Annotated in this window: 61 protein-coding genes and 1 tRNA gene (2 of these 62 only partly in view); 28 read left to right on the forward strand and 34 right to left on the reverse strand. The window is 67.1% G+C overall.

The genetic code is table 11. The features are described 5' to 3' along the window. The 4 genes from I2487_RS08910 to I2487_RS08925 form a co-directional block, all read left to right on the forward strand. Window positions 1-1526, forward strand: the 3' portion of a protein-coding gene (locus tag I2487_RS08910; RefSeq protein WP_207172212.1) for an ATP-binding protein. It extends 106 nt beyond the left edge of the window; 1526 of the gene's 1632 nt are visible here — the last part of the coding sequence; its start codon lies off the left edge, out of view; the stop codon is at window positions 1524-1526. Further along, window positions 1523-2257, forward strand: a complete 735-nt coding sequence (locus I2487_RS08915; RefSeq protein WP_207172210.1) for a response regulator — start codon at window positions 1523-1525, stop codon at window positions 2255-2257. The genes I2487_RS08910 and I2487_RS08915 overlap by 4 nt, the downstream gene beginning before the upstream one ends. A 157-nt stretch (window positions 2258-2414) precedes the next feature. Continuing rightward, a complete protein-coding gene (locus I2487_RS08920; protein WP_207172208.1) occupies window positions 2415-3281 on the forward strand; it encodes a GyrI-like domain-containing protein in 867 nt (288 codons plus the stop codon). A 66-nt stretch (window positions 3282-3347) separates the two neighbouring features. Next, a complete protein-coding gene (locus I2487_RS08925) occupies window positions 3348-4259 on the forward strand; it encodes an oxidoreductase (protein WP_207172206.1) in 912 nt (303 codons plus the stop codon). Window positions 4260-4275: 16 nt separating this feature from the next. Here I2487_RS08925 and I2487_RS08930 read toward each other — a convergent pair whose 3' ends face one another. From I2487_RS08930 to I2487_RS15740, 6 genes are all read right to left on the reverse strand, one after another. After that, window positions 4276-4590, reverse strand: coding sequence for a transcriptional regulator (locus I2487_RS08930; RefSeq protein WP_207172204.1), 315 nt, complete (start codon window positions 4588-4590; stop codon window positions 4276-4278). Next, entirely contained in the window at window positions 4583-5050 is a 468-nt protein-coding gene (locus tag I2487_RS08935) for a hypothetical protein (RefSeq protein WP_207172202.1), read from the reverse strand. Before I2487_RS08935 ends, I2487_RS08930 begins: the two co-directional genes overlap by 8 nt. A 42-nt stretch (window positions 5051-5092) precedes the next feature. Beyond that, window positions 5093-5716, reverse strand: a complete 624-nt coding sequence (locus tag I2487_RS08940) for a class I SAM-dependent DNA methyltransferase (protein ID WP_207172200.1) — start codon at window positions 5714-5716, stop codon at window positions 5093-5095. Between the two features lie 25 nt (window positions 5717-5741). Then, on the reverse strand, window positions 5742-6275 hold the full coding sequence (locus I2487_RS08945) for a DUF805 domain-containing protein (RefSeq protein ID WP_207172198.1): 534 nt from the start codon (window positions 6273-6275) through the stop codon (window positions 5742-5744). Window positions 6276-6670: 395 nt separating this feature from the next. Beyond that, window positions 6671-7159, reverse strand: coding sequence for a phospholipase D-like domain-containing protein (locus I2487_RS15735; RefSeq protein ID WP_345941381.1), 489 nt, complete (start codon window positions 7157-7159; stop codon window positions 6671-6673). Further along, window positions 7128-7937 (reverse strand): phospholipase D-like domain-containing protein, encoded by an 810-nt coding sequence (locus I2487_RS15740; RefSeq protein ID WP_345941382.1) that lies wholly within the window; start codon window positions 7935-7937, stop codon window positions 7128-7130. Before I2487_RS15740 ends, I2487_RS15735 begins: the two co-directional genes overlap by 32 nt. Window positions 7938-8131: 194 nt before the next feature. Here I2487_RS15740 and I2487_RS08955 point away from each other — a divergent pair, with 194 nt between their 5' ends. The 3 genes from I2487_RS08955 to I2487_RS08965 all read left to right on the forward strand — a co-directional run bounded on the left by I2487_RS08955 (window position 8132) and on the right by I2487_RS08965 (window position 10182). Next, complete coding sequence (locus I2487_RS08955) at window positions 8132-8545, forward strand: phage holin family protein (protein ID WP_255546142.1); 414 nt, start codon at window positions 8132-8134, stop codon at window positions 8543-8545. A gap of 68 nt (window positions 8546-8613) precedes the next feature. Then, on the forward strand, window positions 8614-9891 hold the full coding sequence (locus I2487_RS08960) for an ion channel protein (RefSeq protein ID WP_255546143.1): 1278 nt from the start codon (window positions 8614-8616) through the stop codon (window positions 9889-9891). 75 nt (window positions 9892-9966) lie between these two features. Beyond that, complete coding sequence (locus I2487_RS08965; protein ID WP_207172194.1) at window positions 9967-10182, forward strand: hypothetical protein; 216 nt, start codon at window positions 9967-9969, stop codon at window positions 10180-10182. On the opposite strand, the gene I2487_RS08970 is transcribed toward I2487_RS08965, so the two are convergent. Then, window positions 10155-10583 (reverse strand): hypothetical protein, encoded by a 429-nt coding sequence (locus I2487_RS08970; RefSeq protein ID WP_207172192.1) that lies wholly within the window; start codon window positions 10581-10583, stop codon window positions 10155-10157. The two genes, I2487_RS08965 and I2487_RS08970, sit on opposite strands and share 28 nt — an antisense overlap. A 172-nt stretch (window positions 10584-10755) precedes the next feature. On the opposite strand from I2487_RS08970, the gene I2487_RS08975 reads away from it, so the two are divergent. Continuing rightward, window positions 10756-12246, forward strand: a complete 1491-nt coding sequence (locus tag I2487_RS08975; RefSeq protein ID WP_207172190.1) for a solute carrier family 23 protein — start codon at window positions 10756-10758, stop codon at window positions 12244-12246. Window positions 12247-12395: 149 nt separating this feature from the next. Continuing rightward, the gene (locus I2487_RS08980) at window positions 12396-12908 is read left to right on the forward strand and encodes a flavodoxin family protein (RefSeq protein WP_218624328.1); all 513 of its coding nucleotides are present in this window, start codon (window positions 12396-12398) and stop codon (window positions 12906-12908) included. 163 nt (window positions 12909-13071) lie between these two features. Here I2487_RS08980 and I2487_RS08985 read toward each other — a convergent pair whose 3' ends face one another. Together I2487_RS08985 and I2487_RS08990 are read right to left on the reverse strand one after the other, a co-directional pair. Continuing rightward, entirely contained in the window at window positions 13072-13983 is a 912-nt protein-coding gene (locus I2487_RS08985; RefSeq protein ID WP_207172188.1) for a hypothetical protein, read from the reverse strand. A 197-nt stretch (window positions 13984-14180) separates the two neighbouring features. Beyond that, the gene (locus I2487_RS08990) at window positions 14181-14690 is read right to left on the reverse strand and encodes a DUF805 domain-containing protein (protein ID WP_207172186.1); all 510 of its coding nucleotides are present in this window, start codon (window positions 14688-14690) and stop codon (window positions 14181-14183) included. 298 nt (window positions 14691-14988) lie between these two features. On the opposite strand from I2487_RS08990, the gene I2487_RS08995 reads away from it, so the two are divergent. Further along, entirely contained in the window at window positions 14989-15339 is a 351-nt protein-coding gene (locus tag I2487_RS08995) for a hypothetical protein (RefSeq protein WP_207172184.1), read from the forward strand. Then, window positions 15336-18704 carry a DNA polymerase III subunit alpha gene (locus I2487_RS09000; protein WP_255546145.1) on the forward strand — a complete coding sequence of 1123 codons (3369 nt, stop codon included), beginning with the start codon at window positions 15336-15338 and terminating at the stop codon, window positions 18702-18704. The genes I2487_RS08995 and I2487_RS09000 overlap by 4 nt, the downstream gene beginning before the upstream one ends. Here I2487_RS09000 and I2487_RS09005 read toward each other — a convergent pair. The 6 genes from I2487_RS09005 to I2487_RS09030 form a co-directional block, all read right to left on the reverse strand. Further along, on the reverse strand, window positions 18622-19203 hold the full coding sequence (locus tag I2487_RS09005; protein WP_207172182.1) for a methylated-DNA--[protein]-cysteine S-methyltransferase: 582 nt from the start codon (window positions 19201-19203) through the stop codon (window positions 18622-18624). The genes I2487_RS09000 and I2487_RS09005 overlap by 83 nt on opposite strands. Further along, on the reverse strand, window positions 19200-20849 hold the full coding sequence (locus I2487_RS09010; protein ID WP_207172180.1) for a DNA-3-methyladenine glycosylase 2 family protein: 1650 nt from the start codon (window positions 20847-20849) through the stop codon (window positions 19200-19202). The genes I2487_RS09005 and I2487_RS09010 overlap by 4 nt, the downstream gene beginning before the upstream one ends. A gap of 33 nt (window positions 20850-20882) precedes the next feature. After that, the gene (locus I2487_RS09015; RefSeq protein WP_207173048.1) at window positions 20883-21353 is read right to left on the reverse strand and encodes a hypothetical protein; all 471 of its coding nucleotides are present in this window, start codon (window positions 21351-21353) and stop codon (window positions 20883-20885) included. Further along, window positions 21265-22320, reverse strand: coding sequence for a DMT family transporter (locus tag I2487_RS09020; protein WP_207172176.1), 1056 nt, complete (start codon window positions 22318-22320; stop codon window positions 21265-21267). The genes I2487_RS09015 and I2487_RS09020 overlap by 89 nt, the downstream gene beginning before the upstream one ends. A gap of 77 nt (window positions 22321-22397) precedes the next feature. Next, window positions 22398-22865 carry a hypothetical protein gene (locus I2487_RS09025; RefSeq protein ID WP_207172174.1) on the reverse strand — a complete coding sequence of 156 codons (468 nt, stop codon included), beginning with the start codon at window positions 22863-22865 and terminating at the stop codon, window positions 22398-22400. Window positions 22866-22955: 90 nt separating this feature from the next. Beyond that, entirely contained in the window at window positions 22956-24116 is a 1161-nt protein-coding gene (locus tag I2487_RS09030; RefSeq protein WP_207172172.1) for an ATP-grasp fold amidoligase family protein, read from the reverse strand. A 424-nt stretch (window positions 24117-24540) separates the two neighbouring features. Between I2487_RS09030 and I2487_RS09035 the strand changes: the two genes are divergently transcribed. Both I2487_RS09035 and I2487_RS09040 read left to right on the forward strand, forming a co-directional pair. After that, window positions 24541-25317 (forward strand): SOS response-associated peptidase, encoded by a 777-nt coding sequence (locus tag I2487_RS09035; protein WP_207172170.1) that lies wholly within the window; start codon window positions 24541-24543, stop codon window positions 25315-25317. Between the two features lie 2 nt (window positions 25318-25319). Beyond that, on the forward strand, window positions 25320-25841 hold the full coding sequence (locus I2487_RS09040; RefSeq protein ID WP_207172168.1) for an SgcJ/EcaC family oxidoreductase: 522 nt from the start codon (window positions 25320-25322) through the stop codon (window positions 25839-25841). Here I2487_RS09040 and I2487_RS09045 read toward each other — a convergent pair. Continuing rightward, entirely contained in the window at window positions 25819-26571 is a 753-nt protein-coding gene (locus I2487_RS09045; protein ID WP_207172166.1) for an ion transporter, read from the reverse strand. The genes I2487_RS09040 and I2487_RS09045 overlap by 23 nt on opposite strands. Window positions 26572-26692: 121 nt before the next feature. Here I2487_RS09045 and I2487_RS09050 point away from each other — a divergent pair, with 121 nt between their 5' ends. Next, a complete protein-coding gene (locus tag I2487_RS09050) occupies window positions 26693-27004 on the forward strand; it encodes a hypothetical protein (protein ID WP_207172164.1) in 312 nt (103 codons plus the stop codon). Further along, window positions 27001-27786, forward strand: a complete 786-nt coding sequence (gene map / locus I2487_RS09055) for a type I methionyl aminopeptidase (protein WP_207172162.1) — start codon at window positions 27001-27003, stop codon at window positions 27784-27786. The genes I2487_RS09050 and map (I2487_RS09055) overlap by 4 nt, the downstream gene beginning before the upstream one ends. Window positions 27787-28099: 313 nt before the next feature. On the opposite strand, the gene I2487_RS09060 is transcribed toward map (I2487_RS09055), so the two are convergent. The 4 genes from I2487_RS09060 to I2487_RS09075 are packed head-to-tail and all read right to left on the reverse strand — an operon-like array spanning window position 28100 to window position 31688. Continuing rightward, complete coding sequence (locus I2487_RS09060) at window positions 28100-28726, reverse strand: class I SAM-dependent methyltransferase (RefSeq protein ID WP_345941383.1); 627 nt, start codon at window positions 28724-28726, stop codon at window positions 28100-28102. 27 nt (window positions 28727-28753) lie between these two features. Next, the gene (locus I2487_RS09065; RefSeq protein WP_207172158.1) at window positions 28754-30019 is read right to left on the reverse strand and encodes a hypothetical protein; all 1266 of its coding nucleotides are present in this window, start codon (window positions 30017-30019) and stop codon (window positions 28754-28756) included. Further along, the gene (locus I2487_RS09070; RefSeq protein ID WP_207172156.1) at window positions 30016-30888 is read right to left on the reverse strand and encodes a cytochrome c biogenesis CcdA family protein; all 873 of its coding nucleotides are present in this window, start codon (window positions 30886-30888) and stop codon (window positions 30016-30018) included. Before I2487_RS09070 ends, I2487_RS09065 begins: the two co-directional genes overlap by 4 nt. Then, window positions 30888-31688: a DsbA family protein gene (locus I2487_RS09075; protein ID WP_207172153.1), complete on the reverse strand. Its 801-nt coding sequence runs from the start codon at window positions 31686-31688 to the stop codon at window positions 30888-30890. Before I2487_RS09075 ends, I2487_RS09070 begins: the two co-directional genes overlap by 1 nt. 110 nt (window positions 31689-31798) lie before the next feature. Between I2487_RS09075 and I2487_RS09080 the strand changes: the two genes are divergently transcribed. Genes I2487_RS09080 through I2487_RS09095 form a run of 4 tightly spaced genes read left to right on the forward strand, consistent with a single transcriptional unit; the run spans window position 31799 to window position 34239 of the window. Further along, the gene (locus I2487_RS09080) at window positions 31799-32386 is read left to right on the forward strand and encodes a hypothetical protein (protein WP_207172151.1); all 588 of its coding nucleotides are present in this window, start codon (window positions 31799-31801) and stop codon (window positions 32384-32386) included. Beyond that, the gene (locus I2487_RS09085) at window positions 32383-32760 is read left to right on the forward strand and encodes a BlaI/MecI/CopY family transcriptional regulator (protein ID WP_207172149.1); all 378 of its coding nucleotides are present in this window, start codon (window positions 32383-32385) and stop codon (window positions 32758-32760) included. Before I2487_RS09080 ends, I2487_RS09085 begins: the two co-directional genes overlap by 4 nt. A gap of 2 nt (window positions 32761-32762) precedes the next feature. Further along, complete coding sequence (locus I2487_RS09090; RefSeq protein WP_207172147.1) at window positions 32763-33764, forward strand: M56 family metallopeptidase; 1002 nt, start codon at window positions 32763-32765, stop codon at window positions 33762-33764. Between the two features lie 52 nt (window positions 33765-33816). Continuing rightward, on the forward strand, window positions 33817-34239 hold the full coding sequence (locus I2487_RS09095) for a DUF302 domain-containing protein (protein WP_207172145.1): 423 nt from the start codon (window positions 33817-33819) through the stop codon (window positions 34237-34239). 12 nt (window positions 34240-34251) lie between these two features. Here I2487_RS09095 and I2487_RS09100 read toward each other — a convergent pair whose 3' ends face one another. Together I2487_RS09100 and I2487_RS09105 are read right to left on the reverse strand one after the other, a co-directional pair. Beyond that, the gene (locus I2487_RS09100) at window positions 34252-35076 is read right to left on the reverse strand and encodes a cytochrome c oxidase assembly protein (protein ID WP_207172143.1); all 825 of its coding nucleotides are present in this window, start codon (window positions 35074-35076) and stop codon (window positions 34252-34254) included. 31 nt (window positions 35077-35107) lie between these two features. Continuing rightward, the gene (locus I2487_RS09105) at window positions 35108-35569 is read right to left on the reverse strand and encodes a DUF2243 domain-containing protein (RefSeq protein WP_207172141.1); all 462 of its coding nucleotides are present in this window, start codon (window positions 35567-35569) and stop codon (window positions 35108-35110) included. 83 nt (window positions 35570-35652) lie between these two features. Between I2487_RS09105 and heR the strand changes: the two genes are divergently transcribed. After that, entirely contained in the window at window positions 35653-36498 is an 846-nt protein-coding gene (gene heR, locus I2487_RS09110) for a heliorhodopsin HeR (RefSeq protein WP_207172139.1), read from the forward strand. A gap of 52 nt (window positions 36499-36550) precedes the next feature. On the opposite strand, the gene I2487_RS09115 is transcribed toward heR, so the two are convergent. Further along, complete coding sequence (locus I2487_RS09115) at window positions 36551-36835, reverse strand: DUF1540 domain-containing protein (protein ID WP_207172135.1); 285 nt, start codon at window positions 36833-36835, stop codon at window positions 36551-36553. A 100-nt stretch (window positions 36836-36935) separates the two neighbouring features. Then, window positions 36936-37568, reverse strand: a complete 633-nt coding sequence (locus I2487_RS09120; protein ID WP_345941384.1) for a GyrI-like domain-containing protein — start codon at window positions 37566-37568, stop codon at window positions 36936-36938. Window positions 37569-37802: 234 nt separating this feature from the next. Between I2487_RS09120 and I2487_RS09125 the strand changes: the two genes are divergently transcribed. Further along, entirely contained in the window at window positions 37803-38834 is a 1032-nt protein-coding gene (locus I2487_RS09125; protein WP_207172134.1) for an aldo/keto reductase, read from the forward strand. A 193-nt stretch (window positions 38835-39027) separates the two neighbouring features. Here I2487_RS09125 and I2487_RS09130 read toward each other — a convergent pair whose 3' ends face one another. The 3 genes from I2487_RS09130 to I2487_RS09140 are packed head-to-tail and all read right to left on the reverse strand — an operon-like array spanning window position 39028 to window position 40843. Further along, window positions 39028-39603 carry a DUF3618 domain-containing protein gene (locus I2487_RS09130; RefSeq protein ID WP_207172132.1) on the reverse strand — a complete coding sequence of 192 codons (576 nt, stop codon included), beginning with the start codon at window positions 39601-39603 and terminating at the stop codon, window positions 39028-39030. Then, window positions 39600-40082, reverse strand: a complete 483-nt coding sequence (locus I2487_RS09135; protein WP_207172130.1) for a phage holin family protein — start codon at window positions 40080-40082, stop codon at window positions 39600-39602. Before I2487_RS09135 ends, I2487_RS09130 begins: the two co-directional genes overlap by 4 nt. Continuing rightward, window positions 40079-40843: a hypothetical protein gene (locus I2487_RS09140; RefSeq protein ID WP_207172128.1), complete on the reverse strand. Its 765-nt coding sequence runs from the start codon at window positions 40841-40843 to the stop codon at window positions 40079-40081. The genes I2487_RS09135 and I2487_RS09140 overlap by 4 nt, the downstream gene beginning before the upstream one ends. A 708-nt stretch (window positions 40844-41551) precedes the next feature. Between I2487_RS09140 and I2487_RS09145 the strand changes: the two genes are divergently transcribed. From I2487_RS09145 to I2487_RS09155, 3 genes are all read left to right on the forward strand, one after another. Then, a complete protein-coding gene (locus I2487_RS09145) occupies window positions 41552-42256 on the forward strand; it encodes a GAF and ANTAR domain-containing protein (RefSeq protein ID WP_207172126.1) in 705 nt (234 codons plus the stop codon). Window positions 42257-42603: 347 nt separating this feature from the next. Beyond that, the gene (locus I2487_RS09150) at window positions 42604-43026 is read left to right on the forward strand and encodes a CBS domain-containing protein (RefSeq protein WP_207172124.1); all 423 of its coding nucleotides are present in this window, start codon (window positions 42604-42606) and stop codon (window positions 43024-43026) included. Between the two features lie 115 nt (window positions 43027-43141). Beyond that, window positions 43142-43894: a hypothetical protein gene (locus I2487_RS09155; protein WP_207172122.1), complete on the forward strand. Its 753-nt coding sequence runs from the start codon at window positions 43142-43144 to the stop codon at window positions 43892-43894. Window positions 43895-43912: 18 nt separating this feature from the next. Here I2487_RS09155 and I2487_RS09160 read toward each other — a convergent pair whose 3' ends face one another. The 6 genes from I2487_RS09160 to I2487_RS09185 form a co-directional block, all read right to left on the reverse strand. Then, window positions 43913-44299, reverse strand: a complete 387-nt coding sequence (locus I2487_RS09160) for a DoxX family protein (protein ID WP_207172120.1) — start codon at window positions 44297-44299, stop codon at window positions 43913-43915. Window positions 44300-44341: 42 nt separating this feature from the next. Beyond that, window positions 44342-45022 (reverse strand): hypothetical protein, encoded by a 681-nt coding sequence (locus I2487_RS09165; protein ID WP_207172117.1) that lies wholly within the window; start codon window positions 45020-45022, stop codon window positions 44342-44344. Between the two features lie 95 nt (window positions 45023-45117). Then, a tRNA-Val gene (locus I2487_RS09170) sits at window positions 45118-45193 on the reverse strand. 67 nt (window positions 45194-45260) lie between these two features. Then, complete coding sequence (gene ppgK / locus I2487_RS09175; RefSeq protein WP_207172115.1) at window positions 45261-46124, reverse strand: polyphosphate--glucose phosphotransferase; 864 nt, start codon at window positions 46122-46124, stop codon at window positions 45261-45263. 41 nt (window positions 46125-46165) lie between these two features. Next, window positions 46166-47068 (reverse strand): type I methionyl aminopeptidase, encoded by a 903-nt coding sequence (gene map / locus I2487_RS09180; RefSeq protein ID WP_207172112.1) that lies wholly within the window; start codon window positions 47066-47068, stop codon window positions 46166-46168. A gap of 10 nt (window positions 47069-47078) precedes the next feature. Continuing rightward, entirely contained in the window at window positions 47079-48308 is a 1230-nt protein-coding gene (locus I2487_RS09185; protein WP_207172110.1) for an MFS transporter, read from the reverse strand. 92 nt (window positions 48309-48400) lie between these two features. On the opposite strand from I2487_RS09185, the gene I2487_RS09190 reads away from it, so the two are divergent. Continuing rightward, entirely contained in the window at window positions 48401-48613 is a 213-nt protein-coding gene (locus tag I2487_RS09190) for an SPOR domain-containing protein (protein WP_207172108.1), read from the forward strand. A gap of 3 nt (window positions 48614-48616) precedes the next feature. On the opposite strand, the gene panB is transcribed toward I2487_RS09190, so the two are convergent. Further along, window positions 48617-49435, reverse strand: coding sequence for a 3-methyl-2-oxobutanoate hydroxymethyltransferase (gene panB, locus I2487_RS09195; RefSeq protein ID WP_207172106.1), 819 nt, complete (start codon window positions 49433-49435; stop codon window positions 48617-48619). A 122-nt stretch (window positions 49436-49557) separates the two neighbouring features. Here panB and I2487_RS09200 point away from each other — a divergent pair, with 122 nt between their 5' ends. The 3 genes from I2487_RS09200 to I2487_RS09210 form a co-directional block, all read left to right on the forward strand. Then, a complete protein-coding gene (locus I2487_RS09200) occupies window positions 49558-49875 on the forward strand; it encodes a hypothetical protein (RefSeq protein WP_207173036.1) in 318 nt (105 codons plus the stop codon). Between the two features lie 150 nt (window positions 49876-50025). Further along, the gene (gene glnA / locus I2487_RS09205; protein ID WP_207172098.1) at window positions 50026-51366 is read left to right on the forward strand and encodes a type I glutamate--ammonia ligase; all 1341 of its coding nucleotides are present in this window, start codon (window positions 50026-50028) and stop codon (window positions 51364-51366) included. A 2-nt stretch (window positions 51367-51368) separates the two neighbouring features. Next, on the forward strand, window positions 51369-54166 hold the 5' portion of the coding sequence (locus I2487_RS09210; RefSeq protein ID WP_207172096.1) for a bifunctional [glutamine synthetase] adenylyltransferase/[glutamine synthetase]-adenylyl-L-tyrosine phosphorylase. 319 nt of this gene lie beyond the right edge of the window; only the first 2798 of its 3117 coding nucleotides appear in the window; its start codon is at window positions 51369-51371; its stop codon lies off the right edge, out of view.

The raw sequence follows: 54166 nt of genomic DNA on the forward strand, positions 1-54166 counted from the left end.
GCCTGCTCTGGGGGGTGAATCAGTATCTGGAGGTCCGGGCACAGTACGCGGAGCGGGTGCTCACGATGGCCGAATCGGTGGCCGTCATGGACACGGTCCAGGATGCGCTGCGCACCGAGGACCCGGCCGAGATCCTGGCTCCCTGGGCCGAGACGCTGCGCGCCGCTGGCGGGTATGAATACATCATGATCGCCGACGCCGAGGGCCTCCGGCAGTCCCACCCCGACCCGGCCGCCATCGGTGGGCGCCCCGAGCTGGATCCGGCGACGGTGCTGGCCGGAGAGACCTGGACCGGGGTGGAGCACGGCCACGCGGGGCTCACCATGCGCGCTCGAGTGCCGATCACCGAGGACGGGGGAGAGGTCATCGGCTTCGTCTCTGTGGGCATCCTCGCCTCCGAGGTTCGCCTCGCCTCGTTCCAGGAGCTCCCGCTGATCCTGGGGGCCGCGGCGCTCGCCGTGGGCATCGGCGCGATCGGCGCCCGGATGCTGGCCCGAAGGCTGCGCGCGGACACCCACGGCCTGGAGCCTCGGGAGATCACCGCGCTGCTCGACGGTCGGGAGGCGCTGCTGCACGCCATCGGTGAGGGCGTGATCGGCCTGGACCGGGAGGGCCGCGTGGTGCTGGCCAACACCCCGGCCCGGCAGCTGCTGCGCCTGCCGGTGGATCATCTCGGGCGCACCCCCGCCCAGCTGGGACTCAGCGCCGAGGCCCAGGCGGTGCTGAGCGGCCCGGAGCCGGGGGAGGACCTGCTGCTGAGCGTGGACGGGCTGATCCTGGTCTGCAACCGCAGACCGGTGCGCCTGCACGAGGACGACGGCGGCGTCGTGGTGACCCTGCGTGATCGCACCGAGCTCACCCGGCTGAGCGACCAGCTCGACGGCGCCCGCACCGTCACCGACGGGCTGCGTGCCCAGCGGCACGAGTTCGCCAATCGGCTGCACACCGTCGCCGGGATGCTGGAGCTCGGCGGGGTGGATCGGGCCCAGGAGTACCTCTCCGAGCTCTCCCTGGCCACTTCGGGGGCCGACGCCCAGATCGCCGCGCGAATCCAGGACATGACCGTGGCGGCACTGGTGCTCGCCAAGTCCGTCCAGGCCGCCGAACGCGGGGTGCAGTTCAGCCTCTCCGAGCTTTCTCAGCTGCCTGCAGACCAGCCCCACGAACTGCGCGATGACCTGCTGCTGGTGATCGGGAATCTGATCGACAACGCCATGGACGCTGCGATCTCGGAGCCTCTCGCGCAGGCCCGGGTGGAGCTGATGGTCCGGCACCACGGTGGGGTCACCGACGGGCTCATCGAGGTGCGGGTCATCGACTCGGGCCCCGGCCTGGACCCTGAGATCGCCGCAGAGATCTTCAGCATCGGACGCTCCACCAAGGACGAGGCCGGTCGCCGCGGACTGGGCCTGGCCCTGGTGCACCAGGCCTGCATGCGGCGCGGCGGTTCGGTGAGCGTGGAGCATGAGGATGAGACCACCTTCTTCGCCTACCTGCCGGTGCGAGCCGAGGTGACCATCGCATGAACACCACCGCAGGCACGACCTCCGGCGAGCCCGGAACGCCCGCCCCGATTCCGGTGCTGATCGTCGACGACGACGTGCGTGTGGCCCGGAACCATCGTGAGCTCGTCGACTCGATGCCCGGCTTCACCGTGGTGGCCAGCGCGCACACCGCCGCTGAGGCACTGGAGGCGGTGCGTCGACACCGTCCCGGTCTGGTGCTGCTGGACCTCTTCCTGCCCGACCGCACCGGCCTCGCGGTGCTCGAGGAGCTCCGCAGCGCGACCTGGCTGCGGGAGGTCGGGGTCATCGACATCGTGCTGATCACCGCGCTGCGCGACGTCGAACACGTGCGCACCGCCATGGCGATGGGTGCGCTGCACTACCTGATCAAGCCCTTCCCGCTGCGCCAGCTGCGCGACCAGCTCGAACGCTACGCCGCGGCGCGCAAGCGGATGGCCGCGATGTCCACCGTGACCCAGAACGACGTCGACGCGCTCTTCGGCATGATGCGTCCGATGGGGTCTCGGTCCATGGCCAAGGGGCTGACCCCGGCCACGGCCGAACGGGTGGCCGAGGCGCTGCGCTCGAGAGACGGCGACGTCTCCGCCGTCGAGGTCTCGGAGACCACCGGGATCGCCCGGGTCACCGCCCGGCGCTACCTGGAGCACCTGTGCGCGGAAGGCCGGGCCGAGCTGACCCTGCGCTACGGCCAGGCCGGGCGGCCGGAGCACCGCTATACCTGGGTGCCCTGAAGGCGTCGCCGGGCTGCCAGCGCCGGGGTGCCGATGGCACGTCGATCCCAGGTCGATCCCAGGTCGGCCCCCGTCGATCCCACGCGATGGCATCGGACCGGAATAGTCGGGTGCAGGCTCGGCTCGGGGACCAGACTGGATCCTGAAGGGGGAAACCGTGATCACAGCACTGAACCGCGTCGTCAGCTTCATCGAAGAGCACCTCGGGGAGCAGATCGACGTCGTCGACCTCACCCGTGAGCTCGGGACCACCGAGTACCACCTGCGTCGGATGTTCTCGTCCCTGGCCGGAATGCCGCTCTCGGAGTACATCCGACGGCGTCGCATGACGGTGGCCGCGGCTGAGGTGCTCGCCGGCCGCGACCTGCTCGGGATTGCCGTGAGCTGCGGCTATGGCTCCACCGAGGCATTCAACCGAGCGTTTCGCGCGGTGCACGGCATCAGCCCCGGCGAGGCACGCCGTCACGGTGGCCCGCTTCATCCGCAGACCCCGCTCAGATTCCACCTGACCGTCGAAGGAAACACCCCCATGGAAACTCGCATCACAGATCGACCAGCCTTCCGGCTCATCGGACACGCCGCCCGGGTGCCGCTGATCCACCAGGGCGCCAATGAGCACATCCAAGCGCATATCGCCTCACTTCCCGAGACCGAGCACGCCCGGGTGAAGGCCCTGAGCAACACCGAACCAGCAGGACTGCTCCAGGTGAGCGCGGATGTGGATCCGGACTACCGCGAGGGTACGGAGCTGACGTATCTGCACGGCGTCGCTGTCAGCGCAGACACCACGGCCCCGGAGCACCTCAGCGTCATCGAGGTGCCAGCCGGGGACTGGGCGGTGTTCCGCACCACCGGCCCCTTTCCCACAGCGCTGCAGACCACCTGGGCTGCGACCGCGACGGAGTGGTTCCCCTCAAACCCCTGGCGACTGCGGCCCGGGCCCTCGCTGGTGGCCGTTCTTGATCGCGCACCGGATTTCAGCAGCGCCACGACCGAACTGTGGCTCCCGGTGGAACGGGCCTAGCGCCGGAGCTCGGCGGAGACCGCTGATGAAGTTCCTTCTGTGCTGACTCATCAGTAGTCTCAGGTGATGGATCACCACCCCTGGACCGCGGCAGATCTCCCGGCGCTTCACGGCCGCACCGCCCTGGTCACCGGAGCCAACAGCGGCGTCGGGCTGGCGACGGCGACCGCACTGGCCTACGCCGGAGCTCATGTGGTGCTCGGTGTGCGCGACACCGCTCGCGGCCGCGCCGCAGCGGGGACCATGTCCGGCAGCACCGAGGTCCGTCGACTGGACCTGGCGGACCTGGCCTCGGTGAGAGCCTTCGCCCAGTCCTGGACCGGCCGGCTCGATCTGTTGATCAACAACGCGGGGGTCGCCGGCGGGCGCGGCGCGGTGACCAAGGACGGATTCGACCTGCAGTTCGGCACCAACCACCTGGGGCACTTCGCGCTGACGAACCTGCTGCTTCCGCATCTGAGCGACAGGGTGGTCACGCTGGCCTCCGGAGCGCACCGGGCCGGTGACATCTACTTCGAGGACCTCGCGCTGCGCACCCGACGGTACTCCCTCGCCGAGGCCTATGGGCAGTCCAAGCTCGCGAATCTGCTGTTCACCCTGGAACTGGAACGTCGACTGCGGCAGTCCGGCTCTGTGGTGCGCTCGCTGGCCTCGCATCCCGGGTACTCCGCCACCAATCTGGGACTCCGGGGGCGCAGCAGACCGCTGGTGGCCACCGTGAACCTCGCGGGACGGCTTCTGGCGCAGACCAGCCAAGCAGGTGCTGTGCCCACGCTGTTCGCCGCCACCCAGGACCTGCCTGGGGCCAGCTACGTCGGCCCCGACGGCCGGTGGGAGCTGCACGGCAGCCCCAGCCTGGTTGGACGCTCCGCCCGGGCCAGCGACCCCGTACTGGCACAGCGGCTCTGGGAGGCCTCCGAGGAGCTCACCGGTGTCCGCTTCGGGCTTGAGAAGGAAAGGTCTGCCGCAGACCGCTGAGCGCAGACCGCCGAGCTCAGTCCGCTGGGCCTGCGGGTCCCGCGATCTCCTGCAGCGCGCGCACATGCGCATCGAAGGCGGACCGCCCGGCCTTGGTGAGCGAGAGCCAGGTGATCTGCCGGGAGTCTTTGCGTCCCGCTGAGGACGCCTTCCTGGTAGAGACGTGACCCGCGGAGGCGAGCGTCTTCAGATGTTTGGAGAGTGTGGCGTCGGAGACCTCCAAGGTGTCGCGCAGCACCGCGAAGTCGAGCTCGTCCACCCGGCGCAGCATCCCACAGATCCGCAGCCGGACCGGGGCGTGGATCGTCTCGTCGAACCTGGCCTCAGCCATGCCGCAGCCGGTCCACGGCCGAGCGGTAGGCGATACCGGCGAGCCATGTGGTCGTCACGAAGGCGGTCAGACTGGTCAGGGCCACCACCCAGATCATGCCGGAGGCTACGAGGCCGAGCGAGACGCTGAAGAGCACGAGGCACACTGCGATGATCCCGGCCACCGCGAATCCGGCCCGGGAGCCCATGGTGCGCAGCCGCAGCCCGGTCTCGCGCTGGATCAGGTGGAGGGTCACCAGGATTCCGACCAGGGCCAGCCAGCCAGAGGTGGGAGGTTCGTAGTTCTCGCCGGGGGTGGTGCCTGCCGCAGTGGCGACCCACCAGGCGGCGAGGCCGCCGAAGGCCGCCAACAGGGCCCGAGGGACCTGGATCGCCGATGCCAGACGTTCGCGATCATCGGTCAGGGCGTTCAAGGTCTGGGCGGCATCCTGAGGAGAGGTGCCTGCAGAGTGTTTTTCCATAACGGAAAGTCTATGTGTTGCTTTCCGCAACGGCAAGCGACCTCAGTGCCTTGAGATGTTGGCCGGTTTCTCCGCAATGATCGAGGCGTGGGCTCGACGCCCAGGGTCCTCTCGGCCCTCGGTATCGAGAACCGTGAATCCAGACCCCTCCAGCCGCTGACGCATCGCCGCGGCTCTCCACGAGTACGCTGTGCTGACCTCGTGGGCGAACGGCGTTGCGTCTGGACCGTCGAAGAAGCCGATCAGCAGCCTCCCGCCCGGGCTCAGGGCTCGGTGGAGCTCCTGGAGAATCACGGGCAGGGCCGGGAGGGGAGTATGGATCAGTGAGTACCACGCCAGGATCCCGGCCAGCGAGCGGTCGGGAACCTCCAGGTCAGTCATTGACCCCACTCGGAACGGCACGCTGGAGAACCGGGCTCGCGCGTGACCGATGAACTCGGGCACTAGATCCAGGCCAGAGATGTCGAGGCCGCGCGAGTTCAGGTGGGCAGTCCAGTGGCCCGGACCGCATCCCGCGTCGAGGACCGGACCGGTGGGAAGCTCACCGGCCCACGCGGTGATCCTCTCGCGATCACGGGGGTCCATCTGTGCGAGGGTGCCCAGCGCCGAAGAGTACTCGGCGGCCCGTCGGCCATAGGCCACGCGCAGGTCTTCGTCACCGGTCATCACGAGCGATCTTGAGCGCGACGAATCAGGGCTGCGCGATCTGGGGTGCGTCCCATTCCGGGCGATGCTTCTCCGGCTTGGATCCGCGGGCCATCAGGATCAGGAAGGCGATGTCGCCGAGGACGGGGATGAAGGAGATGAAGAACATCGGGCCCGGGAGCCCGGTGTCGTGGAAGCGACGCCAGGTCACGGCCAGCAGCGGGGAGATGGTCGCGGCCCAGATCAGCAGCAGCAGGAGCCCGGCGATGGCGACGATCGCGCCGGCAGTGCCTTCGAACCAGATCTGGTAGGAGAACTCCGGCTGGCCTGCTGGGTTATAGGCCTCGGTGACGATGTCCTCCGAGAAGGAGGTGGAGACGACGATCGCGGTGGCGATGATGATGGCCCAATGGATGAGGAAGAGCATCAGCCAGGGCCACCAGAACTCTCCGCGCGTGGAGTAGCCCTTGAACTGGGCATAGTTCTTGAAGAACGCCGCGATGCATGCCTTGGGGCCATGTGGAGACGGGCGCCCTGCGACAGGTGCATTCGGTGAGGGGTCATACGCGTAGTCAGTCATGGAGTCTCCTGAGGGGCCGGTCCGCGGGACGTGGAGTGGCAGTGTCGAACAATTCCCCACACACGTGCAGGGGGAACCCCTGACCGAGCATCACCATCGATGCCGATCAGCGCCCTCGAGGACGGTCTGACCTGCAGGTATCGAAGTGTTCTGAGCGCCACGATCACTGAAACTAGCCTGAACAAAACATGCGCGTCAACAGGATCGGTGTGCCAGGCCTGGGTCTCAGCTGCGGCGGAACGGCCACGACGGGCCTGTATCGCCGCCGTGACGCGGATCGATGCAGTTGCCCTGCGCAATTAAAATTTCTTGCCCGAAACGGGGTGTGAGCCCTTTGGCCGGGGTGCCAGCAGCCAAGAGCCATGAGTCGTGGCTGGAGACGAACTCCCCGACGCTCAGAGCACCGGGCGCAGCGGGATCAGCGCCCACTCCGTGGCGCGCGCCATCGGGTGACGTTCACGCCAGGTATCGGCACGCACGACCTCACAGTGCTCACGGTCGCTCTCGAACACCTTCTGCATCTCCGAGGCGAACCCTGGATCGATGACCTCGACATTGGACTCGTAGTTGAATGACAGCGACAGCCTGTCGATGTTGGCGGTGCCGATCGTCGACCACTCGCCGTCGATCGTCGCGGTCTTGGAGTGCATCATGCTGCTCGCGTAGAGCAGTATGGAGATGCCCGAGTCGAGCATCTCCCCGAAGAAGCCACGGGACACCCAGTCGGCGAGGACGTGGTTGGAGTCCTTGGGCACCATGACCTGGACGTCCACGCCGCGCTCCGCGGCCAGCTTCAAGGCCCGCAGGATCTGCTGGTCGGGGATGAAGTAGGGGGTCGAGATCCAGATCCGCTCATTGGCCCGCTCGATGGCCTTCAGGTACATGTTCCGGATCGGGTAGACCAGGTCCACCGGCAGGTTGGCGACCACGCGGACCGAGGGATCCCAGCTGTCCGGGGCGATCCATGGGATCTGATCCTCTGCGGGTCGATCCTCGTTCCACAGCCGAGCGATCGTCTGGCGGAGCCCCCCAGACGGCGGGGCCCACCTCGCGCAGGTGGGTGTCGCGCCACTTCTTCGCGTAGAGCGAGCCGATGTTGTATCCACCGACGAAGCCGACCTCGTCGTCGATGACCAGGATCTTGGAGTGGTTGAAGCCGGTGGACCGGATGGGCGCCTTCCAGAAGCTTCTTCCTGCCGCGGGCATGCGGAAGACACGGATGTCAGCATCGAGCTGCGCGTAGAAGGAGTGCGACACCACCAGATTGGCGAATCCGTCATAGATGATGAAGACCTTCACTCCGCGACGAGCCGCCGCGTTGAAGGCATCGATGAACTGCTGACCGACCGCATCGCTCTTCCAGATGTAGGTCTTCATCAGAATCACGTCTTCGGCTGATTCGATGGCTTCGAGCATGTCCCTATAGAGCGATTCACCGTCGGTGTAGATGCGCATCGGGGACTCTTCGACCTCGGTGTTGAACGTTCCTGGGCGCGGCGCGTTCCGGTCCTTGCGCTGGCCATGCTTGAACAGGTCCAGGGCCACCACCGAGAGGGCTGCCAGCGTCGGAACCGCCAGGGCGGAGGCCGCGACCGCAATTGGCAGCGTCTTGCGCGGCGATCGGGCGCCGACCAGGTGGCGCTTGTGCATCAGGAAGCTCATGATGCCACTCTAATTGGCCGCAGGTCCCCATGCGGGGCGCCTGCGCCACGCCTGATGACCCATCAGCCGAGATCTCTTGACCTGGTGCCCGCCAGGGTCTCTCATGGAGTCATCGACTGGGTCCGTGTCACCTTCTCCACAGCAGGGTTCCGGCCAGTGGGACCCAGACGGCCGCACCCGGAAGAGAGCCTGTCATGGTGCGCATGCTGCTGCAGGCCGCGATCAATGTGGTGATGGCCGCCGTCGCCTTTCTGGTGGCCGGAACCTTGATCGACGGCGTCACCCTCGAACCGGTGGGATTCGTCACCGCCGTCGTGGTCTTCGTCCTGGCGCAGGCCGTCCTGGGGCCCTTCGTGTTCAACATGGCCCGTCAGTACGCCTCCGCCATCCTCGGCGCGGTCGGCCTGGTCTCCACCCTGCTGGCCGTATGGGTGGCGACCCTGGTGACCGACGGTCTCACGCTTTCCACGCCGATGGCCTGGATCTTGACCCCCCTGGTGGTCTGGATCGTCACGGCCCTGGGGACCTGGATCCTCGGGTACCTGGTGCTCAAGCGCTGGTGGGACAAGCGCGCCGAGGAGAAGAACATCCGGCAGGCTCTGCGCTGATCCCGATGCTGGCGTTGACCAGCCACGCCGGTGATCCTGGATAGAAGGACGTCACCGAGATGCCTGGAATGACCGGACAAGAAGCACCGACCGTCGCCGGGCTGCTGCGATTATCGGTCCCGGCCATTCTGGTCGGTGCGGTCTCGGCCCTGAGTCTGTTCCTGGTGGAGGAGACCGCGCATCTGTTGGAGCACGCCCTCTGGGTGGACCTCCCCGGACTCTTGGACCTCGATCCAGACTCGGGCTGGTGGATCTTCGCGGTCTTGAGCGCCACCGGACTTGCGGTCGGAGCCGTCTGCACCTTCGTCCCGGGTCGTGGGGGACGTGACTCCGCGACCGTGGAGCTCCTGGCCCCGCCGCTGCCGCTGTCCGCCGTGCCGGGTCTTCTCCTGGCGAGTCTGCTGGTGCTGGCCGGTGGCGTCAGTCTCGGTCCGGAGTCACCCATCATCGCGATCAACACCGCAATCCTGGTGGCATTGACCCTCCGGCTCTGGCCGGGCATCGAGGTGAAGCTCGTGGTGCTGATGACGGGTGCCGGCACCATCGGCGCACTGTTCGGCACGCCCGTGGCCGCCGCGCTGGTGCTGACCGGTGTGGTGGCCGCGGCCGCCGGCGGGGGCGCGCTCTGGGACCGGCTCTTCCTGCCGCTGCTCGCCGCGGCGACCGGCTCGTTGACGATGCGGATGCTCGACGGCCCGCAGTTCGGACCTACCGAGATACCACCGCTCGGGGTGCCACAGCTCTCGGACCTGCTGCTCGGCGCCGTCGTCGCCTGTGCCGCCGCACTGGTCATTCTCGCCGGAGCCGCCGTGTTCACCCCGCTGCATGCGAGCTTCCGCAGACTGCGCAGCCCGTTGCTCTACACCACCCTGGGCGGAGTCCTGCTCGGTGGTCTCGGCGCGCTCGGCGGCCCGGTGACCCTGTTCAAAGGCGGCCAACAGATGGCCGATCTCATCCGGGACGCGGGGGACCTCAGCACCACAGAGCTGCTGCTCATCGTGGCGGTCAAACTCTGCGCGCTGCTCGTCGCGGCCACGGCCGGCTTCCGCGGCGGCCGGATCTTCCCGGCGGTCTTCCTCGGGGCAGCGGTGGGACTTGTGGCGCAGTCGCTGCTCCCGGAGCTTCCGCTGAGCCTCGCGCTCGCCTGCGGGGTGCTCGGCGCCGTGCTCGCCGAGAGCCACGACGGGTGGATCGCACTGTTCATCGCCGTCGTCGTGGTCGGGGACATCTCAGTCCTGGCCGTGCTCAGTGTGGTGGTCCTGCCCGTGTGGCTCCTGGTCATGGGTGCCCCGAAGATGCTGGTTCCCGTGGTGTCGAAGCAGGGGGCATCAGGGTCAAGTGTCTGAACGGTGATCGGGTGAATCAGCATATGCCGTGTGGCACAATCACCGTCGTCCCAGGTGCACGCGGAAGGAACTGGCATGACGACTCGACCATCAGCTCTCGAGTACGTGCGGGATGCGCTCATCGCGCTCGCGGTCCTTGCCGGGGGCATCGCGATCTTCGGCAGCGACATCACGATCTCTCGCAACCCCGTGGCTGGGGTGCTGCTGATGTTGGCGGGCGTGCTGCTGATCGCCGCCGTGATCTTCAGAGTCCGGCGAACTCGTCAGTCCCTCGCCAGCTCAAAGCGTTGAATCAGGTCTCCCGGACTCTGAAGGACAGCAGCCTGCGCCCGAGTGGAAACCAGCCAGGATGCGAACGTGTTGGCCCTCTGGATCTCGCGGCGCGTAAGCCGAGCTCTGTTCGTCACAGCGATGTCGCAGAGCTGAGTGCCGTCGGCGCCCCGTACTGTGGCCTGCACCCTGGTCGAGACCGGGCCCAGGTCGAGTCCTGCGGCAGCCAGCACCGCCCAGGACATCTCAAAGATCCAGGACGCGGGCCGTGGAGCGCTCTTGGCAGTGAATTCCAGTGAAGCCACGCGTGCCCACGGCAGCGAGACATTTAGATCATGGAGAACCAGCTCGTCCGGGTCGAGGGTCATATGGAATGAATCCGCCGAACCTGCAATGAGCCGGTCGCCCTTGATGGCGAACAATCCGTAAGTCTTTGCTGTCAATGGATCCTTCTCGGAGGTGTAGATGTGACTTTCTGCCTCACACCATATCGAGCACCGGGTGTCCGCGTCCTGAGCCTCTCGGCGTGACTCCGGTCTCGTCTGCTGAAGTCCGTTGGTCGGAACAACGCACGGGGCAATAAGGTGGTGCTCCGTGAGCACTCAGACCCCCGCCTCCCAGACTTCTGCGCCCCGGCAGCCCGGGAGCCTCGATCGGTATTTCCACATCACCGCCCGCGGCTCGAGCATCGGCCGGGAGGTGCGCGGCGGGCTGGCCACCTTCTTCGCGATGTCCTACATCATCGTGTTGAATCCGCTGATCATCGGCGCCTCAGCCGACTCCACCGGCAACTTCCTGGGCGGAGGCTCGGAGCCGAACCTGCCCGCCGTCGCGGCGGCGACCTCGCTGATCTCAGGGCTGATGACCATCCTGATGGGCGTGATCGGCAAGTTCCCGATGGCAGTCTCCTCCTCGCTGGGGCTCTCGGCCTTCATCACCTACGGCATCGTCGTGCTGCCCGGTATGACCTGGGCCGATGCCATGGGGCTGGTGGTCATCGAGGGCGTGATCCTGCTGCTCCTGGTGCTCACCGGGTTCCGCTCCGCGATCTTCAACGCCGTCCCTGGTGCGCTGAAGATCGCGATCAGCGTCGGCATCGGGCTGTTCATCGCCCTGATCGGCATGGTCAACGCCGGCTTCATCCAGAACAACGGCAGCACCGGACTGGAGCTCGGCGTCGGGGGCTCGCTCTACGGCTGGCCGATCTTCATCTTCCTCATCGCGATGTTCGCGCTGTTCGCCATGTGGGCGGCCAAGGTCCGCGGCGCCATCCTCTACTCGATCGTGGGGGCCACGGTGCTCGCGATCACCCTGGAATCGGTGTTCCGGATCGGTCCGCAGACCGCCGCAGACGGCACCGAGAACCCCTACGGCTGGGGCCTGACCGTGCCGACGCTGAACCAGGACTGGCTGACCATGCCGGATCTGAGCCTGATCGGTGACTTCAACCTGCTGGGCTCCTGGCAGAGCATCGGCGTGGTCGCGGCCACCCTCGCGATCTTCACCCTGCTGCTGGCCAACTTCTTCGACCTGCTGGGCACCATGGTGGGCGTCTCCAACGCCGGCGGGATCAAGGACGCCGACGGCGAGATCCCGCACTCGCGCCGGATCATGGTCGCCGACGCGGTGGGCACCATCGGCGGCGGCGTGGGCTCGACCTCGGTGAACTCCGGATTCATCGAGTCCACCGTGGGCGTGGGCGACGGCGCCCGGACCGGTCTGGCCAACGTGGTCACCGGCGTGCTCTTCCTGGCCACCATCGTGCTGGCTCCGCTGGCCGCCGTGATCCCCACCGAGGCCGCCTCGGCCACGCTGGTGCTGGTCGGCTTCCTGATGATGCAGCAGATCGTGCGGATCGACTGGACCGATGTGGAGATGGCGATCCCCGCCTTCATGACCATCGTGGTCATGCCGTTCTCCTACTCGATCACCAACGGCATCGGGGCGGGCTTCATCAGCTACGTGGCGATCAGGGTGTTCCGCGGCAAATGGCGTGAGGTCCACCCGCTGATGTATGTCACCGCGGCGCTGTTCGTGCTCTACTTCGTCTCCGGGCCCATCCAGGAGGCCCTCGGCGTCGGCTGATCCCGCTGCCTCACCTGAGCCGGCCCTCCCGAAGACCTGAGGGCGTCATCCGCCCCGGCTCCGAAGCCCCTGCCGAAGATGGGACCTAAGGTCCTGGTGCATTCCTGAGCGGCGGAGAGAGGATGGTGCCGTGAAGGGAGAACGAGATCATGGATGTTGTCATCGTCTACGAGTCAGCCTGGGGAAACACCAAGATCATCGCTGAGGCGGTGGCGGACGGACTGGCTGCCACCATCGATGTCGGGACGATCCTCGAGGTCGGCTCCGCCCCGCCTGCCGACACGGTCACGGCGGACCTTCTCATCGTCGGGGCTCCCACCCATGCCTTCGGGCTGAGCCGTCCCCAGACTCGCGAAGAGGCCGCTCGGCGCGGCGGTCACCCCGGTGACACCGGGATTCGTGAGTGGATCGGCGCTGCCGGCGACATTCACCTCCCGGTCGCGGTGTTCGACACCCATGTCCGCCGTCCCAACCTCCCGGGTGCGGCCAGCAAGAAGGCGGCCAAGCTGCTGCGCAGCCACGGCGCCTCGCTGCTTGCGAAGCCGGAGAGCTTCTACGTCGGGGGATATGAGGGGCCCGTCCTGCCCGGGGAGATCGACCGTGCCACCAGATGGGGCGCCGAACTCGCCGGTCGACTCCCGGAAAGCATCCATGGGGTCTGACCGGATACCCCGAGGGGTCGGGGTGCTGTGGTGGGAGCGGGCTGCGACGCAGCGATCGGCGTGCTCATGCTGCCCCGGGCCCCGCAGCCCAGGCTTCTGAGCCTCGGCCGCCTCCCTGGCTCGGATGTCACCAGGCTGGCCGCCCGGGGTGAGGCTGTCGCGCTCAGCCAGAGCCGCCTTCCTCGTCGACGAACCACAGGCAGTCCGGTCCGGGCTGGCACCACTGCCCGGCCCGTTGTGGCTGCAGAGGTGCGAGCACAGGGACGGCGGCCCGTTCCATCACGGTGAGTCTGGGCGCCTCCCCGGAGGGCAGGGGGCAGTGGGTCTCCACGAGCACAAGGTCGTCGGCGAGACCGATCTCTTCTGGGACTGGCCACACCGCTGACTTCCAGAGAGCACATGCCTGGATGAGGGTCTCCTCCGAACGGCTGCTGCGCACCTCCTGCCCGGTCTCGAGCGTGTACACGATGTCCGTCGCGGTCACTCGGATACCGGTCACCGGGTGCTCCGCGGCGCCGGGCTCGGTCATGTCCGCATAGTCACCGATCGGATCTCCGACCAGGCTCTCACCGACTGGAAGCGCCAGGCACTGCTCGTCCGCAGCCGCGCACTGCACGATCGGCCCCCGCTCTTCGGGGTTCCACGGCTTGATCGCGACCACCTCGGTGCTCTCGTAGCCTCCGGCGTACCAGATCACCGGGTCGCTGATCCTGAGCGAACCCAGGACCAGAGGCTCATCCCCCAGATCCAAAGCCTGGGTGTCTGCCGTGAACGGGCCCGATCCCTCGCTGTCCTGGATCTCGTGGCGTTGCACCACCGTTCGGGCCACTGCGCGCTCCCCGTCCAGTTCGAACGTGACAGTGTCGTCCTCGATCCGCATCACGACACGCTCCACGCCGTCGGCACTGAGAGCGGCGAAGCCTCCCGGGATCCCCTCCGATCCCTCGTCGGCCCACTGCTCCGTCGTAGGAAGCAGCGCGCCGTATACCCCGTCATCCACCGCGTGCAGATACGGCTGCCCACAGCCGAGAGAACCTCCCCCCAGCAGCAGCACCGTCGCTGCAGTCCATGTCACCGGTGCTCGATCCATGATCTGCCACCTTCGTCGCAAGCACTTCATCGGACTGTGGATCAGCGGCGGGAGGGGCCTGGGTCTCTCTGACTCGGGCTGCACCGGTCGGAGCGCAGCCCAGAAGCAAGCATGAGCCGACCATCACCGCATCTGCACGACTCCTGCCATCTAGGTGTCACCACCCTCGTGACTCAGCACACCTAGCGCCAGGGGACCGAGAATTCTGCGTGGTGCTTCTCCGGAGCGGAGGCCCGCGTGAGCAGAATGAGCACCACGAACCATCCGAGGACGGGAACGAACCCGAGAAAGAACATCGAGCCGGGGAGTCCGGAGTCGTGGAGTCGGCGCCAGGTGACAGCGAGCAGCGGGATGATGGTGAGCGCCGCGATGAGCAGGTGCAGCACGACGATGGCGGCCGCGAAGACCGCGCCGAAACCTTCGAACCAGACGCTGGGAGACAGGCCGGTGATCCCGAACAGGTCCTGCGCGTCGGTCACCATATCCTCGGCGAACAGCGTGCTGAGGGTGATGACCGCCGTCATCCCGATGGCGGCATGGACGAGGGTCAGGAACAGGAAGGGCCACCAGAACTCCGAGCGGGTGGAGTAGCCCCTGAACTGGACGTAGTTCTCGAAAAAGGACGAAAGTGCCGCGTCTGGCCCGTAGACATCACCCACTGGCCACGTGGTCTCACCGGCGTATGACTGCATTGCATATCCTCGATCTGATCACGCGCACGGGTGGGCCAGGAGGCCATATCGACTGAGTCCACTCTGTTCGTGTCTGCGCGCCAGATGAAGAGTCTTTGGTCCCGCCGGGCTCTCTCTGCTCGATCTCCTGTCTCTGCCCGATCCGCTGCGGGTCGGCGGACGTGCAGCCAGCCGTGTCCGTGCCCGACCCTAGGCTCACCTCTGTTGCTATCGAATGTATGTTCGAATACGATGAGGCCTCCGGGCTTCCCATCGGCTTCGTCATATCTCTTGGAGACATGAAAGAGGGAGCTTGCCCATGTCCACTGTTATTCGCCCCGAAGCCGACCGAGCACCTCGCCGCGGAGCGGTGACGCTCACTGAATCCATTGATATTGAATGTGACGAGCAGTTCCTGCCCCATCGGGTGATCTGGAAAGAGCGGAGGCATCTCGTGGTCGAAGCCCCTGTGCGCTGGTACCAGCGGCGCAGCTGGTGGCTGGAGGAGCCCCGCGCCGAGCGAGGGCGCCCCGGGCTGGTGGCTCATGAGATCTGGCGGCTGCAGGTCCAGCTCGAGGCCACCTCTCGCACCGAGACCGCCGAGGTGCACACCATCGATGTCAGTCGGCACCTGGCCTCCGGGCGCTGGCGTCTGGTGCGGGTCCATTGACCTTCACCCACCTGAATGTGGCCAGCTCGTTCAGCAGCCATTACGGCACCAACCGCCCAGAGGAGCTGGTGGCCGCGGCTGCAGCGGATGGGATGACGGCGCTGGCCATCACCGATCGGGACGGACTCTACGGGGCGGTCAAGCACCTCGGTGCGTGCATCGACCTGGGCATCGCCCCGATCATCGGGGTCAGCCTCGCCGTGGAGGACCGCGGTCGGGCCGTGGTGCTTGCCAGCAATGCCTCCGGTGGGTATGCGGCGTTGTGTCAGCTCATCTCCCGCGCCCACGAACGCCCGCAGGGCGAGGCCGCTCGAGTGAGTCTGCAGGAGCTGGCCGAGTGTGCGGCCCCGGGGCAGGGCGAGGTGCGTCGTCGTCTGTTCGTCCTTGCCGGGCCGGAGAGTGAGATCGGTGTCGCCGCGGCGTCTCGGGACTACCGCGGCACCCGGGCGCTGCTGCGCCAATGGCGCGAGGCGCTCGGCGAGGCGCTGCGAGTGGAGGTGGTGTCCCATCTGGCACCCCCAGGGGAGGCGCTGTCCACCGCCCATGCGGTCCGAATGCTCAGCGCGGCTCAGGTCAGCCGGGTGACACCGGTGCTGACCAACGCGGTGCGACTGCTGAGCACCGACGAGGCCGCCACCGCCGATGTGCTCGACGCGGTGCGGGTCCTCTCGGACCTGCACAGCACCACTGCCCTCCAGCCCACCGATCAGGGCTGGCTGAAGCCGGCCGCGGCGATGAAGGCCCTGGCCGCGGAGATCTGCGCGGCCAGCACCACCGCCATACCGGCCCAGGAGCTGCTGACCAACACCGAAGCGCTGGGCCGCCAGTGCCAGCTGGATCCGGTCACCGATCTGGGCTGGGGCCGGCCCAAGGTGCCTGAGACCTCCGTGATCGGGATCGAGGGTGATCCGGATCAGGAGCTGCGCGCCCGCTGCGAAGCAGGCCTGGCGGAGATGCTCGCCCAGGAGAGCGCGGCTGGAGCGAGCGCGCCCCCGGAGAATCCCGACCAGGTGGGTCCGCCCCAGGAGGACCCGAGCCAGGAGAGCGGGGCGGAGCAGGACAGCGAGGCTCCGGCCCGCGCGAGGCTCGAACATGAGCTGAGCATCATCGCCGATCTCGGCTTCGCCCCCTATTTCCTGACCGTGGCCGAGGTGGCCCGGCTGATCCGCGAGATGGGGGTCCGCGCCGCGGCCCGCGGCTCGGCGGTCTCCTCCCTGGTGGTCCACGCCCTGGGGATCAGCCCCATCGATCCGCTGCAGCACGGCCTGATCTTCGAACGCTTCCTCTCCCGCCGGCGCTCCACGCTGCCCGATATCGACATCGACGTGGAGTCCTCCGAGCGGCACCGGATCTACCGGGCGGTGTTCAAGCGCTTCGGCGCCCAGCGGGTCACCTTGATGAGCATGCAGAACGCGTATCGGATCCGTGGCGCGGTCCGCGACGCCGGGCTCGCGCTGGGGCTTCCCGAGGAGGAGATCGACCAGCTCGCGGAGATCATGTGGCGCTTCCCGGCCCGGGAGTTCCGCCGCGCCCTGAAGGAGAAGCCCGAGTTGCAAAGTCTGGCCGAGCGGATCGAGACCGAACGCGGCTCCGGACGCCAGCAGCTGGACCTGCTGGTGGACCTCTCTGAACGACTGGACCGGCTGCCTCGGCACATCTCCACCCACCCCTGCGGCGTGATCCTGGGCAACAACAACCTGCTCACACTCACCCCGGTGGAGCGCTCCGGGGTCAACGGCCTGCCGATGAGCCAGTTCGATAAGGACGATATGGACCCGATGGGGTTCATCAAGCTCGACATCCTGGGCGTGCGGATGCAGTCGGCGATCGCCTATGCGCTCACCGAGCTCGAACGCACCACCGGGGAGGTGATCGACATGGTCAAGGACGTGGACTATGCCGATCCCGCGACCTTCGCGATGATCCAGTCCACCCACACCCTGGGCTGCTTCCAGATCGAGAGCCCCGGGCAGCGCGAGCTGATCGGCAAGCTGGTGCCCAAGACGCTCAACGACCTAGTGGTGGACATCTCGCTGTTCCGCCCCGGACCCATGGGCTCTGGCATGGTCAAGCCCTACCTGGAGCGCCGCCACGGCTACGAGACCGTGGGCTATCCGCACCCGGATCTGGCGAAGATCCTCGATGAGACCTACGGGGTGGTGGTCTTCCACGAACAGGTGCTGCGGATCTTCGACACCATGACCGGCTGCGGCCTGGACGTGGCCGATGAGCTGCGCCGCGCGATGAGCAAGGACCGATCAGCTCCGGTGGAGACCTTCTTCCGCGCGGAGACCGCCAGGCGCGGCTATTCGGCTGCGGTGATCGACCGGGTCTGGGAGATCCTGCTCAGCTTCGGCAGCTTCGGCTTCTGCAAGGCCCACGGGGCGGCCTTCGCGGTGCCCACCTACCAGTCGGCCTGGCTGAAGACCCATCACCCTGCGCATTTCCTCTGCGGGCTCTTCGAACATGACCCCGGCATGTACCCGCTGCGGCTGCTGGTCTCCGAGGCCCGCCGGCTAAAGATCCCGCTGCTGCCGATGGACGTCAACCGCTCCACCAGCAGCTATCACGTGGAGGCCACCTCGATGGCCGGGCTGCCGGTGTGGGGGATCCGGATGTCGCTGATCGGGCTGAAGGGAATCTCCAAGGCCGAGCTGCGCCGGATCGAGGTGGAACAGCCCTTCGCCTCTCTGGCCGACCTGCGCGACCGGGCCCGGCTGAAACGCTCCACGCTGCGCGATCTGGCCAAGGTGGGTGCCCTGGACTGCCTGCTGCCCGAGGGCCGGAAGCACCGCAAGGACCTCATCCAGTGGGTGGAGTCCACCAACCTGGAGTACGCCAAGAAGCTGCCGGCCCGGCAGGTCCAGGGGCAGCTGGCCCTGCCCATCGGGGATGTGGAGATCGCGAACATGCCCACCGGGGCGGGGGAGCTGGCGGCCCGGGAGATCGTCACCACCGAGCTGGACCTGACCTCCCTGGACACCAGCGGACACGTGATGGACTTCCATCACCCGGTGCTGCAGGCCGCCGGAGTCAGCTTCGCCGAGGACCTGCTCTCGCTGCGCAACGGCGCCACCGTCCGGGTGGCCGGGATCCGGGTGGCCACCCAAACCCCGCCGATGGCCTCGGGCAAGCGGGTCGTGTTCATCACCCTCGACGACGGCACCGGCTGCGTGGACCTGAGCTTCTTCGAGGAGGCCCAGCGCAACACCGGGGAATGTCTCTTCGCGGCGAAGATGCTGATGGCCGAGGGCACTATTCGGCGCACCGGGCCCCGAGCGGTCACCGTGCAGGCGACCCGCGCCTGGGATCTGCGTGGGGAGACGGTGCCGGGACGGACTCCCGCCGCAGCAGGCTCTCTTTGATCTGCACCCCGTAGCGGAAGCCGCCGAGTCCGCCGTCGGTGCGCACGATCCGATGGCAGGGCACGAACAGTGCCGCCGCGTTCATCGCGCAGGCACCGGCCGCGGCCCGGACCGCCCTCGGGCGTCCTGCGCGGGCCGCGTACCCGGAATAGGTCAGCGGCGCGCCCGGCGGGATCTGGCGCAGCGCCTCCCAGGCCTGTTCGCGGAAGGGCCCGGAGCGCTGCTTCACCGGCACGCGGTCCACGGCGGTGATGTCACCGGCGTAGTAGGCCGCCACCGCCTCGGCCGCCTGATCCAGCACCGGATGCGGGTCACCCTGCGAGCCGGCCCGGACCTCTGGAGCCGATCCGCGGAGGTCAGGGTGAATCAGCTGCGTCAGGGCCTCGATGTCCCAGGTCCAACCAGAGGCCAGGACGTGACGCTCATCAGCTACCACACTGAAAGGTCCATCTGATGTGGTGAAGCTGACATGGTGCAGGCTGTGGTGGTGAGTTGTCATGATCTACCGTTCTTTTGATTCTGATCCGGCAGGTCGGTGGCCGCCTGCCAGAGGTGCATCGCAGCATAGGACCGCCAGGGAGACCAGCCGTTGGCATGAGATTCCAGAGCGCGATGTGCGGCTGTCTTCTTCAGCTCCGGGTCCAGCAGACCGAGCCGCTTGGCGCCGGTGAGCAGGACGACGTCGCCGGTCATCCAGACATCGGGGTCACCCAGCACGCGCAGCATCAGATAGGACGCGGTCCACTTCCCGATGCCGGGCATGGCGGTGAGCTGGTCATGGAGCGCTCGAGTGTCTGCTCCCTGGTCCACGGTGAGCTCTCCGGAGGCCAGGGCCGCAGCCGCGGCGCGGACGGTGTCGATGGATCGGGCAGGCAGTCGCAGCGGCCGTTCCGGATCCAGCACCGGTCTCGGGCCGGGACCGGTGTGCGTCGGCGGAGCGGGGACCCCGGCCACGATCTCTTCCGAGGTGGGGAACAGCCGGGACAGCCCCGGGAAGCCGGATACATGTTCGGTGCCCAACGCGTCGACGAGCCGGCTGAGCTGGGTGCGGGCGGCCGACACCGAGATCTGCTGGCCCACGACGGCGCGGACCAGGTACTCCGGACCATCGGCGGTGCCGGGGATCCGCAGCCCGGGGGAGCGGGTGACCAGAGGCGCCAGCACCGGGTCCTCCGCGAGGGCGGCACCGACGGCAGCCGGGTCCGCGTCGAGATCGAAGAGTCGGCGCGCCACCGCCACGATCGCGGGGATGTCCGCCCAGGCGCTGAGCTCGCATTCCAGGTGCAGCCGCCAGCGCAGGGTCTGTGGCTCAGCCAGGCCCTCGGTCGGTGTGGCCGTGACCTGGAGTGCCGCCGGCCCATGGGCCAGCCGCAGGGTGCGCGCGTAGGTGAGCACGTCGTCGTCGAGCCGGGTGGCCTCGACACCGGGGATCGCACGCTCGGCCAGGAAGGTGAAGAGCTCCACCGCGTTGAAGGGCTCCCGCACCGGCAGGGCCAGGCGCAGCGACAACCGTGGAGCAGCTCCAGCTGAGTCAGAGACTCCGCTTGCCAGGGGTGCGGTGCTGGTCCCGGGTCGGTGCTGCGCACGCATCCTGATCTCTCGGGGCGTCGCACCGAAGACGGCCCGTGCGGTGTCATTGAACTGACGCACCGAGGAGAACCCCGCGGCGAACGCGATCTCGGTGATCGGCAGCGACGTGCCGACCAGCAGGCTGCGTGCCAGGTGGATCCGGTGAGCCCGGGCCAGGGCGAGCGGGCCCGCACCCAGCTCGGCGCTCAGGGTCCGGTGCAGGTGACGGCTGCTGTAGCCGAGTTGGGTGCTCAGGGCTGCCACGCCGCCGTCGTTCATCGCGCCTTCGCGGATGAGTCGCATGGCCCGGCCGGCCAGATCCTGCCGGGTGTTCCACTCCGGGGTGCCCGGGGCGGCCTCGGGCAGGCAGCGTTTGCAGGCCCGATAGCCGTGCTCGTGGGCAGCCGCAGAGGTGGAGTAGAAGGTGACATTCTCCGGCTTCGGAGTCTGAGCGGGGCAGGAGGGTCGGCAATAGATCTTCGTGGAGGACACCGCGGTGTAGAACTGCCCGTCGAAGCGATGATCCCGAGACTTCACCGCCCGGTAGCGGCGCTCGAAGACTTCGTCCTGGTCCATATGCTCCATTCCACCTCTCAGTCGGAGAGAAAGCTAGCGGGAATCGGACCTGGCCCTCGAACTGCCCAGTCCCACGCGGAGGAAGCCGAACACGAGCATGGCCAGGGCCAGGCAGCTCACGGTGTAGGCCAGCAGACTCTCCTCGAAGTACGCCTCGTAGAGCGCGGCTGGGATGAACTGCATGACGTAGAAGGAGGCGAAGAAGCTCGCGATCACCGCACCCGTGGGGGCCTCGCCCCAGACCCCGCGTGAGCGGAAGCCATAGGCGCGCTGCAGATAGGAGGCGAGGCCGACAACTGCCGCCAGGGAGACGATCATGCCGATCCACCCCAGGCCGTCGGCCTCTGCCCTCACGCGCCCGCTGAAGAACAACGCCCCCGCGAAGGCCACGGTCAGACCGACGGTCGCACAGGCATCATGCGGCGGACCCAGGGGCGCCCGGCGCCGGGTCCTCGGGTCCGGTTCGTGGGCGGACCGATCCTCTGCGCGGTCGTTGCTGATCATGTGGGTCCTCTCCATAAGGATCATTTTCTGCGAGTCTCTTCGAGCTGCTGGGGTGCGCTGGGCCACGAGCTGGGCTCGGCGGAGGTGAGGGTCGCAGGCCCGCCCGAGTGGTGATCGAGACCCCCAGCACGACGACCAGCGCGCCGGTGACCTTGGCGGGTGTCAGTTCGGCATCGAGCCACATGACCGCTCCGGCCATGGTGGCGACCGGGAGGAAGTTCAAGAAGCTGGACGCCCGGGCGGCACCGAGCTGTTGGACCGCGCGGTTGTAGAAGAGCAGCGCGAGCAGTCCCGGAAAGACTCCCAGGTAGAGCAGACCAGGAAGGTGTTCGCTCGGGCTGAGCTCCGGAGGTCCGAGCGCCATCCACTCGAGGGCGACCAGCGGCGCCAGCATCAGTGCCGCGAGCCCGGTCATGACCAGCAGCACGCCGAAGGTGGGAAAGAGGCTGAGGTATCGGATGACAGCGATGGAGTAGACCGCCCAGGAGGCGACCGCTCCGAGCATGATGCCATCTCCGATGTTCCACTGCAGCTGTGCCAGAGCGAAGATCTGCCCATCGGTGATCACCCAGAGCGCCCCGAGGATCGACAGCGCCAGGCCGGTCCACTGAAGCAACCGCAGCCGCTCGCGCAGGACCAGGGCGCTCAGTGCCAGGGTCAGGGCGGGTATCAAGGTCTCCAGCACCGAGACATTCGTGGAGGAGGTGAACTGCAGGGCCGCGTAGATGAAGGTGTTGAAGAACGCGACACCGGTGAGGGTGAGCAGCAGCAGCGGCTTCCACTCATGGAGGAACAGTGCTCGGGACCGCCAGGCGGCGCGGGCTGCCAGAGGCGCGAGACACAGGAAAGCGACGGCGAGCCGCGCAAACGCGATGGTCAGCGGCGGGAGATCGTTGAGCGCCTCACCGACCAGGATGTTCCCTGCGTAGAAGATCACGACCATGATCATCAGCAGGTAGGGGAGCATCAGTGAGGTTCCTGGTCGATGGTCAGGGGCGTCTCCTCCGGGACACCGGAGGAGGTCTGCGGGTCAGTCGGCAGCGGTCAGGGTCTGGCGTTCGCGGCTGCGAGGTGCCGGCGAATCTCCTCCACCGTTCGCCCAGAATTGTGGACGCTCAGCAGATAGGTCTTGCCTGAATCACGAACCTCGACGCTTGGACCACCGACCAGGAGACCCACCTTTCCACCCGGGAGAATCCGATAGCCGGCCCCTTCCAGGACCCCGGTCTCGGGACCCTCCTGGACCGAGAGGGTCTGGTCCCACGCGAAGCTCACGTGGAAGATCCCCATGCACCGAGCACTCAGTCCCGTATCACCGGCGACGATCTTGACCCGGGAGAACGCGACCGCAGCGCCGATCAGTCCCACCAGCGCGAGCACGCTGACACCGACCCCGAGGGGGGCGAAGAGGAGTGCGGGCAGCGCGCCGAAGACGAGGAGCACGAACAATGGGATGGAGACGCGCCGGCTGAGACCGGCCTCGGAGATTGTCTGTGCCGTGGAATATGTCATTGGTTCGAGCCTATAGATCTCTCCGGTGGGAAGATAGATCTCGACGAGATCGGCATATCCTGTCTGCGGCCTGGCCAGAGCTGCCGTGGACTATCTGCGGAGCCTCCGCTTGAGCCTCCGCGTGACCCTCCGCGTCACCTTGTGCAGCGCCGATGGAATCTGAGGTCGTCGGGCCAATGCCCGGCGACCTGCAGACCTATGCGCCTGCGCGAGGTACTCATTGACTGCGGCGTCTCCACCGTGTTCCAGCAGCTTCTGTTGAGCGCGCGCCAGCCGAAATCCACCGAGACTGCTTCGGGTATAGAGGAAGTCGGCGATGCGCTGATAGCGTGCGGGGCTGATCCGGGGGTGTGAGGCCAGCACCTCGGCGTCGGTGGACTGCAGCAACGTGCTCCAGTTCTGCGGGGGTTCGACCACCTCTCCCCGGAGGGTCCTCTTCGCGTCAGCGAACAACGCATCGAAGTAATCGAGCACCTCCTCGCTGTAGGTGACGGTCTTCTTGAACTCTGCCCCGGAGGAGAACGTGAACTCACCGAAATATGGTCCGTCGACAGTGTCATAGAGGTCGACGCGCACGAACGGGGCGTCGGTCATCTTGGCGAGTTCAATGGCCCACCGCGAAAGCATGACCGCTGAACGTGGGACCACCGGCACTCCTGGCTGGATGTCCGAGGGCCGGAAGTTATAGTCCCGCCCGGGGACGAATGGCTTCAGATCGCCGTCCAGCTTCACCATGCGTGGGGGTGAGAAGTTCCGGTCGATCTGGGCGACCATGCCGATCTGTCCCTGAAACATGTAGAACTTGTAGTCGAAGGGCACCGCACCGGGCTGCATCCCGCGGAGCAGCTCCTCCACGATCCATTCGGCCTTCTTCCCGGGAAACTTGGCCGCCACCGCATCCTGCTTCCCGCGGATCCCTTCGAGGGTCCATTCGCGCGAGGCCATGTGGTCGTAATAACGGTCATCGCCGAGGCGCTCGAGCAGCATGACGCCTTTGGCCGACCAGCCATTGGCGAACTTCAGGGCGATGCGGTCACCAAGCAGCTCCGCGGTGATCTGTGCGGTGGAGGTCAGCACTGCGTACTGCTGAGGCAGTCCGATCCGCTCTCCGCCGAGCGTCTTCTCCGAGAGCAGCTGGTGCACGTAGGTCTTGTTCGAGAGGTCGCGGCGATGCTGGGAGCCGCGTTTACGAAACTCGGCCGCTACGAAATTGAGGAAGGGAGACTTCGTATCGGGTGTGGCGGATGTCATAGAGGGATACCGGTTCTTCGTGCGTCGTGATGAGTCAGCTCGGAGGGCTGCTGGTCGATTTCTACCAATTCAGTGGTGAAAGGGGCCGTGGTCTTGCCTGGGAGTGGCCAAGCATCAGTTCCTGGAAGGTCAGATGCTGCTGCTCCGCTTTTTTCGCAGTCTCAAAGGTATATGCGCGGGCGGCTTCTCTGGAGTTCTGTGACGCCCCAGTACCTACATGGTTGCCCGGCCCGGTCGGAGAGAAGAATCGCATTGGACCTGACCGGTTGATCGTCTGGGTGTGTCGCTGTGCCCATGCGTCCCTGAGCCACGGACCTTCTGTCACCGACTCGGCGCAGCGCGGATGCAGAGACGGCTGTGTCGAGCAGGAACTGCAGGGGCCAAGCCGATTGCCGTCCACCCCCGCATCTGCCAAGCTCGGACCATGTGTGGACGCTATGTCATGGCCAAGGACACCGGTGATCTGGCCGATGATCTGAATCGGGCGCACCTGGGACCCGTGCAGCCACCTGCCTTCGAACTCAAGCCCAACTGGAACATCGCCCCGACCTCCACGGTGCCGATCCTGGTCGAACGCTATGACGACTCGGGGGCGCCGCTGCGCGAACTCCACCCCGCCCGCTGGGGATTGCTGCCGATCTGGGCCAAGGACATGACCTTCAGCTCCCGCACCTTCAACGCCCGCTCCGAGACGGTGGCGTCAAAGCCGAGCTTCCGAGCGGCGGCAAAGGCGCGGCGCTGCGCGGTCCCCGCTGAGGCCTACTACGAGTGGAAGGCCGGTGGAGCGAAGAAGCGGCCGCACGCGATCCGGTCCGCCGAGGGTTCCCCACTGGTCTTCGCCGGACTCTACGAATGGTGGAAGGACAAGGAGGCCGAGGCCCGCGGGGAGTCAGACCCGTGGATCCTCTCCTGCACCATCCTCACCGGGCCATCCCCGGAGAGTACCGAGGACGGCGTGCTGAGTGAGCTTGGCGCGCTGCATGACCGCATCCCGCTGGCCATGACGGCGGAGTTCGCGGCGACCTGGATCCACCCAGGGGAGAAGACCCCCGAGGAGCTGGAGGTCCTGCTGGAGCAGCTGCGCGGCGAGATCACCGAGGTCGCCTCCGCCTGGGAGATCTACGAGGTAGATCCTGCGGTCGGCAATGTGCGCAATAACGGAGCGCAGCTTCTTGAGCCCGCGCCCACCTTGTGGGAGTGATGATGGACCGAAAGCACCTCGGCGTCGAGACCCCCGGCGACATCGCGGAAGGCTTTGCCGAGGCCTGGAACAGGGCAGACGCCGAGGCTCTGGCCGCGCTGTTCGTCGAGGATGCCGACTTCGTCAACGTGGTAGGGCTCTGGTGGACCAATCGCACACGGATCCGCACCGCCCACGCATACGGATTCGCGAAGATCTTCGGCGGCTCGCAGATGCAGCTCGAACAGATCCGGGTGCGTGAGCTGGGGGAGAGCGTCGCCGTCGTTCATGCGGTGTGGACGCTCACCGGTCAGACCCCCGCGCCCGGGGAAGCCCAGGACACACGCCCGGGCGCCCGGCAGGGCGTCATCAGCTTCACCCTGCAGCGTCAGCCGGGGACCCCGGAAGACCAGGAGGACGGCAGCTGGCTCGCTGTGAGCGCGCAGAACACCGATCGTGTGCCGGGTGCCGAGACGTTGACGGCCTCCGGCGAATCGCGCCAGCCCACGGCCTACCAGGACCTCAGCGGGACTCCGCGTCGCTGAGTGTGGCCGGGCCCGAGTTCTGCGCGACCGGCTGCTCCTGGGCCGACGGAGGCGCCGGCGCCTCACCGCGCAGGAAATACGCGCCGACGGATCCTGCGAGCGTCGCGAACACGCCGACCGAGTACACCGCGAGCACCAGCTGAACCACCTTGGAGAAGGGGTCCTGGGTGCTGATCCCGGTGCCGGTGACGGTCGCCAGCGCCGCCTCATAGAGCGCACTGGTGTAGTCGTCATGGGACTCAAAGGCGTAGAGCAGCTGGCTCGCGGCCAGGATGACGACGGCGGTCACTGCGGCCAGCCAACCGATGCGGCTGGAGAGCAGCCGTCCGGCGGAGCGAGAGCCGCGCACCCCGGCGGAGAGAATCCCGCCCACTCGGGCAACCCGCGTCACGCGCAGCAGGCGCACGGCCTGCAGCGCCCGGACGAACCGCAGGAACGGCACCAACAGGAAGATCACCTGCCACCAGTTGCGTCGCCAGAACGCCTTCTGGAACCCGGCGACATAGGCGCGCAGTAGGAACTCCGCGACGAAGACGGACCAGAACACCCAGCCGGCAGCGCTCAGCGCGCGGCTCCAACCCGGCTCCGTGACGAGCATCTGGCCCAGGAAGACGAATAGGAACACGATCCCGAGCATGCCCATGGGGCGATCCAACCGTGCTGCGAGGCGTTCTGCGGCGTTCTCCCGCTCGGCCTTCTGCGCGGGTGCGCGCACGGGTCGGTTGCTCACGGTCTGCTGACCTCCATAGGTGATGCGGTGTATGCCTTCCCGCCACTCTACGAGTGCGGCCGCAGCTGCTCGGACAGGCAGAAGGATTGACTCAGGGTACCTGGGGCGATGGAATGATCCGATGGAGCTATTCGCGATCATTGTGTGGGTCATCGCTGCGGTGCTGTTCACCGCGTCCTTCGACATGCTCCGGAGTGTGAATCCCGACACTCGACTGCCGTTCTTCTTCGGCAGGCCGCCGAACAACCCTCCGCAGGTCGCGGTGCTGCGGCTCCTCGCGTTCATCCTGTTCTTGGCCAGTGCCTGGGTGTTCAGCGACGCCTATGGTCGCGCGGCGGGGCCGTTCTTCATCGTGCTGGGCGCGATTCCTGGGTGCCTGCGCAATTATCTGCATAATCGTCGGGTCGCGGCAGCCTCCGAGGGTCGCTCATGATCGAGATTCTCAACGCCACAGGGGTGGCGCGCGGCCGGGTCACCGGCGCGCTGGTCGCCGACATTCTGCAGACCATGAAGCGCCGCGCCGTGGTGGGCACGAACCTGCTGGAGATCGACGCCTGGACCAAGGACATGATTCTCGAGGCCAGAGCCACCTCGTGCTACGTGGCCTATGAGCCCTCCTTCGGACGCGGACCCTTCGGCCACTACATCTGCACCTCGGTGAACGACGCGGTGCTCCACGGCAAGCCCCATGACTACGCCCTGGCCGACGGCGACCTGCTCACCCTCGACCTTGCCGTGTCTTTGGACGGGGTCGTCGCAGACTCGGCGATCAGCTTTGTGGTGGGGGACTCTCCGCAGCCAGAAAGCGTGGCGATGATCGAGGCCACCGAGCGGGCGCTAGCCGCGGGGATCGCTGCCGCGGGTCCGGGGGCTCGGATCGGGGATCTCTCCCACGCCATCGGCACGGTCCTGCGCGATGCTGGGTACCCGATCAATACTCAGTTCGGCGGGCACGGAGTGGGGTCCACCATGCACCAGGACCCGCATATCGTGAACACCGGGCGCCCCGGTCGCGGATACAAGCTGCAGCCCGGACTGCTGCTCGCCCTGGAGCCGTGGGTCATGGAAGACACCGATGCGCTGCGCACCGATGCCGACGGCTGGACGCTGCGCAGCGCCACGGGAGCCCGCACCGCACACAGCGAGCACACCATCGCGATCACCGAGGATGGTGCCGAGATCCTCACCCTGCCGACACCCGGGAGAGATCGCTAGCGCGAATCTCTCGTCATACCTGGGGACCTGCTGGCGGGTGCCCCGCCCGGGGGAGTGAGGGCTCTGCTCCTGCGTGCTGACCCGCCGACGCGCCAGATGACCGCACCGAACGGGACCACCCAGAGGCTCCATGCCATCTCGCCCAGGGACCGGTCGTGCCCGAGCAGATGACGCGCCGTTTCCGCGACCACCAGCACGGCCAGGCCAAAGGTGGCCCCCAGCAGGAGGTCCTTCTTCCGGTGCGTCATTCACGCCTCCCCGTTCAGCGCTGCTTGCGCGCATCTGACCTGGACTGAAGCACCAGGCTAGTTCACTAGTGCAACCGCTTGGCCAGGATGACCAGATCCTCGAGGGTGGCGTCTTCACCATTCGGTCCCCTCGCAGACCGTTCCCGCAGCTCACCTACCTGTACCTCCCAGGCGTCCCGGGGCACCAGGGCGGACAGGTCGCCCTCGAGGGTGGGCATCTCATCGGGTCCGTGCCGGTGAGTTGACCACGGCGGGGAGGTCGCGTGGGAGACCAGCATCAGACGGCCGCCCACCGCGACCCGGTCAGCGGCCGTCTGCAGGATCCGCTGTCGGTCCAGCGCCACCGGGGACTGCAGGAAGGAGGCACTGATCAGATCGAAGGGTCCCTCTGGCATACCCTCGGGGAGGTCTGCGGCGAGGAACACAGCGCTGCCGTCTCCCAGGTCATGCGACTCAGCCTGGGCCTTCCCGTGCGCCACAGCGGTGGCTGAGATGTCTATGCCCATCGCCTGCCACCCTCGAGCCGCCAGCCAGAGCACGTCAGCACCTTCCCCGCAGCCCAGGTCCAGGGCGCGTCCTGCCGGCAGGTCAGCGACCAATGAGCTCATCGTGGGGTTGACCCGACCGGACCAGATCCGCTCAGAGTCCGCGTAGCGGCTCTCCCAGAAGTTCTTTGGGCTGTCATCACTCACGGTGGCACCTCTCATCGCTTGGATTCCCTATGGTCTCTCATCAGAGTGTTCGCTCTCTGCCTGAGCATCCTCCGGGGGACCTGGCTCGTCGGTGACCAGAAACAACTCGGTCCCGGTATCGACGACTGTGGCACCGGTGTCTGTGAATGCCAAGGGGATGGCCGTGGCGCCGTCGTCGAGCGGATCGTAGATCCGGGCCGTGTTGCCGGTGACCACGTTGTAGATGTCGAGGGCATCCCCGTCAGCAAGGGTGTAGGCCATGACTCCGCCCACGCCGAGGATCTCGGGTTCCGCATCGAGGCCGAGGGACCAGAGCTCTCCACCCGCTGAGTCGAATCCTACGAGTTCATCCCCGCGGATCGCGACCCAGGTCTCGGACATCAGGTCAAACATGGCGTCCTGAATCCCCTCCGCCAGAAGCTCGCCGCCGCTGAGGTCCCAGAGATCGTAACCATCCGCCGGCGAGCCGAGGAGGGCCGTGCCAGGCGGAAGCCGGTTGGTCGCAGGGCTGATGGGGATCTCCGGGTCAGGAGTGGCCGAGGGGCTGGAGGACGGCGCGCGCCACAGCTGACCCTCACTGTCGCTGGCGATGAGCTCTCCATCGCGAGCGGTGACCGTGGTTCCGAAGAACTCCCCGACGACATGGTCGCCGTCGGGGCTGCGTTCCCCGGTCTCGGGGTCGAGGGCGACCCGCCGACCGGTTCCGCCCATCGGTTCCTCGTGAGGTTCCGCGAAGACCAGACCGGGTCCCTGATGTGGTCCCGGGACTTCTACGGGGCCCCAGACCGGCTCTCCGGTGTGCAGATCATAGGCGCTCGCGGTGGTGGTGATCGAGGAGTCCTGCGGGGAGTTCGGAGGGTCCACATCGGTGAGCACCGCCAGAGCCCGGTCACCTGCACTCGTGAGTGCAAAGCCCGTGCAGCTGAGCGGACGCTGCGCAGTCCACAGCACGGTCCCATCGGCGGATACGGCGCTTAACACCAGCCTGCCGTCCTCTTCTCGCGGGCCCAGGAAGACGCCGTCGTGGACCTGAGGGGGAGTGTCCCACCCGGGATCGACGCTGACGAAGTCGCTCAGGTGCACAGGAAGCTGGATCGCGTCCAGGTCCACCTCCTCTGCCGGTGACTGGACCGGGACCGGATCGGGGTCGATGGAGCCCGGTGAAGGGGTCGACCCGGCCTCGGCGGAGGGATCCCGCTCTGCTGGCGCGGCACAGGCTCCCAGGGTCAGGCCGAGGACGCCCAAGACCACGCCTCCTCGGACGGGCAGGAGAGCAGACCGTTCGGCGCTCATCGAGAAGACTCCTGACCGGGGGCCTCCACACGGTCAGGGGTGCGGCCGCTCCTGCGCCAGGTCAGTGTCCAGATGAGCAGCAGCGTCGCGGCGCCCCCCAGGATCAGAAGAACGTCTGCGACCGGACCAGTCGCCGAGGAGGCCATCGCCTGCAGCGCCCCCTGGGTCCCGCTGGGAACCAGGGAGGGAGCCGTGAGGAGTCCGTTGGTGGTCCAGAACAGGACGCCGACACCGAGGATCAGCGCGCCGGCGAGGACCGAGGTCGTATGGAGCTCGCGGCGGAAGAGGGTGAAGCCGCGTCCGCGGAGAAGCCTCATGGACCTGGGACCGATGCGTCCCCACAGTGCGGCAAGAATCATCAGCGGCAGGACCATTCCGGCGGCATAGATGGCAAGCATCAGACCTGCCTGCGGGATGCTTCCCTGGGCCACCGCGAGGGTGAGGATGGCCCCGAGGATCGGCCCCGCGCAGAACCCGGCCACGCCACTGGCGGCACCGAGCAGGAATGTCCGGATCAGACCCTTTTCGCCGTGGGCCCGTTGCTGCAGCCGCTGAGTCCCGGGAAGCGCCTTGGAGAAGTCGAAGCCCCAGCCGAGCATCTGGGCAAGGCCAAGCAGGATCAGGAGTCCGGAGGTCGCCGCGATCAGTGCCTGACGGTGGTCGATGAACAACGTCCCGACCGCGCCCAGACCCAGTCCCAGCGGGACCAGCGTGAGGACCAGACCCAGATAGAAGATGCCTCCGTGGACCAGCAGTGTCAGGCGAGCCCCGATGGTAGAGGCGAAGAACGCCGGCAGCAGCAGTGCGCTGCACGGGCTCAACAGTGCCAGCATTCCGCCGAGGAAAGCGGTGACCAGACTGATCTCCATCAGTTGCCCTCGGCCAGAGCGTCATCGACCGCGGAGACGAACACCTCGGTGGGCTGGGCACCGATGATCGGTTCCCCCGCCACGATGAACGCCGGCGTGGAGTAGGCCCCGATGTCGAGGCCCTCCTGGGCGTTGGAAGCGATCTGCTCGGCGACCTCCGAGGAGTTCATGTCCTCTCGGAACTGCGTGGTGTCGAGTCCCACCTGTTCAGCAAGGTCGACCAGTCCCTCCTCCGTGAGCCCGGCCTCAGGCCGAGTCTCGCCACCAGCGAAGAGCAGGCCCTGGTACTCCAAGAACTGATCCTGCATCGCGGCGGCATAGCTGGCCCGGGCCGCCCGCTCGGAGGCTTCGCCAAAGACGTTGACATCCCGCCATTCGATGCGGAGCTCCCCAGCGTCGACGTATTCCTTCATCGTGGGCAGGGTCTGCTCGTGCCAGGTGGCGCAGAAGGGACACTGGGCGTCGCTGAACATCACCATCGCCACGGGCGCGTCCTCGGGACCCACGGAGAGAAGATCATCAGGATCCCGGCGCTCGATGTCACTCATGTCCTCCTGCTCAGGCTCGGCTCCGCCCTCAGGCACCGCCACCGGCCCCTCAGCCTGAGAATCAAGGCCGGGAGCATCTGGCTCAGCGACGCCCTGTCCCACGGTGTCCTGCGTGGATTCGGGTGCGTCATCGGCGACGTTCTGCCAGAGCACGAAGGCGATCATCGCGGCCGCGATGATGATCACGAACAGCGGCAGAAGGGTGTTTCTCCGAGGACGGACGGTGGGGGTTGCAGGGGAGGGGAGTGGCATCGGGGCCTTTCTCATCACGTGAGCTACTACGGAGCGTAGTAACTATCCGACATAGTAACTACACCACATAGTAACTATGCAAGATAGTAGATCTGCGGCATAGTGGTCCCATGGCTCCTCCTTCGATTCAGCTGGCGCAGTGGAAGCCCTCCAGCGCGCTCGCGGTCCAGGCGCTCCGCTCCTGGACGCCCCGTCAGATCGTCATCGCCACGATCGCCGCCGGAGTCATCGGTGTGCTGGTAGGCGTCGCCACGGTGTTGATCCCCAACGCCTACTTCGCCCGGGACATCCCGCCGGTGTGGTGGAACTACCCGGTCTGGATCCTGACCTCGGTGTTCAGCGGCATGCTGATGGCGACCTACGTGCGGCCCTCGAGCTCAGAACGGACGAGCTCCGGCGCACTCGATCACGCCACCGCCGGCGAAGCAGAGGATCGGACCTCCTCCTCCGAGGAGCGGCGCACCAGCCGCTTCGGGATGACCGGGATGGTGCTGGCCTGGTTCGCAGTGGGCTGCCCGGTCTGCAACAAGATTGCGCTCATCGCCCTCGGATACTCCGGAGCGATCACCTATTTCACCCCGCTGCAGCCGATCCTCGCCCTCGGCGCGCTGCTGCTCACCGGCCTCGCGCTGATCTGGCGGCTCAAGGGCCAGGTGGCCTGCACCGTTCGACCCAGCAAGGAGCTGGTCACAGCATGAGCGAAGAACGTCAGCCGCAGACCCCAGCCGAGCGACTCGGTCCGCTCGAGCAGCAGGTCATGGATCTGCTCTGGGATCACTCCGGGCACACCGTGCGCGAGGTGATGGACCAGCTGCCCAGCCGCCCGGCCTACACCACCATCGCCACCGTGATGGGCAACTTGGAGCGCAAGGCTCTGGTGACGCCCACGCGGGAGGGTCGTTCGGTGCGCTACCTGCCGCAGCGCACCCGCGAAGAACATACCGCGGGCTTGATGCAACAAGCACTCGGTGTCAGCAGGGACCGCACCGCGTCCATACTGCACTTCGTGGACACCATGCCTGAGGACGAGCGGGACCTGCTGCGCACCTACCTCGAGAACTCCCAGGACTGAGCATGAATCCGCTGCTCATCTCCCTGCTCATGGTCTTCGCCGTGCTCGCGGCGGCCGTGCTCGGGCGTCCGCTGATCCGCGCCGCAGCCCCCGCCCTGATCCGGTTCCCGCGTCTGGCGGTGGTGAGCCTGGGATCCAGCCTCGCGCTCTGGCTGGCCTCGGTCATGGCCGCGGGACTGTTCCTGGCCTGGTCGCTGACCGGCCCGAGTCCGCTTCCGGAGTCGGTGGCGAAGGTGTGTCAGAGGTGTCTGGAGGCCTCGAACCCCTTTTCCGCCGGGTTCGTCCTGGAGACCGGGGTCCCCTCGGCCGCGTTCCTCATGGCCCCCGCCGGGGCAGGGCTGCTCCTGGTGGCTCTGGGACTGCGCGCTGTGGTGCAGCGGCGGCGCTCACTTCAAGAGACCTGCCGTTCGCTGCTGCCAGTGGGTCACCGGCGGATCATCGACGGGCACCTGGTCACCGTGGTCGACGATCCCCACCCCTCGGCGTTCGCGCTCGGACGGGACCGGTGGGGTATCGTCGTCACCACGGGGCTGCTGGCGGCGCTGGATCCGCAGGAGCTGCGTGCGGTGCTTGCCCATGAGGCGGCGCACCTGCGGGAACGCCACCATCTGGTCCTGGACCTCATCGGCAGCATCACCGGGCCGCTGCGAAGGGTCCCCTTGGCCGCCGCCATCGCGGACGCCGTTCCGCACTATCTGGAGGTCTCGGCGGACAATGCTGCGAGGCGCCGAGCGGGTACCCGAGCGCTCGCCTCGGCCCTGTTGATCTTGGGTGAGGCGAGCAGCGGACAGCGCAGGGCCAGCGACCGGACGGGCTCAGAGCGCGTGCTTCTGGCCGCAGGGCCCGAGCGGGTCCGGCAGCTGGTCGCCCCGCAGAACCCTCGACATGGCATGCTGGGAGCGCTGGCGATGATCGCGATCATGGCTGTGCTGATCCTCACCAGCGCCACCGCACACGGTGCCGCACTGAGCGCAGTCGTCTCCGGGTGTGTGATTGGAGCCTGAAGAACACGCTGACTCGTCCAGGTCAGCGCAGCGCGAGTCGAAGGAGAAGTCCATGAGCTACACCCACACGATCACTGTCCCGATGTCCTATCCCCAGGCGGTGGAGGCTACTCGTGCGGCCCTGGCCGAAGAGGGCTTCGGGATCCTCACCGAGATCGACGTCAAGGCCACCTTCACCAAGAAGCTCGGCGCCGAGTCCGGCGAAGCCGTCGGGGACTACGTCATCCTCGGCGCCTGCAACCCCAGCATGGCGAGCAAGGCCCTGGCCGCCGAGCCGCAGCTCGGCGCGCTGCTGCCCTGCAACGTCGTGGTCCGTCGCGGCGCCACCGAGGACCACGCCACCATCGACGCGATCGACCCGCAGACCATGGTCCAGCTCAGCGACTCAGCAGCGGTCCGAGAGGTCGCAGAGGATGCGGAACGGCGACTGCGCTCGGCCTTGGACGCGGTCGGCGCCGCCTCGAAGGACGCCTGAGAGCACCAGGCCTCACCGAGAGGTGACCGCATCGTGCGCCCGGTGGCGCGGACGCGTGGCGGAATACCAGCCGGCGAAGAGCAGCACCAGCAGCGAGATGTCCACCACGTCCCCGCCGTAGTACATCAGCTGTGCCCCTGTCTTCCCGTCCCCGGGTTCCACGCCCGCCGGCGGATGCGCATAGAGCCATTTGGCCAGGATCGAATGTGCCGCGATGAACAGGATCAGCACCGCCGCGCGCACCGGCATCGATGCCCGGTGCGGGTCTGGATCCACCCCGATCAGTGACGCCGTGAAGACATAGCCGGCCACGAAGATATGCAGATGGACCAGTGCATAGGCCACCGGGGAGACATGCATGACCCGGAACAGGTCGGTGGTATAGAGCAGCCAGAGCCCGCCCGCATTCAGCACCGCAGCGACTACCGGGTGGGTGAGCACCCGGACACCGGGACTGCGCAGCGCGCGAGTCAGGCCTCGGGCGGCATGGACCGGCAGAGCACGCAGGGCGAGGGTGACCGGTGCGCTGAGGACCAACAGCAGCGGCGCGATCATGCCCAGCAGCAGATGACCGAGCATATGCGCGGTGAAGCTGGTGTGCGCCGCGGTGGCCACGGGCCCGAGCAGCCCGCCGGCGGCGCAGATCAGCCCGAGGTGGAAGAGCAGGCTGCGGTGCCGGGGCCACGGGCTCCGGCGACGCGCGGCCCATAATCCGGCAGTGTGAATGCACACCGCGGCCAGGAGCAGCAGCACGACGACGACGTCGAGCCCCGCCCAGATCAGCGGGTCCGCCGGCTCCAGACCGAGACCCTCGAGGGGTTCCCCGTGATGATCCATCAGCTGCGTCTGGACGGTGCGGGATCGAGGCTCACGCCGGCACCTGCGCTGGCCGGGTGCGACGGAGGATCAGCAGGCCGATGATCAGAAGCACCACGGCCGAACCGATCCAGGTGAGGTCATAGACGAAGAGGTCCACCCCGTACCGGATCTGGTGGATCCCGAGCAGCTTGTGGAAGACGACGCCATCGAAAAGCTGGAAGAACCCGACTCCGGTGAGGACCGCGCCGCTCCAGCGTGCCCAGTGAACCTGGGCGCGGCGCCGGATGTCCGCGAGCAGGAACAGGCCCCAAACGGTGATGAACCAGCCGAAAGCGTGGAAGAACCCGTCCGCGGTGAGCGCGACCTCGCTGGTGGAGAGATCGTAGAAGTGGTGCCACTGCAGCGCCAGGTGGAAGATGAACAGGTCGATCATCGAGGCCGCGATCCCGCACCCGAACAGCACGCCGGAGAAGCACGATCCGCCGAGCCAGTGCCTCGCTGGAGGGAGCATTCACAAGACTCAGCCTAGCCCCGCAGGTCGGAGAGCCAAAGGACCCTGGTCAAAGGTCTCTGGATGGGACGACACTGGTCTACATGAGCGCCTATCCGCTAGAGCTGCACACTGTCTCCGTCGACGTGCCGGCACCGGCGGCGCGACGGCTCCGGATCTTCAACCTGGTCATGGGCGTGCTGCATCTCATCTCGGGCTCCGCCATGGTGGCGCTGAGCAACGATTTCAGCCTGCAGGTCTCGACCTTCGCGCTGAACGGTCCTCCCGGAACACCGGTGTCCCAAGGCGCCGCCAATCTCGTCTTTGACGTTCCGCTGGGATACGCGACGGCATCGTTCCTGCTGCTCTCCGCCTTCTTCCACTTCCTCATCGCCTCTCCCTGGGGCTTCCGGCGTTACATCGGCGAGCTGTCCAAGGGACGCAACCGTTTCCGCTGGGTGGAGTACAGCCTGTCTTCCACGCTGATGATCCTGCTGATCAGCCTGCTGCTGGGCATCTCCGACATCGCGGCGCTGATCGGCCTGGGGCTGGCCAATGTGGCGATGATTCTCTTCGGCTGGCTCATGGAGATGAGCAACAACGGTCTGATGCACGGGGCCTCCGGGCGTTCGGTCCGGGGCAGGCGCGCTTGGTGGACGCCTTTCTGGTTCGGCTGCATCGCAGGCATCGGACCGTGGCTGGCCGCGGCGGTCTACCTGATCATCAATGTCGGCGTCGAGGGCGGGGAGGGTCCGCCAGGGTTCGTCTACGGCATCATCGTGTCGCTGTTCGTGTTCTTCAACAGCTTCGCCGTGAACCAATGGCTGCAGTATAAGCAGGTCGGCCGTTGGAGCAACTACCTGACCGGGGAGCGCACCTATATCGTGCTCAGCCTGATCGCCAAGAGCCTGCTGGCCTGGCAGGTGTTCGCCAATGTCCTCGTGGGGTGAACTGCCCCGGACCCGGCCCGGAGAGGGCCGGGCGCGCCGCCAGGGTTAGACCTCAGCGGTGGGTGTAGGTGAGGCAGTCTGCGTCGTCAAGGCCCGGCCCGACACGCACCTCGGATGCGCTGCACATCAGGTGATCGTTGTGGACGCATTCGTTGCGCTGACAGGCTCCGACGCCGGCCAACACCTTAGGCAGCCCGCAGTGGACGCCGATGTCGATGAAGGTCGCGCAGGAGGCGTGGTCTTCCTGGCCGCCCACCGTGATGGCCGCTGCATTGCAGTGGGAGTGTTCGTTGAACGAGCAGGCTTCCACGCTGCATTCCGAGACGTGGGTAGTCATGACTGGGATCCTCCTCGGTCCAGCCGCCCGATCGGGCCGCTTCATGTCTCCACCGTAGGCCTGATCACGCCGATCAAAAAGGACCATTTGTGTGACCTAATCACCGAGTCAGAGACCGCGTCACGGGCTGCCGGATGATCGTGCGCAGCTTCTCGGCGGCGGCGGCCCGGCGCGGATCGCTGAGGTAGATCTCGTGGTGCTTGCCTGTTGGTTGTAGACCTTGGCCCGGGATGAAATCACGATGCATCGGTTCTATAGACCTGGATTCCTCCTCGAACGGACCGAGGTGCAGTGTCTGCACGCAACGGCCCTCCGCGAGTGTTTCCAGACGAACGTCCGCGAGACGTGGGGGAGAGGACTTCGTGCGGACAGCGGTGACTGCCGCATCGAACATCTCGCGCGTGACCCACTCGGGGACCATCAGCATCAGCGTCCACTGCCACTTCGATGGGTCCCGGGAGCTGGTGAACGCCGTCATGTCATCGGCCCACCACAGGCCTTCCAACGGCGGGACCACATAGTCACGGGCCAGCTCTCGCTTGCTGGCGAACTTCAGCGCGTACGCCAGGGGATACAGCGATTCCAGCGCGGTGGCGTAGTCGGGCGAGGTGTTCGGATCACCGTGTCCGTCGATCATCAGATACTGCATCTGGGGCAGCTCGAGGATCTGATACTGGCCGGGCTTGGCCCTGTAACCGGCCATCGTCTTCTTGAAATCGATCTTCTCGGTCACAGTCTGCTCGCTTCCGATTGCGGCGGTTATCCACCATTAGAAGCTCCTCAGCCTGCAATCCTCAAGACCTCATGGTCAGGTTATGGTCAGCTGACAATATGTCTTTGATAGGGAACCACTGTTGAAGTCATAGAGCCATAGGTCGGGCTGTTTGAGCCGACCACGGTCGTCGGTCGCCCCATCTCAGGGGCGTGACGCATTCTCTCAGAAGGACAGGACATGACACAGGCTTCCATGACTTACAGAACACTGGGACGCAGCGGTGCAGTGGTCTCTGCCCAGGCGCTGGGCACGATGACCTTCGGTGCGGAGGCCGATGAGGCCACCTCGCATGCGCTTCTCGACGCCTACGTGGCGGCCGGCGGCAATTTCATCGACACCGCCGACGTCTACACCGCAGGCACCAGTGAGGAGATCATCGGCCGCTGGCTCGCTTCCCACCCGACCGAGGCACGCCAGATCGTTCTCGCAACCAAGGGTCGCTTTCCCATGGGACAGGGTCCCAATGACCTGGGCACCTCACGCCGGCATCTGCGCGACGCGCTCGATGCCTCGCTGCGCCGACTCGGCGTCGAGCATATTGATCTGTACCAGCTGCATGCCTGGGATGCGATCACCCCGCTGGATGAGACGCTGCGCTTCCTCGACGACGCCGTCACGGCCGGCAAGATCGGGTACTACGGGTTCTCCAACTTCACGGGTTGGCAGCTCACCAAGGCCGTCCACCTGGCTGATCGGCACGGCTGGTCGCTGCCGGTGACCCTGCAGCCGCAGTACAACCTTCTGGTCCGCGGGATCGAGCACGAGATCGTCCCGGCGGCGCTTGATGCTGGGATCGGCCTGCTGCCGTGGTCGCCGCTGGGCGGCGGGTGGCTGAGCGGGAAGTACCGCCGCGATGAAGCACCGACCGGATCGACGCGGCTGGGGGAGAACCCGGAGCGTGGCATGGAAGCCTGGGAGAAGCGCAATGCCGAGGAACGCACCTGGCGGGTCATCGATGCCGTCTCCGCGGTGGCCGAGGAGCATCAAGCCACCCCCTCGCAGGTGTCGTTGGCCTGGTTGAGCGCCCAGCCTGCCGTCACTTCGGTCATCCTGGGGGTCCGTACGCTGGAGCAGCTTCGCGACAACATGTCGGCGGATGCGCTCGAGTTGAGCGCCGATCAGCTCGATCGACTGACGGCTGCCAGCGAGCCTGAGATGGAGGACTACCCCTACGGCTCGGCAGGGGTTCAGCAGCGGCACCGCAAGCTCGCCGGTGGGCGGTGAGGACGCGGGACCCAGAAGTGAGATCCGGGTAGTCGAGGTCATCAGCTGACATCGACTACCCGGCGCTCAGTGTCTTGCGAGCGGTCCTGTGGAGCCCGCGAGGATCCCACAGAGCATCATCGCGTCGACCCAACGGCAGCACCAGGGCGGGCCCGCTCTCAGAGCCGGGGGCCCGCCCTGGTGCTGTGCTGGTTCAGCCCCGGACGTCCTGAGCCGAGGAATTCGCTGAGTCTGCGACCGTGTCTTTCTGGTCCTGTCCTTCGGACTTCACGTTCTGCGCACTCTCAGCCGCTGAGTCCCGGACTCGCTGCGCAGATTCCTGCGCCGGTTCCTTGAGCTCCTCAGCCATCGACTTCGCCTGGCTCTTGGCATCATCGACCAGGGGCTGGGCCTGGTCCTCGAGCTTGGCGGCCGCCCTCTTCTCCGGCTCAGAGGCCGGCACGAGCGAGGCTGCGAGCCACCCGGCGCCCAGGGCGATCAGCCCGGCCGCCAACGGGTTTCCGCGAGTCTTCTGCTTCGCCGCTCCGGGCGCCTGGTGGAGGCCTTCGGCTGCGTGGTGCGCCTGATCAGAGACCGTGGTCGAGGCGTCATCGGCAGAGCCCATCACGTGATCCTTCCATCCGCCTACGGTGTTGCGGACCTTCTCGGTCTGTCGCTGCGCGACCTTGGAGGGTGAGACCTTGTCGGCGACGGCGTCGACGTCAAGGGAGAGGCTGCTGCGGGTCCGCTCGATATCGGCGCGGATCTCTTCCGGAGTCTGGTGTGTCATCGGGTCTCCTTGGTGGGGGTGAGTGCGTCAGGTACTTCTTTGAGGGTCTCCGTCGTGTGCGGGGCGCCCTTGACCTGCTCCAGGTTCTTCTTGCCGAGCACCGCCAGCACCGCGGCGATGAGCGCCCAGACCGCAGCGACGATCACCGCAGACCAGGCCGATCCCAGATCGGTGGAGCCGATCCCGGCCCAGAGGGCGATGGAGAGGAAGAGCAGCACGAAATGCCCGGCGATGCCGGCGCCGCCGAACATGCCCGCGCCCTTGCCGGACCTTTTCGCGGTCTCGGAGAGCTCCGCCTTCGCCAGCGCTGTCTCCTGCCGGATCAGTGTGGAGAGGTCATTGCTGACCTGGGACATCAACGACCCCAAGGATTCCTGCTCCGCCTTGCGCTCGGCCTGGCGTGCAGTGTCGACAGGCGCGGGGCCAGGTGAGGCCGACCCTGTGGGGGAGTGTCCGGTCGGGGAATGGAAGTTGCTCATCGGCCAGCACCTCCGGCGTAGGGATCCGTGCCTCCCGCGGGGATGGTGCCGGGGACCGGGCCAGAGGCGGTGCCGGCCGAGGTGCCGGGAGCAGGCCCGGAGGCGTTGCCAGCTGCGGTACCGGGCGTAGGCGCGGTGCCGGCTGCGGCCCCGGCAGGAGTCTCGGGGGTGCTGTGTCGAGCCGGGTGCCCAGACGCGCTGGTGGCCCGGTGGTTCGAGGTCGAGGAGCTCGGCTGAGCGTCATCGGCATGATTCTGCTTGAGCCCACGAGTGAACCGGCCTGCGGCAAAACCGACCCCGGCCGCGATGGCCAGGAACGCCACCGGTCGACGACGCGCGAAGCTCTGCACCTCGTGCAGGACCTCCCTCGGATCGTGGTCTTCGAGCCAGCTGGCGGTGGCCTCGGCGCGGCTGTTCAACTGGTCCACGAGGTCCTTCGCAACCCCGGGCTCAGGCTTCTCCCCACGAGCGATGCGGGCGACGTCGTCGCTGAAGCTGCGGACCGTGCCTGCTGCGCGATCCAGCTGCTCAGCTGCCTGGGACTCGAGCACCGTGCCCGCCTCACCACCGAGGCGCTTGGCCTCGCGCACCGCGTCGTCCTTGACCCCTGCGGCTTCCTGAGCCGCGGTGTCCTTGACCGCCCGTCCGGCCTCTGTGGCGTCCCCGGCGACATCCTGGGCCGCACCTCTGGCCCCATTGGTGTTCGAGGCAGAACCGGTCTCGGAGGCATGCGGGTCGGAGTAGCCTGGTTCACCGGTCACAGACTCGAGGCCCGGTGGGGCTGAGGACACTGCAGGAACCGGCTCAGTCGCAGCCGGGGCGGGTGGAGCGGATCCGGGTGCTGCTGTGGAGGGGGTCCCGTGCGCGGCATCTTCTGGGTTGGACGGGCGGGGCGGTGTGTTGTTGTGGTCAGTCATGACTGCCTTTCGTTGGAGTCATCTGCATCGGTGTCGGAGTGAACCGGGCAGGGTGAGGAGTCGCGCAGGGACGGCACCGAGGGCCAGGCAATGGCGACGATGCGGATCTGCCCACTGGAGTAAGGGGACAGCGAGGGCACCAGGGGTGGCGTCTGCAGTTCGGTGCAGAGCAGGAGCTTCCCCGACGGCGCGCGTGGAGGTCGTGGCGCGGGGTCGAGCCGCGGTGCAGGTCCCGGAATTCTCACACTTCACGCACCCACCGACCTGGTTGCGGACAGGCCGGGAACAGGCGGAAGTGCCATCAGGAAGAAGTGAATTGCGCTCCACGGGGTGCCCCTTGAATTCAGAATCAAGAGCCCGTTGCTTGAGCTGAACATGACGGTAGTTCATGGTTGAGCCAGGGTAAAGACTACAAAGTCTTCAATTTTTTAAGGACATGACGAGCTCTGGCTGCAGTCGCGTGCGGGTGCTGTCGGGAACGTAAGCCTCTGACGTAGCGTCGGGGAGAACCCGTCGTCTGTCGAACGGGACCGATGTGAAGGAGTCTTGCTGATGGAGACCACCAAAGACCCCCAGGACCTGGCCACCGCACTGGCCGATGTGCTGACTCAGAATCGCGACATAGCAGGCATGCTGAGAAGCATCGCGGAGTTGGCCGCTCAGCATCTGTCCACCGACCGGGAAGTCTTGTGCGGAATTCTGTTGAACCGTGCCAAGCGAAACATGGTGCTGGCCACCAGCTCGTTGGAAGCTCAACAGATGGATGAACTGCAGGCCGGGTTTGATGAAGGGCCATGCCTGGAGGCTCAGATGACGGGAAATCTCATACGGGTCGCCGATGTCCGGTATGAGAATCGGTGGCCGGAGTACATGGCCGAGGTGCGCGACCGAGGTCTGCGCAGCATCGTGGCGGTGCCGGTCATCATGAAGGGATCCTCCACGGCGGCACTGAACCTCTACACCCGCGAAGTGGGGGCCTTCACCGAAGAAGAGATCGATGCCGCGAGGCGCTTCGCCGAAGCCGTTTCCACCGTGGTGGCCATTGCGGTGCGAATCGCCGCCTATGCCGAGGATGTCGAAGACCGCCGGCGCGCCATGAAGACACGATCAACGATCGACACGGCGGTGGGCATCATCATGGCTCAGAACCGGTGCAGCCAGGATGAGGCGGTGAGGGTTCTCAAGGCAGCCTCCAATCACCGCAACATCAAACTGCGCGCGTTGGCCGAAGAGCTCGTGGCGTCCACCGGTGGCTAGGACTTGTCACCAGGTGTGTTCATCGAGCATCGGTGCTGTGCGACCCGGACCCGGGGCGATGGCAGTGCATCGATCCGCCCCGAAGTTGCGGGAGCCAGCACGCTCGCGTGGTGACTGGCCGAGGATTCGAAGAGTCTGCAGGAGCTTCCATGGGGCGGGAGACTCGGTTAGCATCGGTCTCAGCTCAAGCAACGGGCTCTTGATTCTGAATTCAAGGGGTATCCCGTGGGGCGCAATTCACTTCTCGTCGTCGGCACTTCTGCCTGTTCCGGAGTCGTCAGCACCGGGGTCACGCGGTACGCAGTGCCTCGCCACCGGACTGCCCGCGTCCAGCAGGGGGTGCCCCGATGACCACCGTCAACCAGCTCATGTCTGTGATCACCTCGAACCTGTTTGTGACCCAGTCCCTGCACGATGCCGCGGCGCTGGTCTGTGGCGGGGATGTCAGCGGAGGAGAGACCGCAGCGCTGGTGAGCGATCTTTCCCACCGGCCGGTGGGATTGATCACCGAGGCGAATCTGGCCGAGGTCGCGGCGCGCCACCCCTTTGACTGGAGGAAGAAGCGCTGTGCCTGCCTCCTGACCGAGGATCTCGACTTCCTCAGGCCGGAGCACGATATCGAAGGCGTGCTCGAACGTTATCGGGCCGATGACGTCAGGCCCCTGCTCGTCCTCGAGGGGGACGATCCGGTGGGCATCGTGTATCCGGCTGCAGTGTTCGCCTGGTGCGCGGAGCAGCGGTCGCCGATCTTGATGCGCCCCCGTCATTGAGCAGCCAACAGGACTCAGCCTCCAGAAGTCTGTGTCGAGCCTCTCGGAGGTGGTGGACACGGCGCTATTGTCATAGCAGGGCACGGTGTCCTGCTATGAGGAGGCCCCGAGCGCTATGAAGAAGAAGAGTCTGGGACCACGGATTCGGCGAGTCTTCCTGTGGACGATGATCGGCTCGTTCTGTCTCGCGGCGGCTGCCGGGATCTTCGTCCTGATCGGCGTGAGCTTCGGCGAGACCGGCGCGCGGGTGCTGGCGACAACCTCGACGGTGGGCGCCTTCAGCCTGGCGATGCTGTGCTGCGGCGCGGTCTTCGGTCGGCCCAGTCGGATGGTGGGCGTGGCAGGTGTGGCAGTCTGCCTGCTCACCTTGGCCTGGAGCGTCTTCATGATCTGGTCCGAGGCGGACCACGAATGGAGCACATTCCAGGTGCTGCTCTCGGGGATCACCTTCACCGTGGCGTTCAGCTTCGCGAGCCTGGTCCTGGCATCCGCCACCGCTCGTGACAAGCTGATCCGCGGCCTGCTCTTCTCCTGCCTGGGGCTGATCGGTGTCAGCGTTGCCCTCACGATGGTGCTGATCTGGGATGAGGGGTGGGAGGGTGAACTCTTCCCCCGCGCCTATGGCATCGTGCTGATTCTGGCGGTTCTCTGCGGGGTGGTAGCTCCGCTGCTATCGAGTCTTCGGGCGCGAGGCGCCCCGCACCGGTCGCAGGATCAGCGAGGAGCCCGAGACGAGGCCGGGGCCGTGCCCACCGAGGGGGAAGCGCTTGACCCGGCCCTGGTGGCCGCCCTGCGGCAGGAGGCGGCGACCCGAGGGATCACGGTGGCGCAGCTTGTGGATCCGCTGCTGCGCGCTCCACGGCAGTAGCCGAACGCATCAGCGCTGCTAGGGGGTCCGACGGGTGGACCACACGGCCAGCCCGATGAGTGCTGGCTGGAAGAACAGCCGCACGAGCCGCTTGCGGTCGGTGTCCAGGCCGAACCCGTCACGCTGGTGCACATACTGCGCGATGTTGCCGGGGAAGACGGCGGCGAAGAACACCCCTGCGGCCTTCCCGACCAACGGGCGGTGCGCACGGGAGAACAGCAGCGCGGTGCCCAGCCCGATCTCGGCGACGCCGGACGCCAGGACCGTGGTGTCAGGGTCCAGCGGGATCGATTCGGGCACCTGGGCGCGGAACTCCTCGCGGGCCCAGGCCAGGTGTGAGATCCCGGCGAAGGTGAGGGCCGATCCGAGAAAGATCCGACCGGTGGTGCGCGCGAGGGAAGCCATGGAGACAGGTTATCCCCGCCGCACCCTCGACGGGGAATCCGCTCAGGGACGACCGGCGGTGCCCTGCTCTCCGGTGCTGCCGGAGCGTTCCGGTGAGCGGGCCGCGACGATTCCGCTGCGCCACCCGGGTGCGTCCCCTCGCTCAGGCGGAGCCAGCGCGGCAGCGTCGATCCCAGCGGACTGCAGCAGCCAGGAGATCAGTGAGTTGGAGTTCCACATGTCTCCGATTCCGAACACGTCGCGCCCCCAGGTCAGCTGCGGGGCCTCGGGGATTCGGCCGATGAGAGCACCAACATCCTCCGCGGCGAGCGGGAATCGATGCGGGGGACCGACGGCCCATTCACGATCTGGGATGATTCCGTCTCTCCAACATCGGATCTCGTAGCGAAGGAACGGCGAGGCCCCGGACCAGGTGAAGCCCACAGGTCCCTGGGCCACCACGCCGCGAGGCCCGAGCGGCTGGCCCCATGCGCGGGTCATCTCCACCACATACTCAGCGGGGCCGTTGGTCACCTCCAGCGCGGCATGGAACAACGGGCGGGGGCGTCTGCGCGCCCTGAGCGCGCGCAACGACTCCCACCATCTGCTCGTGTGGACCACGACGTGCCCGCCGGCCCCTACCGGGATCCACCACAGGTCCAGGTGGTGCCCGGTCATGGCTGCGCGGACCGCGTGGTCGGGCACCAGGACGGGGACTCCATATCTGTAGGATACGGTCCGCATGACGCCCGCTCCAGGGCCTATGCGCCTGCTCTGACGCCTTGCACCGCAGCGCTTTTCTGGGCGTGGAGCCAGGGGATGCGGGAACTTCGAAAAAATGGTGGGCCCTGCCGGGATCGAACCGACGACACCCGCGGTGTAAACGCGGTGCTCTACCAGCTGAGCTAAAGGCCCGTGCCCAGATACCGCCGAATCGGCGCCATCCGGTGCAGCAAGAAGTGTAACAACCCCCAGCTGTGGCTCAGGACCGGCCGCGGGAGGCGTTGAGCTTCGTCTGCTCGGCCGCGTACAGCGCCGCCCCGACGATCCCGGCGTTGTTCTGCAGCGCCGCGACCTCAACCTTCGCCCGCAGGTCCTTGATCTCCGGGAGGAAGTCCTCGCTGCGCTTGGAGATCCCACCGCCGATGATGAACAGCTCCGGGGACTGCAGCCGCTCGACATGCTTGAGGAACCGGTTCAGCAGCTTCCCGTATTCATCCCAGGGCATATCGGCCCGTTCACGAGCCGCCGCGGAGGCCTTCTTCTCCGCCACCTCACCCTCGAACTCCAGGTGGCCCATCTCGCTGTTGGGGACCAGCACGCCGTCGTGCACCAGGGCGGAGCCGATGCCGGTGCCCAGGGTGATCGTCATGACCGTGCCCTCAAGCCCCTTGCCCGCGCCGTAGCGCGCCTCGGCGAGGCCGGCGCCGTCGGCGTCGTTGAGCGTGTGGATCTGACCCGGCAGGTGGCGCAGCAGCTTCGCGGCATCGGTGTTGATCCAGGACTCATCGATGTTCGCCGCGGAGAGCACGATGTTCTTGTCCACGATCGCCGGGAACAGCACGCCCACCGAGAGCTCCTCCAGCGCCGGTGCCTTCTCCCGGCTGAGCAGCTCGTCGAGGATCTGACCGATCACCTCGGCCACCGCTTCCGGGGTCGCCGGCTTTGGAGTGGGGATGCGGTAGCGGTCCCCGGTCAGGGTGCCCTTGTGCAGGTTCACCAGGCCGCCCTTGATGCCGGTGCCGCCCACATCGATGCCGATGGCCCGTTTGGGAAGGTCGCTGAGGGTCTCGCTGGCGGAGCCGAGGGCCTGGGCAGCCAGCGGCTGCTCGTGGGAAGAGCTCATAGTGATGCAGTATCTCCGTGCTGTGGGGGAGGGGACCGGACTCAGGCGCCTGAGGGCAGCGTGAGGATCTCGGCGCCGTCATCGGTGACGACCAGAGTGTGCTCGAACTGCGCGGTGCGCTTCCGGTCGCGGGTCACGGCGGTCCAGCCGTCCTCCCACATGTCCCAGTGGCGCGTGCCCAGGGTGAGCATCGGCTCGATGGTGAACACCATTCCCGGCTCCATCGGGCGCGCGTGGTCCGGTGCTGCATCGAAGTGCGGGATCACCAGGCCGGTGTGGAACGCCTTGCCCACGCCGTGGCCGATGAACTCGCGTACGACACCATAGCCGAAGCGTTTCGCGTAGGACTCGATGGCGCGGCCGATCACGTTGATCGGGCGGCCCGGCTTCACCGCTCGGATGGCGCGCATCATGGCTTCCTCGGTGCGCTCCACCAGCAGCCGGGTCTCCTCGTCGACCTCGCCGACGAAGAAGGTGCGGTTGTGGTCCCCGTGCACGCCGTCGAGGTATGCGGTGATGTCGAGGTTCACGATGTCGCCCTCGGCGAGCACCGTGGAGTCCGGGATGCCGTGGCAGATCACCTCGTTGACCGAGGTGCAGATCGCCTTGGGGAACCCGCGGTAGGACAGGCAGGACGGGTAGGCCCCGCGCCCGGTCAGATACTGGTGCGCGTAGGCGTCCAGCTCCTCGGTGGTGATTCCGGGGCGGATCAGCTTGGCGGTGGCGACCATGGCATCGGCGGCGAGCTGGGCGGCCCGGCGGATCCGCTCCACGGTGGCGGCGTCGTAGACGTCCTCGCCGGTGTACTCCGGCGGTGCCTCGAGACCCACGTAGTCGGGCCGTTCGATATGCGCCGGGACCGGACGCGGCGGGGACACCGTGCCCTTGGTGAGCGTGCCCACCGGGGCACGGGAAGACAGGGGGGTGGACTGCGGGGTAGCCATGGGATTCATCCTATCGGTCCGCGGGTTCACGGCGCCGGGGGCGCAGCTGCAGTGCCAGCGCAAGCACCGCGATGCCCACGATGACGCTGATCGCCACCGGCAGTGAAGCACCCTGGGTCATCACCCCGATGGCCGGGGAGAGGCTCAGCATCACCGCGCGCATCGCCCAGCTGATCCAGGTCACCCCGCTGTGCGCCGGCAGCCCCGGCACCCGGTCCGCCCGCGCGAAGGCCAGCGGCACGGTCACGGCGCAGCCCAGCCCTGCCAGTACGAGCCCCACCAGGCTCAGCGGGACTCCAGGGGCCCAGGCGGCACCGAGCAACCCGATGATCACCGCTGAGAGGCTCAGGATCAGCGAGCCCCGTTCCCCGACCCGGTCGATCATCCGGTCCCCGAGCATCCTGCCGATGAACTGGGCGGTGAGCAGCACGGTGAGTCCGACGCCGGCCGAGGCCGGGTCCATGCCGCGCTCGGTGGAGAGCAGCACGGCGGACCAGTTGTTGCCCACATCCTCCACCGAGATTCCGGCCAGCGCGATCAGCGCCAGCGGCAGCAGGATCTTCATCGTGGACCACCCTGAGGGCCTCACCGGGGTCTGCGCGTCCTGCGGCTCCGCTTCGGGTTCAGGCATGAATGCCCTGGCCGCGAGGGTCATCGCCAGCACACAGACCAGCGACCAGACCGCCATATGGAGCACCAGCGGCACGCCGAGGAGAGCGGCCAGGATGCCGACGGCGCCGCCGAGCGCCGCGCCGATGCTCCACCCGGCATGCATCGAGTTCAGCAGCGACCGTCTGTACGCGGCTTGGACGCGCAGGCCCTGGCTGTTCTGCGCCACGTCTACGGCGGCATCCCCGAAACCGGTGACCAGCAGACCCGCCACCACCACCCACGGATTCCCCAGCGCCACCCCGCCCGCGGCGAGGGTCAGCCCGCCGCCCATCCAGAGCGTGCCGAAGCTCGCGGTGCGCGCGACCCCGAGCCAGCGGTTGAGCACGCCGGGCATGTGCAGGGCCAGCGCGCCGCCGAGTCCGAAGCCCACCACCACCAGTCCGAAGATCGCCGGGCTGAGCCCCAGAGCGTCCTTGACCTCGGCATAACGGGCCAGCAGCGAAGCCGGCAGGGCGCCGTTGGTGGCGAAGGCGGCCATGGTCGCGACCCGACTGCCCCGCAGAGAGGCGACGCCGCGCCGTCGTCGGCCGGAGACCGACGCGGTCAGAGGTGAGGGGTTCGCGTGCATGAGCAGAAGTCTGACATGCCTCGGGGGCGGCGAAACCGACGATCGCCGAGGCCCTCGACCCACCGGTCCGGGCGGAGGCGTATTCTGGGCCCATGAGCACCGAATACTGGTACAACCTCCGCACCGGCGAAGTCGAGGAGGGCGCACAGTCCTCCTGGAGTCAGCTGCTAGGCCCGTATCCCACCCGCGAGGCCGCCTCCGAGGCGCTCAAACGGGTGGAGGAGAACAACGAGGCCTGGGAGGACGAAGCGTCCAGCGAGCATTGGGACGACGACGGCGGACACGACCGCAAGCCCACAAGCTGAGCCTCAGCCCTCGAAGCTGTGCTCCGGCGCCGGGAAGGTGCCGGCGCTGACGTCCTCGCGGTATGCCGCAGCCGCCTGGCCGACGACCTCGCGCAGGTTCGCGTACTGCTTCACGAAGCGCGGCACCCGCCCGGAGCCCAGGCCCAGCATGTCCTGCCAGACCAGCACCTGACCGGTGGTGCCGCTGCCGGCCCCGATCCCGATGGTGGGCACGCGCAGCGCCCGGTCCACCTGGGTGGCCAGCTCGGCGGGCACCATCTCCATGAGCACACAGAACGCCCCTGCCCCTTCCAGGGCCAGGGCGTCATCGATCAGTGCCTGCGCGGTGTCTCCGCGGCCCTGGACGCGGTAGCCGCCCAGGGCGTGCTCGGCCTGCGGGGTGAAGCCGATATGGGCGATGACCGGAATCCCGGCGGCGACCATCGCGCGGACATGCTCTGTCATCGCGGCGTCGCCCTCGATCTTCACCGCCTGAGCCCCGGCCTCCTTCATGAAACGGACTCCGGTGGCCACCGCCTGCGCCGGGGAGGCCTCGTAGCTGCCGAAGGGCAGATCGGCGACGACCAGCGCGCGGTGGGCGCCGTTGACCACCGACGTGGTGAAGACCAGCATCTCGTCCACGGTGATCGGCAGCGTGGAGGAATGCCCCATCATGACGCTGGAGGCGGAGTCGCCCACCAGGAGCAGCTCGATCCCGGCCTCGTCGAAGATCGAGGCGATCTGCGCGTCATAGGCGGTCAACATGGAGAATTTCTGGCCGGCATCCTTGAACTGCTGAAGGTGCACGGTGCGGACCCGTTTCGGGCTGATCGGTTCTGACATGTGATCAGGCTACCCAATCCCGAGTGGCCCCCAGTCAGCGGGCCCCGGCAGGCGGGGCGCAGCGGCGCAGAGCAGAGTCGTTGCCATTGACCCGCGTCGCTGTTCTCCGGTTGGGTGGATACATGGATGTTGTCTTCGGTGCTCTGCTGTTCTTTGCCGCCGTCGCGGCGTTGGTGTGGTCGGTGAAGGTCACGCGAACCGCTGAGCCAGACCGTCCTATCCCACAGGTTCGTCCCACGCTGCGCAGGCCGGCGTCGGCGACCCTCCTCCAGGTAATAGGCGTCGGGTTGAGCCTGGCCAGCGCCCTCCTCCTGCAGGAGGCGCTGGGGGCCTTTTCGGCATTGGCTCCAGCTCTTGCCGCCACAGCGTGGATGCTGGCGGTGGCGGCGCACAATCGCCAGGCCGAAGGGCAGTCTCCGCACGCCGGTCTGACACGCTGAGTCGCTTCAGTCTCGGGTGGACTGCTTGTGAAGCGGTGACGTGCAGGAGAGGCAACGTCCATCTCAGAAGGAACTGCACGCCGTCTGCCCAGGAGTAGTTGGGTAGAGTGGTCTCGGCGACACCCACTGCATTTCAGGAGGCTTCAACGTATGGATCGACAGCAGGAATTCGTACTGCGCACCATCGAGGAGCGTGACGTCCGCTTCGTGCGACTCTGGTTCACCGACGTGGTGGGCTCGCTGAAGTCTGTGGCGCTGGCCCCGGCCGAGGTCGAAGGGGTCTTCAACGAGGGGCTCGGCTTCGACGGCTCCTCGATCGAGGGACTCTCCCGGGTCTTCGAATCCGACATGCTGCTGCGCCCGGATCCCTCCTCCTTCCAGATCCTGCCCTGGCGCGGTGAGGAAGAGCCGACCTCGCGGATGTTCTGCGACATCCTGACCCCGGATCAGGAACCAGCCGCCGGGGACCCGCGCAACGTGCTGCGCCGCCAGCTCGACGTCGCCGGGGAGATGGGCTTCACCTGCTACACCCACCCCGAGGTCGAGTTCTACGTGCTCGAGTCCCAGGACCTCAACGCCGACGGTGAGCCGGTCCCGGTGGACCGGGCCGGCTACTTCGATCACGTCACCGGCAGCGTCAGCCAGGACTTCCGCCGGCACACGGTGAACATGCTCGAGGCCGTGGGCATCTCGGTGGAGTTCAGCCACCACGAGGCAGGCCCGGGTCAGAACGAGATCGACCTGCGCTACGCCGATGCGCTGACCACCGCGGACAACATCATGACCTTCCGCACCGTGATCAAAGAGGTCGCGATCATGCAGGGCAAGTACGCCAGCTTCATGCCCAAGCCGTTCACCGAGCACCCCGGCTCCGGGATGCACACCCACTTCGGGCTCTTCGAGGGCGACACCAACGCCTTCTTCGCACCGAACACCGAGTACAACCTCTCCACCACCGCCCGGCAGTTCATCGCCGGGATCCTGCGCCACGCCCCGGAGTTCACCGCGGTGACCAACCAGTTCGTGAACTCCTATAAGCGACTCTGGGGTGGGGGAGAGGCCCCGTCCCACGTCTCCTGGGGCCACAACAATCGCTCGGCGCTGGTCCGGGTGCCGCTGTACAAGCCGACCAAGGGCGGCTCCGCACGCGTGGAGTTCCGCGGGATCGACTCCGGCGCGAACCCCTACCTGGGCTACGCCGCCGTGCTGGGCGCCGGGCTCAAGGGCATCCGGGAGGGCTACGAGCTGATGGAGCCCGTGGGCGAGGACGTGTGGTCCCTGACCACCTCCGAGCGCAAGGCGCTGGGCATCAAGCCGCTGCCGGGCACCCTGCATGAGGCGCTGCGCCAGATGGAAGACTCTGAGCTGATGGCCGAGATCCTCGGCGAGCAGGTGCTGGAGAACTTCCTGCGCAATAAGCAGCAGGAGTGGGACGAGTACCGGGTCAACGTCTCGCCCTTCGAGATCAGACGGTACCTCGGCCTGATCTGATCGTGGCTGACTCTGCGCTAACCCGCCGGGAGCTCATCGCTGCCGGCTTCCAAGAGCTGGAGCGCGCCACCGGGTTCTTCGAGGACGAGCATCTCGCCGGACTGGACCCGCAGGTGCTGCTGAAGACCCTGCACTATGCACCGAACCCGGATCAGGCGCTGCTGCTGCTGATCCGGCTGGTGGAACGTGCCGGGGAGGTCTGTGACCTCTTCAAGGTGGTCACCGACGGGGTCTACCTGCGCGCGGTCCCGTTGATCCGGCTGCTCGGCGCCTCCCAGGCGCTGGGCGAGTTCCTGGTCCGCCGCCCGGAGAACCGCGACCTGCTCTTCGAGATCGCCGACAGCCTGGAGGCGGACCGGGACGAGCACCAACACAATCATGCCCCCGACGACGCCGCGGCCAGCGCCGTCCCGGGGGTCACCGAACCCGAGGTGCTGCGCGCCCGGCTGATGGAGTCCGTCCACGCCGACGCCGACGCGGAGCCGCCCACCGCGGCGCTGGACTCCGAGTTCACAGCCAAGTCGGCCGGGGTCGCGCTGCGCCGAGCCTACCGGCGGGAGCTGACCTCCCTGGCGCTGCGCGATCTCAGCGCCGCCGACCCTGCGGCCTATCAGCCGCTGGTCTCGCGGCAACTCTCGGACCTGGCCGGGGCGGCGATCGACGCGGCGCTGGCGGTCAGCCGGGCCGAGCTCACCGACCGCAACGGGCGCACAGCGGCGGTCGTGGAGCTGGCGGTGATCGGGATGGGCAAATGCGGCGCCCGCGAGTTGAACTACATCTCGGATGTGGACGTGATCTTCGTGCACCGCGCCTCCGCAGAGATCGACACCGCCGCCGCACGCAACACCGCGGTGGCCATGGCCTCCGGGATCTCCAAGGTCATCAACGGCCCAGGCCCCGAGCCCGGTCTCTGGGAGATCGACGCGAACCTGCGCCCCGAGGGCCGCGAGGGCGATCTCTCCCGCACCCTGGAATCTCACCTGGAGTACTACAAGCGCTGGGCCCACGGCTGGGAGTTCCAGGCGCTGCTCAAGGCCCGGCCCATCGCCGGCAGCCGCAGCCTCGGGAATGACTATATCGAGGCCATCTGGCCCCAGGTGTGGACCTCCTCGGCGCAGGAGAACTTCGTGGAGAACGTCCAGCGGATGCGCCGCCGAGTCTTCGACAACATCCCCGCCGATGAGGTGGACCGGGAGATCAAGCTCGGCCGCGGCGGCCTGCGCGACATCGAGTTCACCGTCCAGCTGCTGCAACTGGTCCACGGACGGGTCGATGAGACGCTGCGGGTGCGCGATTCGCTGACCGCGATCGAGCTGCTCGAGGCCGGGGAGTACGTGGCCCGTGCCGACCGGGACGCGATGTCACGGTGCTACCGGATGTTGCGCCTCTATGAGCACCGGATCCAGATGAGCAACATGCGCCGGACCCACCTGATGCCGGTGAAGCCCGATGAGATCCGCGCACTGGCCCAGGCGGTGCACCCGCCGAACCGGCGTCGTCGTCCTGCCGGGGAGGAGGTGCTGACCCAGTGGCGCGAGATCGCCAAGGAGGTCGCCAGCTTCCACGAACGGATCTTCTACCGCCCGCTGCTCTCCACCACCGCGGTGCTCTCCGACGAGGAGGTCCGGCTCACCGCCAAGGCCGCCCAGGACCGGCTCGCCGCGCTGGGCTATCACGACCCGGCCGGGGCGATGCGGCACATCTCCGCACTGACCTCCGGACTGTCCCGGCGCGCGAAGCTGCAGCGCCGGATCCTGCCGATGATGCTGGGCTGGTTCGGCGAAGGCGTGGACCCCGACGGTGGGCTGCTCGCCTTCCGCCGGCTCAGCGAGTCACTGGGCCAGAGCCCCTGGTACCTGACTATGCTGCGCGACTCCTCCGTGGCCGCGGAGCGCCTCTGTCTGGTGCTCTCAGGGTCGCGATTCATCTCCGACATGCTGGAACACTCCCCGGAGTCCACCAAGTGGCTCGGGGACAACGCGGCGCTGGCCCCGCTCAGCTATGAGGCGCTCTGGAAGGAGATCAGCAACAAGATCACCCGGCACAAGGGTGACCTTGAGACCGCCATGCGGCTGACCCGCCTGGTGCGCCAGCGTGAGACGCTGCGGGTCGCGATCGGCGACGCCGTGGGGCTGCTGGAGATCTCCGAGGTCGGGACCGCACTCTCGGACGTGGACCGCGCCGCGACGCTCGGGGCGATGCGCGTGGCCGAGTCCGAGGTCTGGCAGACCGAGGGCCGCCACGCCGACCTGGCGGTGATCGCCATGGGCCGGCAGGGCGGACGGGAGATCGGCTACGGCTCCGATATGGATGCCATGTTCGTCCACAACCTCGCCGAGGGCGGTGATCCGGAGCTCGCCGACGCGCAGGCGCAGAAGCTGGCCATGCGGGTCAGCACCCAGCTCTCCAAGCCTCTCAAGCCCGCCATCCGCGGGGAGTTTCCGCTCAAGCTCGACGCCGATCTGCGGCCCGAGGGCAAGCAGGGTCCGCTCTCGCGCTCCCTGGAGTCCTACCGCGAGTACTACCGTCGCTGGATGGATGTCTGGGAGCGTCAGGCGCTGCTGCGCGCTCGGCCGATCGGCGGAAACGATGAGCTGCTCGACGGGTTCATGGAGCTCGCCGATTCGGTCCGCTACGGCGCGCCGCCGAGCGCCTCACAGATCCGGGAGATCCGTCGGATCAAGGCCCGGGTGGAGTCCGAGCGGCTGCCGCGCGGAGCGGACCCGTCCCGGCACGTGAAGCTGGGCCGCGGGGGTCTCAGCGACGTGGAATGGCTGGTCCAGCTCCTCCAGCTCCAGCA

Origin of the sequence: Nesterenkonia sp. E16_10 (assembly GCF_017347085.1) — a bacterium.
In the GTDB taxonomy this organism is placed as follows: domain Bacteria; phylum Actinomycetota; class Actinomycetes; order Actinomycetales; family Micrococcaceae; genus Nesterenkonia.

Coding starts and splice junctions, on each gene's coding strand:
- I2487_RS08965 (WP_207172194.1), top strand. CDS start 9,967: ATGACGACTCGACCATCAGCTCTCGAGTACGTGCGGGATGCGCTCATC.
- I2487_RS09040 (WP_207172168.1), top strand. CDS start 25,320: ATGGACCGAAAGCACCTCGGCGTCGAGACCCCCGGCGACATCGCGGAA.
- I2487_RS15735 (WP_345941381.1), bottom strand. CDS start 7,159: ATGTACCTGAAGGCCATCGAGCGGGCCAATGAGCGGATCTGGATCTCG.
- I2487_RS09190 (WP_207172108.1), top strand. CDS start 48,401: ATGAGCACCGAATACTGGTACAACCTCCGCACCGGCGAAGTCGAGGAG.
- I2487_RS09005 (WP_207172182.1), bottom strand. CDS start 19,203: ATGACAACTCACCACCACAGCCTGCACCATGTCAGCTTCACCACATCA.
- I2487_RS09010 (WP_207172180.1), bottom strand. CDS start 20,849: ATGGACCAGGACGAAGTCTTCGAGCGCCGCTACCGGGCGGTGAAGTCT.
- panB (WP_207172106.1), bottom strand. CDS start 49,435: ATGTCAGAACCGATCAGCCCGAAACGGGTCCGCACCGTGCACCTTCAG.
- I2487_RS09070 (WP_207172156.1), bottom strand. CDS start 30,888: ATGGAGATCAGTCTGGTCACCGCTTTCCTCGGCGGAATGCTGGCACTG.
- I2487_RS09165 (WP_207172117.1), bottom strand. CDS start 45,022: ATGCGGACCGTATCCTACAGATATGGAGTCCCCGTCCTGGTGCCCGAC.
- I2487_RS08955 (WP_255546142.1), top strand. CDS start 8,132: ATGGTGCGCATGCTGCTGCAGGCCGCGATCAATGTGGTGATGGCCGCC.
- I2487_RS08980 (WP_218624328.1), top strand. CDS start 12,396: ATGGATGTTGTCATCGTCTACGAGTCAGCCTGGGGAAACACCAAGATC.
- I2487_RS09075 (WP_207172153.1), bottom strand. CDS start 31,688: ATGCCACTCCCCTCCCCTGCAACCCCCACCGTCCGTCCTCGGAGAAAC.
- I2487_RS09155 (WP_207172122.1), top strand. CDS start 43,142: ATGAAGAAGAAGAGTCTGGGACCACGGATTCGGCGAGTCTTCCTGTGG.
- I2487_RS08960 (WP_255546143.1), top strand. CDS start 8,614: ATGACCGGACAAGAAGCACCGACCGTCGCCGGGCTGCTGCGATTATCG.
- heR (WP_207172139.1), top strand. CDS start 35,653: ATGAGCGCCTATCCGCTAGAGCTGCACACTGTCTCCGTCGACGTGCCG.
- I2487_RS09125 (WP_207172134.1), top strand. CDS start 37,803: ATGACTTACAGAACACTGGGACGCAGCGGTGCAGTGGTCTCTGCCCAG.
- I2487_RS09135 (WP_207172130.1), bottom strand. CDS start 40,082: ATGAGCAACTTCCATTCCCCGACCGGACACTCCCCCACAGGGTCGGCC.
- I2487_RS09100 (WP_207172143.1), bottom strand. CDS start 35,076: ATGGATCATCACGGGGAACCCCTCGAGGGTCTCGGTCTGGAGCCGGCG.
- I2487_RS09030 (WP_207172172.1), bottom strand. CDS start 24,116: ATGACATCCGCCACACCCGATACGAAGTCTCCCTTCCTCAATTTCGTA.
- I2487_RS09145 (WP_207172126.1), top strand. CDS start 41,552: ATGGAGACCACCAAAGACCCCCAGGACCTGGCCACCGCACTGGCCGAT.
- I2487_RS09150 (WP_207172124.1), top strand. CDS start 42,604: ATGACCACCGTCAACCAGCTCATGTCTGTGATCACCTCGAACCTGTTT.
- I2487_RS08930 (WP_207172204.1), bottom strand. CDS start 4,590: ATGGCTGAGGCCAGGTTCGACGAGACGATCCACGCCCCGGTCCGGCTG.
- I2487_RS08915 (WP_207172210.1), top strand. CDS start 1,523: ATGAACACCACCGCAGGCACGACCTCCGGCGAGCCCGGAACGCCCGCC.
- I2487_RS09080 (WP_207172151.1), top strand. CDS start 31,799: ATGGCTCCTCCTTCGATTCAGCTGGCGCAGTGGAAGCCCTCCAGCGCG.
- I2487_RS09095 (WP_207172145.1), top strand. CDS start 33,817: ATGAGCTACACCCACACGATCACTGTCCCGATGTCCTATCCCCAGGCG.
- I2487_RS09085 (WP_207172149.1), top strand. CDS start 32,383: ATGAGCGAAGAACGTCAGCCGCAGACCCCAGCCGAGCGACTCGGTCCG.
- I2487_RS08995 (WP_207172184.1), top strand. CDS start 14,989: ATGTCCACTGTTATTCGCCCCGAAGCCGACCGAGCACCTCGCCGCGGA.
- map (WP_207172112.1), bottom strand. CDS start 47,068: ATGGCTACCCCGCAGTCCACCCCCCTGTCTTCCCGTGCCCCGGTGGGC.
- map (WP_207172162.1), top strand. CDS start 27,001: ATGATCGAGATTCTCAACGCCACAGGGGTGGCGCGCGGCCGGGTCACC.
- I2487_RS09035 (WP_207172170.1), top strand. CDS start 24,541: ATGTGTGGACGCTATGTCATGGCCAAGGACACCGGTGATCTGGCCGAT.
- I2487_RS08940 (WP_207172200.1), bottom strand. CDS start 5,716: ATGACCGGTGACGAAGACCTGCGCGTGGCCTATGGCCGACGGGCCGCC.
- I2487_RS09105 (WP_207172141.1), bottom strand. CDS start 35,569: ATGCTCCCTCCAGCGAGGCACTGGCTCGGCGGATCGTGCTTCTCCGGC.
- I2487_RS08990 (WP_207172186.1), bottom strand. CDS start 14,690: ATGCAGTCATACGCCGGTGAGACCACGTGGCCAGTGGGTGATGTCTAC.
- I2487_RS09115 (WP_207172135.1), bottom strand. CDS start 36,835: ATGACTACCCACGTCTCGGAATGCAGCGTGGAAGCCTGCTCGTTCAAC.
- I2487_RS09160 (WP_207172120.1), bottom strand. CDS start 44,299: ATGGCTTCCCTCGCGCGCACCACCGGTCGGATCTTTCTCGGATCGGCC.
- I2487_RS09200 (WP_207173036.1), top strand. CDS start 49,558: ATGGATGTTGTCTTCGGTGCTCTGCTGTTCTTTGCCGCCGTCGCGGCG.
- I2487_RS09025 (WP_207172174.1), bottom strand. CDS start 22,865: ATGACATATTCCACGGCACAGACAATCTCCGAGGCCGGTCTCAGCCGG.
- I2487_RS09130 (WP_207172132.1), bottom strand. CDS start 39,603: ATGACACACCAGACTCCGGAAGAGATCCGCGCCGATATCGAGCGGACC.
- I2487_RS15740 (WP_345941382.1), bottom strand. CDS start 7,937: ATGAGCTTCCTGATGCACAAGCGCCACCTGGTCGGCGCCCGATCGCCG.
- I2487_RS09065 (WP_207172158.1), bottom strand. CDS start 30,019: ATGAGCGCCGAACGGTCTGCTCTCCTGCCCGTCCGAGGAGGCGTGGTC.
- I2487_RS08945 (WP_207172198.1), bottom strand. CDS start 6,275: ATGACTGACTACGCGTATGACCCCTCACCGAATGCACCTGTCGCAGGG.
- I2487_RS09185 (WP_207172110.1), bottom strand. CDS start 48,308: ATGCACGCGAACCCCTCACCTCTGACCGCGTCGGTCTCCGGCCGACGA.
- I2487_RS09050 (WP_207172164.1), top strand. CDS start 26,693: ATGGAGCTATTCGCGATCATTGTGTGGGTCATCGCTGCGGTGCTGTTC.
- I2487_RS09015 (WP_207173048.1), bottom strand. CDS start 21,353: ATGATCAGCAACGACCGCGCAGAGGATCGGTCCGCCCACGAACCGGAC.
- I2487_RS08935 (WP_207172202.1), bottom strand. CDS start 5,050: ATGGAAAAACACTCTGCAGGCACCTCTCCTCAGGATGCCGCCCAGACC.
- glnA (WP_207172098.1), top strand. CDS start 50,026: ATGGATCGACAGCAGGAATTCGTACTGCGCACCATCGAGGAGCGTGAC.
- I2487_RS08925 (WP_207172206.1), top strand. CDS start 3,348: ATGGATCACCACCCCTGGACCGCGGCAGATCTCCCGGCGCTTCACGGC.
- I2487_RS09020 (WP_207172176.1), bottom strand. CDS start 22,320: ATGCTCCCCTACCTGCTGATGATCATGGTCGTGATCTTCTACGCAGGG.
- ppgK (WP_207172115.1), bottom strand. CDS start 46,124: ATGAGCTCTTCCCACGAGCAGCCGCTGGCTGCCCAGGCCCTCGGCTCC.
- I2487_RS09090 (WP_207172147.1), top strand. CDS start 32,763: ATGAATCCGCTGCTCATCTCCCTGCTCATGGTCTTCGCCGTGCTCGCG.